Source organism: Thiocapsa sp. C2-2m, assembly GCF_041903745.1.
Classification (GTDB): domain Bacteria; phylum Pseudomonadota; class Gammaproteobacteria; order Chromatiales; family Chromatiaceae; genus Thiocapsa; species Thiocapsa roseilacustris.
Genome location: NZ_JBBWVD010000027.1, coordinates 1 through 57,671 on the forward strand (window position 1 = coordinate 1; position 57,671 = coordinate 57,671).

A 57,671-nucleotide genomic window follows, 5' to 3' on the forward strand; every position below is an offset into this window, starting at 1 on the left:
GGACCCACCTTCTCCAAACGCCGAACCCCGAATCCCGAACCCCGAACCCCATCAGTCGCGCCCCCAAGCCCAGAGGAACAGCCATGTCGAACGCCCATCCGTCCCCGACCGGCCATGCCAACCGTCTGGCTGCGACCACCAGCCCCTATCTTCGGCAGCACGCGCACAACCCCGTGGATTGGTGGCCTTGGTGCGAGGAGGCGCTTGCTTTGGCGCGCGAGACGGATCGTCCGATCCTGCTCTCGATCGGCTACTCGGCGTGTCACTGGTGTCATGTGATGGCCCATGAGTCCTTCGAGGATCCCGGCACCGCGGAGCTGATGAACCGCCTCTTCGTCAACATCAAGGTCGACCGGGAGGAGCGACCGGATCTCGACAAGATCTATCAGACCGCCCACCAGTTACTCGCGCGACGTTCCGGCGGTTGGCCGCTTACGGTGTTTCTGATGCCTGCCGATCAGAGACCCTTTTTCGCCGGGACCTATTTCCCGCGCGAGCCGCGTCATGGCCTGCCCGCATTCAAGCAGCTCATGCAGGGCATCGAGCGGGCCTACCGCGAGCAGAGGACGGCGATCGAGTCCCAGAACGAGAGCCTGATGGAGGCGCTTGCCGAGCTGGAGCCGCGTGCCTCGGACGCGCTGCCCGAGCGCTCGGCGATCGATGCCGCACTTCAACAGCTCGACGAGAGCTTCGATCTCGAGTACGGCGGATTCGGGGATGCGCCAAAGTTCCCGCACCCGACCAACCTCGAGCTTCTGTTGCGGCACGCCGCAGAAGCTACGAAGGCCCACGCACCCGACAGGCCGGCACTCGTGAAGGCGCTTTGGACGCTCGAGCGCATGATTCGGGGCGGCCTGACCGATCAGCTTGGCGGGGGCTTCTATCGCTACTCGGTCGATGCGCGTTGGATGGTTCCGCACTTCGAGAAGATGCTTTACGACAACGGACCGCTCATCGCGCTCTGCTGCGATGCCTTCGCCGTGACCGAAGCCCCCTTGTTCCGGGATGCGGCCGTCATGACCGCGGACTGGGTGCTGCGCGAGATGCAGTCTCCGGAGGGCGGCTATTGGTCCAGCCTGGACGCCGACAGCGAGGGCGACGAAGGCAAGTTTTATGTTTGGGACCGCGACGAGATCCAGGCCCTGCTCGTACCGGCAGAATATACCCCCTTCGCCGCGGTCTACGGCCTGGATCGCCCGGCCAACTTCGAAGGCCGCTGGCATCTGCACGGGTATCGTACGCCCGAGGCCGTCGCCGGCGAGCTCGGGTTGGAGCCGGCGCAGGTGCAGGCGCTGCTCGCCGCCGCCCGCGCGACCCTCTATGTCGCACGCGAGCATCGCGTTCGCCCCGGTCGAGACGAAAAGATCTTGACCGCCTGGAACGCGCTCATGATCAAAGGTATGGCGCGTGCCGCGCGCACCTTCGATCGGCCCGATTATCTGGAGTCAGCCGAGCAAGCGCTCGCCTTCATCCGTGACACACTCTGGCGCGAGGGTCGGCTGCTCGCGACCTACAAAGACGGCACCGCCCACCTCAACGCCTATCTCGACGATTATGCCAACCTGCTTGATGCCCTGCTGGAACTCTTGCAGACTCGCTGGTCGCGGGCGGATCTGGACTTTGCGCTCGCGCTGGCCGAGGTGCTTCTGGACCAGTTCGAGGATCCGATCGACGGCGGCTTCTGGTTCACGGGTCGCGATCACGAGACCCTGATCCACCGCACCAAACCGCTCGGCGACGAGGCCATCCCGTCCGGCAACGGGATCGCCGCCATGGCGCTCCAACGCCTCGGCCATCTCGTCGGCGAGCCGCGCTATCTGGCTGCGGCCGAGCGGACCCTGAGGCTGGCGGCCGAGTCGATCGGCCGCATGCCCTATGCACACGCGACGCTCCTGTTCGCACTCGACGAGTGGCTCAACCCGCCCGAAACCCTGGTCATCCGCGCCGGCGACGATCGGCTCGACGCTTGGCGCCGAGAGGCCCAACGCGGCTACCGACCGCGTCGCTTGGTTCTGGGCATCCCGACCGGCGAGAGCCATCTCCCAGGCACGCTCGCCGCCATGGCCCCCGGCGAGCGCCCCCGCATCTACCGCTGCCGCGGCACACACTGCGAGCCGCCGACCGAATCACTCGCCGATATCTTGAACCCCACCCAGTAGGTTGTGCTGACGATAGGAAGCACAACTTCCCCCGACGGTCGGTTGTGCCTCGCGCGGCTCGGCACAACCTACGGCGCTAATCGTTGTCGTTGTCGTAATCGATTACGACAACGACAACGTCAACGACAAAACGACGCTGGCAGCTTCACCGAGTGCCGAACCCTATGCCTTGCTTGCGCTCGGCACGAGCACCGCATCCCGGCGAGCCTCACCCACCATGCAGGTTATCCCCGATGTCGACTTCTCGGCCGTTTCGACGGCATTTTGCCTATCTCGATTGGCTCTACAACCCCTTCCGATCGTGGGACGTCACCCACGTCTACGACCTCCTGTCGACCGACGTGGCCACCGAAAACGGGCTTTATCTCAATTTGGGCTACTGGACCGGCGAGCAGACACTGGATGAGGCCTGCCAAGCGTTGGCCGCCTTGGTCGCGGAGCGTGCAGCGATGGGACCCGGCGACCGGGTGCTGGACGTCGGCTTCGGTTTCGCCGACCAAGACATCTTCTGGCTTCGAACCTACGAGCCCGATCACATTCATGGCCTGAACATCACGGCATCCCAAGTTGCCGTCGCACGTGGCCGGGTCACAGACCTCGGGCTTGACGAGCGCATCGACCTGCGCGAAGGTTCGGCCACGGACATGCCGCTGCCGTCGAATTCAGTCGACACGGTCGTCGCCCTCGAATGCGCCTTCCACTTCAAGACCCGCGAACGCTTCTTCGAGGAAGCCTTCCGTGTCTTGCGCCCCGGCGGCCGATTGGTCACGGCCGACATCATCCCCATGCCGCTGTCCGACGACTGGTGGACCCGCCTCAAACAGCGCTGGTCATGGAGATTGGTCGCGAGCAAGTTCGCGATCCCCGCCGAAAACGTCTACACCCGCGAGAGCTACGCGGACAAGCTTCAAGCCTGCGGTTTTGGAGATGTCGAGGTCGGCTCCATCCGAGATCGCGTCTACATCCCCTTACACGACTATCTCTCGAGACACCCCGAAACCCTGGACCGACTCCACCCCGTAACCCGATTTCCGGCCCGACTCGCACTCGGTATGAGTGCCGAGAGCGTCTACGGCGGTCTGGACTATGTGCTCTGTGCAGCCAAAAAGCCGCTTTAAACCACTTTAAACCGCGCCTCTTTGTGACATGCGAGGTCTTGCCGGGGGATCACCCTCACGACGACGAACGGGCTCATACCTGGCGCGGTTTAAAGAAATGAAAAACAAAAAATCTTTTCGTTTCCTAAACCGCGTCGACTCAAACGGTCTTGGAGTCCTCCAAGGCCGACCTCGGGCGACGAGCAAGCAGAAAAGCTCGGACGCGGTTTAGATCTAGTGGAGAAAGGGGACGAGCTTCTTCACGGCCTTCGCATAGTCCGCATACTCCGGATGGCGTTCGGTCAACCAGCCCTCCTCCTTGCTCGCCTTGTAATCGAAGAAGAAGAAGCCGATGACCAGAATCGCGAGGTGCGGGATGCTGAGCGTGAAGAGCACCCAGCCCGCCGCCGCGAAGAGCTGGCTGCTGTAGAGTGGATGGCGAACCCAAGCATAGACGCCGTGTTTGACCAACTGGCTGTGATCCACCGGATAGGGCAGGGGGGTCAGATACTCGCGGATATGAACCGCGCCGAACCCACCGAGCATGAGGGCGACCGCCCAGAAGGCGATCAGCGACGGCCAGCGCACGGGAGCGAGGGTATCCATGAGCGCCGGGGTTGCGAACGGATTCCAAACAGGGGTGAAGATAAAGGCGAAGAAGAGCACGAACTGCAGCACGACGAGATATTCGCCGCGGTTGCCCTTCAGGAACGAGAAACGGGTCATGTCGAGGTCCTTGTCGGAGGTTGAAGCGCCGGTGACCGTCGGTCGGGTCGCGAAGATAGGCATTGTCCGACATCCGGGAGGTTGTGCCGAGCGTCGTGCGGCACAACCGGCCGACCGAGACGCGGGTGTCGACCTGAGCCGCTCGTGCAGCACGGCAGGTATGTCGTCGAGTCCGTTCGTTGTCGTTGGCATAATCGACCATCGAGCCGACAACGACAACGACAATGATTTCGGGCGGTCTCGGACTCTCTGCAACCACTAGCCTCGCTGCCCCTTCGACGCAAGGTGCCCGCACAGGTGCTTTCCGGTACACTCTCGCGGTTTGAGTCAAGCCCAAACATGCGGTCCGTGCCGTGCCGACATCAAACGATCCCCGGTTGTCGACCTTCACCTGGCCGGTGCGCGTCTACTACGAAGATACCGACGCGGGCGGTGTGGTCTTCTACGCCAACTATCTCAAGTTTATGGAGCGGGCGCGCACGGAGTGGCTGCGCGCGGTCGGCTATGAGCAGGATGCCTTGCGCGAGCGTCGCGGGATCCTCTTCGCCGTACGCCGGGTAGTCATCGACTATCTGGCGCCCGCCCGTCTCGACGAGTGCCTGAGCGTGACCTCCCGTCTGGTGCGGGCGGGCGGCGCGAGTTTGGAGTTCGACCAGCAGGTGATGCGCCAAAGCGACGGTTTCTGCTGCTGCCGAGGCGTCGTGAAGATCGCCTGCCTGCATGCTGACACCCTGCGCCCGGCACGCCTGCCCGGCGATCTCTTGTCCGAGTTGTTGCCTTTCGCGAGCGGTCCAGCGGAGCCACTGCCATGATGTCCGATCTGTCCTTGTTTGACCTGATCCTCCAGGCCAGCCTGGTGGTGCAGTTGGTTCTGCTGGTGCTGGTGCTCGCCTCCGTAATCTCTTGGACCATGATCCTGGACCGCGGCCGCGTGCTCTCCAAGGCCCGCAAGAGCGCCAACGCCTTCGAAGAGCGTTTCTGGTCCGGCGGCGATCTCAGCGCGCTGTACAAGGATCTGAGCGAGAACCGCAAGGGCGACCATGGTCTGCCGTCCATTTTCCGCGCCGGCTTCAAGGAATACGTGCGGCTGCGCAAGATCGAGGGCAACGACCTGATGGCCGTCCTGCAGGGCAGCGAGCGCTCGATGCGCGTCGCCCTCAGCCGCGAAATGGACCGCCTGGAGACCAGCCTCACCTTTCTGGCGACGGTCGGCTCCACCAGCCCCTACATCGGCCTCTTCGGCACCGTCTGGGGCATCATGCATGCCTTCCATGCGCTGGGGAACGTCGAGCAGGCCACCCTCGCACTGGTCGCGCCGGGCATCTCGGAGGCCCTGGTCGCCACCGCCATCGGTCTCTTTGCGGCTATCCCCGCCGTCATCGCCTACAACAGGTATTCCTATCAGGTCGAGCGTCTCAACAGCCGCTACGAGGAATTCATGGAAGAGTTCTCGACCCTGCTGCAACGCCAAGGCCGCAACTGAGCGCTCGAGGAATCCAGTAGATGCTCAAGCGCACCCATTCCAGGCAGCGCCGCCGGCCGATGGCCGAGATCAATGTCGTGCCCTACATCGACGTGATGTTGGTGCTGCTCGTCATCTTCATGGTGACGGCGCCCTTGATCACGCAGGGTGTGAAGGTGGCGCTGCCGCAGGAGACGGCCGGCGGGATCCCGAGCCCGACGACCGAGTCGCTGATCGTTACGGTCGATGAGTTCGGTGACTATTACATCGATATCGGAGACGAGAAGAACGCGCCGGCCAGCGAGCAGATCCTGTTCGACCGCATCCGTGTCGTGCTCGAGTACACGCCCGAAACGCCGATCCTGGTGCGCGCGGACCATCGGGTCGACTACGGGCGTGTCGTTCGTGCCATGGTTGTCGCTCAGGCCGCAGGGGCTCCGGAGGTCGGTTTGGTGACGGTGCCGCCGGAGCGCCGCGAGCGCTGACGCGGCAGAACGAGCCCCGACATGTGGCACATCCTGAGGCATAACCCGAGGGCCTTCTATTGGTCGTTGGCTCTGCATGTCTTTTTCGCCCTGCTCTTCTTCGTGGGCGTCAAGCTCGAGCGGCCGATCACGGAGGCGGGGAGCAAGCCGCGCGTGGTTCAAGCGACCATCGTCAGCGATGCCGCGCTCGAGGCGATGGTGGCGGAGTTTCAGGCCGAGCAGGCGCGGCGTCCGGCTGGACCCGAGATCAGTCCCGAGGTCGGCACGCAGATCAGTCCCGAGGCGCAGGAGCCGCCGGATCCGGTGGCGCTTGAAGACCCGAGCGTGGCCGAGGCCGCCCGGCTCGAAACCGAGCGACTTGAGGCCGAGGCGGAGCGTCAGGCCGACGCCGAACGCGAGGAGGCGCAGCGTCTTGCTGAGGCTGCTCGTGCCGCCGCCGAAGCCGAGCGCCGGGCAGCGGAGGCCGAAGCCGCGGCAGCCGAGGCCGCGGCAGCCGAGGCCGAAGCCGAAGCGCGCCGTCAGTTGGAGATCGACCGTATGGCGGAGGCCCAGCGCCGAGCGCAGGCCGAACGAGAGGCCGCGGAGGCCGAGGCGAGGGCCGAAGCCGAACAACGTGCAGAGGCCGAACAACGTGCAGAGGCGAAGCGTCTGGCCGCCGAGGTCGCAGCCGCTAAGGCCGAGGCGGAACGTCTGGCCGAAGAGAAGCGTCTTGCTGCAGAAGCCGCGGCCCGGGCCGAAGCCCAACTCCGCTCCGAGGCGGCGCGCGCCGAAGACGAACGCCGTGCGAGGGCCGAGGCCGAGCGTCGCGTCGAGATCGAGCGTCGCGCGGAGGCGCAGCGCCAAGCCGACGCGGATGCCGCCCTCGAGCGCCAGCGGCAGCTCGAAGAGGAGGCCCGCCTGATGGCCGAGATCGAGGAGCGTCGCCTCGTCGAGGAGCTTGCTCAGGAGAGCATCGAGCAGGAGGCCAGGCGGATGGCCGAGGAGGATGCGCAGCGCAGGCTCGCCGCGGAAGAGGCGCAGCGAACGCGTGAAGGCGATCTGCTGTCCTCCTTGGCGTCGGAGCAGCTCGCGCGCGAGGCCGATCGCTACGTCCCCGTCATCCGTGATCGGGTTCGTCAGGTTTGGGTCCGGCCGCCGGCGACCGGTCGTGATCTCGCGACCGTGGTCTCGGTGCGGCTCATTCCGGGCGGCGATGTGGTGCCCGACAGCGTTCGTGTGGTCGAGAGCAGCGGTAACACCGCCTTCGATCAGTCCGTGGTCGCCGCGATCAATCAGGCGTCGCCCTTGCCCGTGCCCTCCGGACCCGTGTTCGAGCGCTTTCGAGAGTTCAATTTCACCTTCAGGCCCTAGCCAGGATAGACCCCTATGCCCCGACATCAGCGCCGCACCTCGGTCGTTTTGATCTTTGCAGTCGTCCTTTTCGGATTCGGGGTCGGGCCGACACAGGCGCGTCTGAACATCGAGGTCACAGGCGGTGTGGAGGCCGCGCAGCCGATCGCCGTCGTCCCCTTCGGTGTGAGCGACGGGTTGATCCCGCCGGTGGACATCGCCGCGGTCATCAGCGCCGATCTGGCGCGCACGGGGCGGTTTCGTGCGATGCCGACACGCGACATGCTCGACATGCCGGCCCGACATGATGACGTGGATCTGCGCGACTGGACCCTGCTCGGGATGAACAACCTGGTCATCGGCCGCGTCGAGGCCGACGGCAGCGGCTTCCGGGTCAGCTTCATCCTCTACGACGCCTTCCGTGGTGACCAGCTTGCCAGCAGCACACTCGTCTCCACCAAGGCCGGCCTGCGCAACACGGCGCACCGCATCTCCGACATCATCTATCAGAAGCTGACCGGCCAGCGCGGCGTGGCGGCGACCCGCATCGCCTACGTGACCGCCACCGGCCAAGGCGAGGGCCAGACTGTGACCCTGCGCGTCGCGGACGCCGACGGCTACAACCCCCAGACCATCGTCTCCTCCGGCGAGCCCATCATGTCGCCGGCCTGGTCACCCGACGGACGGCGTGTCGCTTATGTGTCGTTCGAGAACAAGCGCGCCGCCATCTATGTCCAGGAGCTTGCCAGCGGGCGCCGCGAGCTGGTCGCAAGCCATCCCGGCATCAACGGCGCTCCGGCCTTCTCGCCCGACGGGCGCAAGCTCGCGATGACGCTCTCCAAGGACGGCAATCCGGACATCTATGTGCTGGATCTCACGAGTCGCGAGCTGGTCCGCCTCACTGACCATTTCGCCATCGACACCGAGCCATCCTGGTCGCCCGACGGTCAACAGATCATCTTCACATCGGATCGCGGTGGCAGTCCTCAGATCTATCGTATAGGCGCGGGCGGCGGGCCCGCTCAGCGGATCAGCTCCGAGGGCGACTACAATGCGCGCGCCTCCTTCGCTCCTGACGGGCGCTCCATCGTCCTGGTGACACGCGTCAACGGGATGTTCCGCATCGGGGTGATCGATCTGGATCGCGGTTTCATGCGCCTGCTGAGCAACGGCAGCCTGGACGAGTCGCCGAGTTTCGCGCCGAACGGCAGCATGGTAATTTACGCGACCATCCACGGCGGCCGCGGCGTGTTGGCCGCGGCATCGATCGATGGCGGCGGGAACCAGCGCCTGTCGCAGGATTCCGGCGAGGTCCGCGAGCCCGCCTGGTCTCCCTTCATTCAATGATCCCGGCTCGCCTCGAGGGCATTGTTTATCCGACTGTTCCGGGTCACCGACCTGGCCGAGCTCATGACCAAGGCCCGCCCCGAGCAATCCAATGTCCAACCCCCGAATCTGGGTTGAAGGAGTCTGTGATGACAACGAACCCCAAGGGCATCCGGGCACCTGCGCTCGTCCTCCCGGCCGTCGTGCTCGCCTGCGCCTTGGCTGCCGGCTGCACCAGTGCGCCGAAACAAACGACCGAGCCGGTCGCGCCGCAGCCGATGCCGACGGTGCCGACCAGGACTGCCCCGCTCGAAACCACACGGCCGGTCTACGCCGGGCCTTGGGAGGATCCCGGCAACCCCCTGTATCAACGGACCGTCTATTTCGACTACGACACCGCCGAGATCAAACCCGAGTACCTCCCGGTGCTGCGCACGCACGCGCGCTATCTGGGCACCAACGCCGGGGTCAAGGCGACGCTCGAAGGCAACACCGACGAGCGCGGGACACGCGAGTACAACCTGGCCCTGGGCGATCAGCGAGCCGAGTCGGTGCGGCGTTTGATGATCGCCGACGGCGTACCGCCGAACCAGTTGTCCACGCTCAGCTACGGCGAGGAACGCCCGGCCAATCCGGGTCATAGCGAGCAGGCGTGGCGGCTGAATCGGCGCGTCGTGATCCAGTATTGAATCGCGTTGAATCGCATCCGGTGCGATCTGCGGACTTTTCCTGTGGGATTGGATTGCGGAGCGTGTCTGCGGGCGTTGGTGTCGACGCGATTCAAGTCTTCAAAATTTGATTCGATCGTGCTTTTCTTGGTGCTTGAGGTCGTTGCTCGACCTCGGAGCGAGAAGGTCTCGGTTGTTTGCGGGAACAGGGTTTAGGAGTGCGTTCATGGGTATCCGACCGACCGTCTTGATTCTGACTGCGGCTCTGGTCGCTGTGGCCATCCCGTCAACGACCTTTGCAAACCCCGCACTCGAGGCGCGACTCGCCCGCATGGAGCGCATCCTCGAGAATCAGGCCGGCTCCGAGCTCCTGCTTCAGATGCAGCAGCTGCAGATGGAGATGCAGGAGCTGCGGGGTCTGGTCGAGATGCAGCAGTTCGAGATCCAAAAGCTGCAGCGCCAGCAACGCGATCAATTTCTCGATATCGACTCTCGGCTCGGCGCCGATCGCGGCGATCCCTTGGGTCCGGCCGCGCCGGGCGACCTGAACGGCGTCCTCGGAACCGGAGCCATCGACGTCAGCGGAAGCGATCTCGACGCCCCTGCCGGGACGCCCGAGCCGCCGCCCGCCATCGGTGCGCCCGTCCCCTCGTCGAACGGCGCCGTGGGCATCCCCTCCTTGCCCTCGCCCGAGACAACCGGCGGCAGCGAGCGCGACGGCTACGCCGCCGCCTTCGAGCTGCTCAAAGAGCGCAAGTACGACGAGGCCCAGGCCGCCTTCAACGACCTGCTCCGGCGTTATCCGCAAGGCCAGTTCACCGACAACGCCCGCTACTGGCTCGGCGAGACCTACTATGTCCAGCGCAACTACCCGGCCGCCTTGGCCGAGCTCGATCGTCTGGTCCAACTGAGCCCCGCCAGTCCGAAGGTCCCCGGCGCCATGCTCAAGATCGGCTATATCCAATACGAGCAGAAGCAGCTCGACCAAGCGCGCGCCGTGCTCGAGGACGTCGTCCAGCGCTACCCCAACAGCACGGAGGCGCGCCTCGCCAAAAGCCGTCTGGAGCGAATCGGGCAGGAGTTACGCTGAGCGACATCGGCGAGGCGTACGGCTGCGACGACACCCGTTTCACGGACGCGCGTCGTAACCCTTCAAAAAGACCGCGCGCCGCTTTATACTTACCGGCTTTCGCGCCCTTAGCTCAGTTGGTAGAGCATCTGACTTTTAATCAGGTGGTCGCGCGTTCGAGTCGCGCAGGGCGCACCATAAAATCAACGGCTTAGGTCCATCGGGTCTAAGCCGTTTTTCGTTGAGGGGTATCTGGTTGCCGTTTGGTTGCCGTTTCGCCAGCCCTACCATGTCCGATCACCCGCGCACTCAAGCGAACATCCGCGGCCGAACGTTCGACACTGCATCCTCTGGGAATCCTCAAGACACCTCTCAGCAGCTCTTCGAGACGCCTTTCAGACCCATGGTGTGGCCTTGGGTGCCGGTCACCTCGAAACGTCTCTGCGCGGCCTACAACGCGCCTGATCGACCCTGCTGGTTCGCGTGCCGAAACGGCAGCGAGTTGTTGTTTCGCCGTTATATCGTCACGGATTACCAAGATTCGCTCTCCTGACTTTTGCCGATCATTCCGCTCTTCGTCACTAGCGATGCAATGACAATTGTCAATGCGTGATCCAACTTCCTGCTCTCGGTCATCCTCCAGCCGAAAGTAATAGTTGTGTAACCAGAGGGATGAATGGGTAGCTATAGTAAAAGCAAGACCGAAGCCCCCGGAACGAGCAAGCCACTAGTACTCCATGTAATGTATAGCGGACCTAGGGCCAGAGCATATGTAGCCCCTATCAGACAACGCATTTCTCATACCGCCTCGGTCTGGTGTATAGGCGGACCCTACTCTACTTCAAGAGGATAGGGTGTCAGAGCCCTTATCGCTACGAGAAGGCCGGCGAGGGAAGGGGCGTTGGATTAAGTCTGCCGCAAAATGAAGTCTTGACTTACGCGACTGAGGGCTATGAGCCCTTTGTTCAATCGAGAAGCACTCAAAAAGAGTGCTGTTAATTGAAGAGATCGGAGGAAGATATGAAACTGAATAGACTTTGCATGCTTCCGTTCGCCTTAATTGCGGCTGTCTTGCTTGTGGATCCCAAAACCGTTGATTCAGTCGCGGCTATGGACTTCGTCCATTGGACGGATGGGTTGGAAAACGCCCCGGTTAGAGTCATAGATGGCTCTGTTGTCCCAAATGCTAACGAAACGATCTGGCTTCATATAGAGTATATCGGAGAAGGGACGGAGACCAGAGATATTGGCGGTATCTGTGTGGTTCCAACGGGGCATATTCTACTCCGCGACTCGAGTATGTCGACACTGGAAACGGAAGCATATGGATGTATTACATTGGACGTGATATCCAACCGCCCCCCGTGCCGGATCACTTACTCTGCTTGGGGTATTGATCGCATTTCCACAACTCAACCACCTGCAGATGAACTCGACGACTTGATTTGCTGTCCATCCGGGAGCTGCAACCTCGTGTGGAACAGAGTAGATCTTCCGCCAGACTTCGACCCTATTGAGTACGTGGAAGGATGTGCGCGTTGGGTTCCTCTTCCCGGCGAGCCTTCGCCTAATTGGGAGCCCGCTTACGAAAACTTGTTCGATGACGCTGAGGCGCTTGAGCTTTTTCGGGACTTCCGTGATATACGTCTCCACAATGATGATAAAGGACGTTTCTATACCCGCTGGCTTTACCAGTTGTCGAGCGATGCACTTAGCGTCCTGCTGGAGAATCCTGAATTGATGGCTACGGCTAAGTCTTTGATAGAGGTTAACACACAGTCCGTAGAGAGTGTCGTCAACAACGCGTCTGCAACGCTTATGCGCACTCCCGAAGTTCTTGCGTTCCTAGAAGCTTATGCGCGCGAGGCGCCGCCCCGTCTAGAGCTGTTAGCGATTCTCCTTAAGGTCGATATGGAACGGAAAAGAGCCCGTTCGGAGGATTTTTTTGGCTTCCACTTGGAGTAACGGCCGCCGCCGTAGGTTAGGGTCAACGGCTGCCTTGGGCGCTCCGCAGTTCTTGGGGAATGTCAAAACAGATTCTTGATCAATTGCATATGGGCTCTATTGCTTCGGGATAAGGGGGCAGTGCGACCTGGCAAGGCCGCGTGTTCTAGCCGGTGGAAGTCCCGCCTGGGTAATCGTACGCCGCGAGCCCAGTAAGCCTTGCCGTAGGCGCTGACAACAGCATCAAGAATGTGTGTAGCACAGATCCGGAGGCAGTGCATGTAACTCGCTATAGGGCGAACGTCGGATGTCCGCGTGACAGCGGACTCCGACGGGCGAAATGCCAGCGTTCGGAAATGGCCCGTTGCTGCCACAACGAAGACCCAAGACCAGCATAGTGATGAATCACAAGCCTCGACAACAGCGGTTGTGGCGACCGGTAGATCTATCGGGAAGTATTCCGATAAAAACAGGCGGAATTACATAAGCAACACCACCAATGCCTGACAAAATCCCTTCCAGATCCCCCGACCGGGATACTCCCGATCCGAAGTCGTCAGCCTTCTCGACAGACTGATTTCACAAGTCCAACAGCCTCGATTCGGAGTCTGCGCTTGCGGTAGGTCAGTTTCTCGACCGACTGCACACGCGCAACGTTGACAGGGCCGAATCTTGTTCTACGCTGTTTGATTGTGGCCCTGATGCAGCTCGACAGGGGCCACCGTGTCGATCATGAGGCATCGACGAAGGACATCCGGTTTCGGCAACTTCCGTTGGGAACAGCCGAGCCGGACATCGCGTGGTGTCGTGAGTGTACGGAATGCACAAGGAACCAGATCAGTGTCCCGATTCGCGCAGTCTTCCGTTTTCCGACCCTTTCTCCAGGTCGCAACGACCTGTCGTCCGTCTGACGGGCGATCTGAATTTTCGTCCGATCCATCCAAGCGCACGCAGACCGCGATGTTGAACATTGCGAATTTTTGCTGTGCTTTCAAAACATTGCCCAACGGGTTTTTGACCAGTTACTAAGGGAGCTTCGTCATGCGCTCGATGGATTGGGTGAGTCGAACAGGTGTCCGTCTGTGGGCATGCGTGTTGATCGGGGCGGTCAGTTGGGAGTGCGCGGTCGCGGATCAGACCGTGCGAGTGGTGAGTTGGAACGTCGAAACCGTGGGAACGCCCGGTAGTGCGCAGTATGACTCCACCGTGGATATTCTCGCCCGCATCGACGCGAATCTGGTGGCAATCTCCGAAGTGGCCAGTGCAGCGGATGCCGACGCGCTTATGGATCTGGCCTTTGACCTTGGTTATCTCTACACCTCGATCGCACCGGCCGGTCCGTTCGGTGCGCTGCGCAATGCGATTCTCTCGGATTACCCGATCACTTGGGAAACCTCTTGGAGTGCTGCCGATCTCTCGGACGATGCGCTTGCCAACGATTTGACGCGTTATCTTCAGGAAACCGTCGTCGACATTACCGATGTCGGAGATCCGTTACGCGTGGTCTCGGTGCATCTGAAATCGGGAAGCGCCAACACGGACGAATATCGACGTGCGATCGAAGCCGTGCGCATGGGGCAGGTCGCGCAACATCCGATCGGCGGCAACGACCCAATCGTCATGATGGGCGATCTCAACGCCGATACACGGGACGACCCTCAGACACCTGCGGTTTTTACCAGCGAGCCCAGCGGACTTCCCACGGACTTTGTGACCGGTGCCGACATTCGTGCGCGACTGGCGGGTGACGGTTTGGTCAACGATCCCTTTCTTTACCTGAAGCCGCATGTCGTCATTCTCGATGCGGAACAGCTCGATGGCGAGGTTGCGCTTGTGCCCCATCATTTTGATAGGGCATCTGAGCAAGGTAGGAACCGAATAGACACCTAAGCGTGCGTGATTCAATAAGGAGATTCTCCTATGTCGAGATCGAAAACCCTTCTATCGCGCATCGGTCGAGCTTGGGTGTTCCCGCTCGGCGTAACCTTGTGCCTGAGTCTTTCCTTCGGTTCCAGCCACGCCATTGAGCTACTTGGAGCGACGCAACCAATCTCCTCAAGCACGTCGACTCATGCCGCTGCGGTGCTCCGCGAGCGGGTCGCCAACGACGACTGGATCCATGTCCGCGTCGAAGTAAGATCCTCCGACGACACTACCGGTCGAGCCGACGTCATCGATCAGATCACGAACGATGTTTTGTTTGCGATGCCGCTTGAGTCTTATCAGGATGTCCAGCGTCAGACGGGCTCACCAAGCCTGTTGCTTAGGGTCGACGCCGCTGGGCTCGATGCGCTATTGACGGATCCATCGGTTGCTTCGGTAGCACCGACGAGCACCTCTGGGGCGATGCAGCGAATCTCGGGTGCCTGGGTGCACAGCTTGGCCATCAAGACCGATGGTAGCCTCTGGACTTGGGGCGGCAACGGGAGCGGCCAACTCGGCGACGGGACAACGACGAATCGTTGGCGTCCTGCCCCTGTCCTCGCTGACGTAGCCGCCGCAGCCGCAGGCCAGGACCACACCATAGCGCTGAAGAGTAATGGTAGCGTTTGGACTTGGGGTCGAAACAATGCGGGTCAACTTGGTGATGGTACTTTCACGGATCAGTTGACTAAGGTGCAGGTGATGAGTGGTGTCGCAGCGATATGGGCCGCGCAGTGGGGATCGCGGGCACTCTCAACAACTCGCAGCCTCTGGCTATGGGGCGACAACGGGTTTGGTCAAATCGGTGACGGAACGTATAACGCTCGATCGAATCCTGTGCAGGTGTTGACCAATGTGGTGGCAGTAGGGGCTGGTAAGTTCCATACCCTAGCCGCGAAAACCGATCGCTCGCTTTGGGCTTGGGGCCTCAATTCTTGTGGCCAACTTGGCGATGGAACAACAATGAGTCGCTCAAGCCCACTTCAGGTAATGACCAACGTGATAGACGCTGCGGCTGGCTCTAACCATAGTCTGGCGCTGAGAACTGACGGCAGTCTCTGGGCGTGGGGTAATAATTTTTTCGGCCAACTCGGCGACGGTACGACGACGGAAAGCTGGAGCCCGGTGCAGATCATGAACGACGTTGTTGCGATTGATGCGGGCGATAGCTTTACCCTAGCGTTGAAAATCGATGGCTCACTTTGGGCGTGGGGCACCAACAGTTATGGCCAACTCGGCGACGGTACGATAACGCAGCGATTGCGTCCCGTGCAGATTATGACCGAGGTATCAGCCATGGCCGCCGGTTACAATTACACTCTGGCACTGAAATCCGATGGCAGTCTTTGGGCTTGGGGTTACAATGGTGCCGGTCAACTTGGCGACGGTACGAACATATCACGGCTTCAGCCCATTGAGGTTCTCGATTTCGGGCCGGAAACGGACCTGCCGAATCCGCCATCAGGTCTTATTGCAGCGGCTGTATCTCAATCCCAAATCAGTCTCAGTTGGGCAGACAATGCCAATAACGAACTAGGCTACCGGATTGAGCGTAAGCTCGACACCGGTGCCTGGACTAAGCTCGTCGACGTTCCCGCGTCCTCGACGAGCTATGTCAACACGGGCCTGATCGCTGAAACAACCTATCATTATCGCATATCAGCTTTCAACGGCGCCGGTTATTCCGGATACTCCAACGAGGCGAGCGCGACAACGGCAGGGGGAGAACCCATTTGCCCCGCCGAAACGACGTTGACGGGTCGGCTGGAACGACCATTGTGGTTAACACTACTGGATCGCGTCCGTGATGATGTGTTGCGAAATACGCCGATCGGATCTGATCTGATTCGCATGTACTACACGCACGGTGCAGAAGTGACGCGACAATTGCGCGAAGATTCACAACTGCGTTTCCAGGCGCTGAATGTACTGTGGCAATTACGTGATCCATTACAGTCCGCCGTTTCCGGGCAACCGACACGACTCGACCGTCGCGATACTCAAGTCATTCATGCGTTCGCGCGTTCGCTGCGAACCGGTGCCAGTGACGAGTTACGTCAGGATCTCGATCGGTTTTTGACACTGGATCTGAACGGGTTATTAACGACGCAAGACGATGTCATAACCAGATCAGCAGGCCAGCCGTAATTTGACGCTCGATGGAAACGGTGCCGTGAGAGTGAAGTGGACGGGACTTATAGTAATTCCGAACTTCTCCGTTCGATCGTGTTACTTGCAGGTGCAGGAGATGCTTATGGAAGGTTAGCAGTTAGAAATCCGTCAACGCTGCCTACCGGTCGAAACAGATGTCATTGGGCAAGGTTCGGAGACCTTTGGTTACGGGGTGATACTTGTTACTCAGCGACTTCTCAGGTCGTCTATCCAATACTTGAGTCATGGAGCCCAAGGTGATATGACCAGCGAAGAGAGACAGATGCTGTTGGCCTAGAGCGTAGTAATACTCGAAAGAGTAGCTGGCGGTCAGAAATCAAAGAACGACATAATCTTCTTATAAATGAGATGAGAATTTTCAATGTTTCGAGAGTACAAGTCCCGCGGTGATGTGGAACCGCACGTTTGATGGTTCCTTGAATAGAGAACGGAATATGAGCGGAATCAACAAGGTAATCTTGGTCGGAAACCTCGGGGCGGACCCTGAGGTCCGCGTCACATCAAGCGGCGAATCCGTTACGACGTTGAGCGTGGCGACCAGCGAGAAATGGAAGGACAAGCAGACAGGCGAACCTGTTGATAAGACAGAATGGCACCGTGTCGTTCTTTGGCGTCGACTTGCAGAGATTGCCGGTCAGTATCTTCGCAAGGGCTCAACGGTCTACATCGAGGGCAAACTCACGACCCGGAAATGGACGGATCAATCGGGACAGGATCGGTACACGACTGAGATCCAGGGCAACGAACTGCAGATGCTTGACGGGCGACCATCCGACGATTCCGAGCGCCCGAGCGATTCAAGAACGCAGGTCTCTGCGCAGAACCGCAAACCAACGTCGCCACACATCGACGACGACGTTCCGTTCTGAGATTTGTCAAGTCGGCTCGGAGAACCAGGCCCTATGCTTTGCAAGTGAACCAGAACTGCACCTATTCACCTTCAAGGGTAACGTGCAGATCTGGATATCCTTGAAAAAGTGCTCCGAGGCACACGCGACAGCTCCAGCAACGTTGCCCATAGGGAACTGCTTGCCTAAACCTGGTCGAGTCTGACTACAACGACGATTTGGGCCATTGCCGCGATCGGCGCGGTGAGCAAGCCAGCGTCCGGTGTCCCAGGTGGTTTGCGGGCGGCGAAGCTGGGCACTTGGAATAACTGCGTTATCGGAGATCGGCAGCCTGTTCCGTGTTTAGGAGCTGGCACTTTTGATCTTCCCCGATGAATTTGACGGAGCCGGAATCTCCTGATCAGAACCGGACTCTCAAGCCTGATATTTGGTCGAGACGATGTACTGGAGATATCAGTATGACAAGGTTGTTGATCGCCGTCTGTTTGGCAGTTGTTGTTCCCGTGGCGTTTGCCACTTCAGTGCCCAAGCTGGCCGATACTTGCCCGAGTGGATACCGCACTGACGGCTCCAGCGGCTATTGCACGCCCGCGTCATCGTCTCGGCCTGCACCGCTGGTGGTGGAGAAGCTCACCAATAACTGTCCGACCGGATATCGAACGGACGGCTCCAGCGGATACTGCACACAAGCATCATCATCAAATCCAGCACCAAGAGTGGTTCCCAAATCAGGAAGTAATTGCCCGAGTGGTTATCGCAGCGACGGCAGCAGTGGATACTGTGTGGCTAGATAAGATGGGATCCTTGTAAGTCACGTTACGCGAGGGTTTCGACCAAGCTCAGGTTTCCTTCCGGGCTGTAGGTTCAGGTGCGTTACGGCATAACGGTCAAGTCGTCAAAACACTGCGCAGCAGGTGTTCGAAGACTTCTGCATGTAACGCCGCATCATCGATTGAATTGTTGTCGATCAGTCCACTTTTCACTTCGTCGATGATGTGCAGGGCTTCAGAGGCGTTCTGAGGTTGCAATTCACGCAGCAGTCCTTCTACCCAAACTCGCCGCACGTAGATCTCCTCAGAATCCTCAGGTCCGAACGTGCCTGGCTGTTCGGTTCTCCGCATGATGTCGCGTACTTGATTCAGCCAGCTCCAGTAGCGAAGCTCAGCAGCGACTTCCGAGAGTGTAGTTGGGTTGACCGAGCGGGTGAACAGTTCCTTGCGTGTATCCTGTTTCAAGCGCCAAGGGTCGCCATCGGGTAGTGCGCCGATCGTGTGCATGACCATCTGTTCCGCCGGTGTCGGCATCATGGCCTCCGGGTACGATCCGAAAATAGCGGCATATTCATTGTAATTGTTAATTCGCTCGCGCGCTTTCTTCACCTTGACTTCGATGTTCGCCATGTCGAACGTTGCGAAGGCCATTACTAAGGGGTCCATGTTAGGTTGGTATTGCAGCCATTCACGGTAGCGCCGTTCAATCTCTTCCGAAGGCGTGGTGATCCGCTCAGCAGCTTCCAGAACAAGGTCAAGTACATGCGGGTTTCGTGCGGTACGACAGACTTCACATAACCATAAGCAAGCGTCGATCTCCCGATCGCCGGTGACGATTGTTTGCTCCGGGAGTGTCGGCACGGTCAACGCGGTCTCGTTACTGTATAACGGCTCTGGGATAGTGAACAGGCGCTGGTGCTCAAGATTGCCGGGGTTGCCGTTCAGTTCGTTATGCGGTAACGATAAGGTCTCGTCGGGTGGTGCTTCGTTGGGGCTGGCCGCGATCAGAACCGTCTCGACAACGGCACGTTTCGTCTTGCCGGTCTGTCTGACGATCTGCTCCAAAGCGGTGGCCGCTTGTGCGTTCAAGGGAACATTCAACCGGGTTAATTGAGACGCCGTTCGCTGGCGGTAGAGGCGTTGTCGTTCGGCGTTAGTCAGCGGCATGTGGGCTCTTCGGTCGTTATGTCATAACGGACCTTATGGCGCGTTATGCCGTAACGGTCAACCCTGTTGGGCTAGCCTTGGGGGTGGGAGTCGACGGAGCGACTTATAGGACCCAAATCGAACCCACTCGGACACGTCAACCTACGCCGATCTGATTGTCCCCGGTCGTGCCGGGCGGGTGGTCTACCGCAACTCGAACCAGCACGAAGGTTGCGCCCTTTGATCGAGGCCAGAAACACGCCATAAGGTCCGATGCAGTTGTTGCAGTAAATGAATGAATGGCGTTGCGGACCCAAGAAGCCGCCGTTGTTTTCCCCCGTCTGGATGTGCGTTGTTCACGTCAAACAGGAAACCTTGCTTCAGACACTCAATTTCGAGATCAGAACGGCGGTTTGTGACAATGCAATACTTCAGTTTCGATCTGGAGCGAAACAACCGAAGTTTTCTGAGAAAAACCCCATACCGAACCATATCCGCCGAGCCTGGTCGGCTCGCCGTTCGGTTCTTCCGTTGTCGAGTTCGGTCCGTTCTCCAACGTCAACAACCATGCCGCCGAGACATCACCGAAGGCCGTGGCAAGAATTTCGGCAATCTCGATATCCGGACGTCGAAGACCGGCTTCGAAATTGGAGATGCGCGACTTGGAGATTGCGCCGTTTGTGTACAGTGCAATTTCCTCGATACTCCATCCGTGGCGGATTCGTGTTGATGCGAGACGGTGACCAATCTGTTCTGATCTCGATAGCTCTGTCTCGACTGCTTGCGCAGATTACTATGCAATATTTGCTCGTATCCTGGCACACGCCACGGTGAGAATGATTGACATGACAACAGACCAAGCCGAACTGCCTGGTGCGATGGAATATCGTGCGGGGGTTCGGCTTTTTTGTTACCCACTCTTAGCATGCCTGGTTACGGGGATGGGCTGATCCGCGGCGCCAGCCCCAATGCCCCAGAAGATCGCGCGATTCGATGATCCGATCTCAAGAGCCGGTTGCGTGGGGCCATCGGCATACTGGCACCTGACCGACATCATGGGAGCGGCTGTTGTTATACCTGGTCGGAAGGCCGGGGCGAACAAGCCTGATGTGCGTCAAGCGGTAACCGTGTTTTGTCAACGGTTCTTTTATGCATCGTCAATACGACGGGGGACCATCCGCAATGAGCATCAAATCTTCTTCATGGTCCGTGTATTTCGCGGCGGTGATGGCCTTATCGTTCGCGGGCCTGCCCTTCGTTGCAGCACAAGCCGCAATTCCGGACGTAGACGGGCTTTACACGGCATGTTATTCAAACGTCTTGCAGACGATTCGGCTGATTGATCCCTCGCGTAGTCAACGCTGCACAAGGTTAGAGACAACAATCACCTGGAACGCGACGGGCCAGCAAGGCGAGCGGGGAATTCAGGGAGAGGTAGGACCGCAAGGACCGAAGGGGGACGCGGGTGACACCGGACCTAAAGGCGAACAGGGAATTCAGGGAGTGGCAGGTGCCAGCGGATCGCAAGGTCCGGTAGGCCCGAAGGGGGACGCGGGTGCGCAAGGCCCAGCGGGTGTAATGGGTCCGACCGGTCCAGCGGGTCCGGAAGGTCCGGAAGGTCCGGAAGGTCCGCAAGGCATTCCCGGCACCGGGAGCAATGCCGCTGGTCCCTGTTTCAGTGACGACAGCCGCATTGTCGACTGCGAAAACGGCACCTTGACCGATGGCGTCACCGGACTGATTTGGCTTGCCGATCCGTCGTGCTTCTCCTCGACGAGCTGGGCGTTAGGCAATGCGGATGCAGCAACGCTGGGTGATGGCGCCTGTGGTTTGACCGATCAATCCTTGCCGGGCGACTGGCGGTTGCCGACGGCGGAGGAATGGCGGTTGAGTCGCGCTGTCGTCCCCGCGGAGGACAACGCGATCTATTGGTCGGCCACGACGAACGGGGCGGATGCGACCCTGGCGATGACCGCGAAGCGCGACAACGGGATCATCGCCCGCGCCAAGAGTACGTCTTACAGGGTCTGGCCGGTGCGGGGTGGTCCGGCGCCCGCGATCGACCCCGACGTGGATCGAAACCTGTGGCGCTATCAGCCGACGGGCACCAACGCCGAGTGGATCAAGGATCTCGGCACGGGTTTGGAATGGCAGCGCTGCAGCGTCGGGCAGAGCTGGAATGCGGGCTCGCAGACATGCACCGGTGCTGCCACCGCGTTTGACTGGTACGCGGCCGTTGCCCAGTTTGGTGCCGAGGACACATTCGGCTTCCGGCTCCCGACCATCGCCGAACTCCGTACGTTGGTCTATTGCTCGAGCGGAAGCCCGGTCACGATCAATATGCGCGACGATTCCATAGTGTGCCAAATCTCTTCGTCCCCGGCGATCGTATCCTGGGCCTTTCCCAATACGCCTGGCCCATTCTGGTCTTCGTCGCCGAGTGCCTACGGTTCGGGCTACGCGTGGGTCGTCTATTTCGGCCATGGCAGCGTCGCCTACAACTATAAGTACGACACGGAATACGTTCGGCTCGTGCGCGCGGGGCAGTGATTTGGCTTTTTGTTTTTGCGGGACCTGAACCTGTTACGTGCGTTGCACGCTCGGGGCCTAGTGCCCGATCCGAACACCGAGCCGTGAACAGGCTAGCGTCGAAAAATTAAGCAGAACAATTGGGTAGAGTGAAGAGCTGGCCTACATGCCACTGTAGGCCAGCTTATCAGTTTCCGCGCCTTTCTATGACTTGTCGATGCGCTATCCACCTCGACACACACCACGGCGCGCAGGGTGGCTTTCTAAACCCACTCTCGCCAGAGATTAGTATCAGCGCGCTAGACGCTCGCGAGAACCCGGCTCCGGTCGGTTGTCGTGGCTGGCTTGAGTGTCTGCGTGACTGTCACGCGAGCCGCTTGCAGTCGTTGCAGCAATGCAGCCGACAGCGTCGAGAAGTCAATAAAGTCTTCTCCCTACCATCTGATACCCGTCATCCAATACCCGCTTAGGCGGGTTTATTTTTTGCCCAAAAAATATACCAATCTGCGTTCTAACTAAGCCCTGCAATTCCACGAATTTATCTCACCATCCCTCTGTGGTTTCGAGCTGCGAATATGTAGATATAACTCTACATACCATTCGCCGTTCAATCACAGAGGTACCCGATGAAACGCATTCCTCGCTCGATTCCGTTGGAACCCCAAGCACTGCGACGTGCTGATTTATCCCCCGACGAACAAATCCTGATCGCAAAGGCGATTTCATGCCTTGAGCGGACCTATCGCGTTCGCGGTACGGCCATGAATAGTCCGGAAGCCACACGCGATTATCTCAAGCTGCATCTCTACGGTCTGCCCTATGAAGTCTTCGCCGTGATGTATCTGGACAATCGTCACCGTGTCATTCGATACGAAGAACTCTTTCGAGGCACCATCGACGGTTCCAGTGTGCATCCGCGTGAAGTGGTTCGCAAGGTTCTCACGACCAATACCGCTGCCGTGATCTTTGCGCATAACCATCCTTCAGGAAACGCCGAACCCTCTCAAGCCGATCTTCGTATTACTCAACGTCTTCGCGAGGCACTCAGTCTGATCGATGTGCGTGTGCTGGATCACATGATTGTCGGAGACGGCAACATCGTCAGCTTGGCCGAGCGGGGCTTGGTCTAACTCAGATACCACCGTTTGAACGGCGGCTTATTCCAAAGGCGTTCGACATGAACGCTTTCTTTTTCCGGTGATAAAAGGGGAAACGCGATGATCACATCTCTGCGTTGGTTGTCTCTATTGTTGAGTCTACTGATTGGATTGATCCTTTGGCAACATGCGCAATTGTCTCTACTGGCCTTGATCCGCATCGATCCGGTACCCGAGACAAAAGCTCTGATGACGGAAGGTCGTTATGCCGAAGCGGCCGAGTATCTGGAGTTCTTTCTCGACTATGAGTATGTGCGAAACAATCCGGATGCGATTGCACTCAACACTGATATTACAGCGATTCGGTCGACTCTGGCGTACTCGGCGGAAAAGGTAAAGGAGGGCTTACTGGAAGGCACCAGCGACGAAACCCTTGGTCAGGTGACAGGAATCGTGTCGGATCTTTTGGTGATTGGCGACATTCGCGATCTGATGATTCAGAGTGGACATTGGGTGCGTGGAGATTCCGTCGACGAGGTGATCGTTGCGCTGTCGACGATCGGCCTGGTTGCAACGGCGAGTTCACTGGCAAGTACGGTTGCGACGGTCGGAACGGGAGGAACGGCGGCACCGACGGTTGTTGCCAGCAGCATGTTAAAATCTTCGGTCACAACGCTCAAACAGGCGCATCGTTTGGGTCAGCTACCGAGCTGGTTAAGGGAAACTCTGATCTCCAGTGCCAAAACGGTTCGTCAAACCGGCAGTATCGAGTCGGTTGCGCAGATTCTGGAGAACGTCCGGCGCTTGACAGCGATTCGGGGAGGTCTCAGCTTGTTGAGTGGCACCCGGAACGCCGAATCACTGCATCGGTTCGCTCAGGTCAGCGAAACCTTCGGAGATGCGACCCGTACCTTGTTTCGCTTGGGCGGCGAGACCTTTCTGATCAGTGCACGACGTGCACCAAGTGCACAGTCTGCCGAAGGGGTTCGGCTGGCGACAACCTATGGTCCGAAGGGGCTGCGACTGCTCGATCGCGTGGGACCGACTCGATTCGTCAAGTATTCGTCTCGCGGTACGAAGATTGCTCACAAAGGTGAGGTTGTGCAGAAGATTGCCCGTCTGTTGATTCATCTGCCGCGGGGTCTTCTGTACGGTATCTTGATTCTGACGAGTTTGCTGTGGCTGCCGTGGCGTTGGATGTTGTTTCGGCGTTGACGCGATAGTAGGTGTTACGCGAGACCGTAGAACGGTCTCGCTTTTTATTGTTGAAGCGAGGATCAGTCTGCTGTCACTGACGGTATTATGTCCGGAAGTTCTAAGCTACGCACCCCCGTTTTCTGGCATTCTTCTGCTTTACTGGACCGTCTACAGGTTGCCAGACCTAAGTCCGCGCTGGACCCGAGAGACCGTTTTGTCCGCATTGCGGTTGCTCGCAGACGGCCCTCTGGCTGGCTCAGTTCAGCATCAACGGTCGATGTGGCCGACTCCTCCTGAGGCGGGGAGCAGACGGCTGGGCATTTTCTAGCGCGATAGTGGACCGCCCCAAAGCTGTCATTCCCGACCGATACCTACCCATTCCAGAGCCGACTGCGCGCTGAGCAATCAAATTCGCTACCAGATGAAATGAAATGCGCGATCTGGTTTTTTCAGTAGGGGCTGACTGCGCGATAAGCGCGCAACGGTCCAATTTCTTTTGCCAATGCTCGTGCATCTTGCTGGAACGGCACCGCAGCCTCTGGAAGAACATCCGTGCCAACTTCACCCCCACGAAGCTCGGCGAGATGTACCTCGGTCACATGGCGGATCCAGGCGTTAGCCGGGCTGAGGGGTAAGGCCCCGGTGATTTTCAGACTCCGCTCCATACATTCCAGGGCGGCCTTCTTACCGGAGCCAACATGCCACTCAAGCACGCCCATATCGCGCCAGACGAGATCGCCGGGGTGACCGGAACACTTAGCCGAGCGCTCGCGAAGTGGACGCAACATCGCCCGCGCTTCGCCGATGAGTCCTTGATGTCCCTCGATCACGCTATCGGCCGCTGCTCTTGCAGCAAACTGAGTCGCAAAAATACCGGCATCACAATCAAGTATCGCACGCGCGTGACCGAGGGCGGACTCCAGCCGACGGCAACGTACATCAGCCCAAACCCGATAATTGCCGAGCCTGGCTAGGTCGCTGCTGCTTACATCTTGGTCCGGGAAGGTTTCAAGCAAATCGTCAGCTTCTCGGAGATTGTTCGCTCCGCCTGCTAGCAGTAGGGTCCGGATCAATGTCATCTGGGCCTTGCACCACACCCTTGAGCGCGTGAACCCCACACCTCCCGCGTGTCCGGCGAGTAGTTCCCAAACCGCGCGGTACTGTTCCACGAGATCGCAATGGGAACGCGCCAGTCGTATGGCCTCTACGAAGTTCAAGCGCAGCTCCTCTGTCACTGTTTGAAGCAATTGCATGTCCAGGACCAGATGAAAGTGGTTAGGATCTGTGGCAATCGCTTCGGCTAGGACGCCTTGGCTCGCAATGATTCGATCCGCGGTCGCGATGTCGCCAATCTGGTTGGCAACGAGATGCATCAAGTTCCTGAGTCGGAAGAGCAGTTGAGAAGACCCTTGCCCTTCCGGGAGCGTTTTCTCTAGCCGATCAAGCGCACCTGCCAAGATCGGCAGGGTTGCAGGATCCTGGTGTTGGCGCCACAGCCGCTCCAGCGCGGCTTCCAGGGTTGCCATGGGACCGGTCGAACCGCGAACCATGATGCGCGTCCAGAGCCGAAGAAGCGCGGCATCTTGAGAATCCTTCGTCACGTACTCTCGGTCGAGCACGCACCATCGAGCGAGTGCAGTCGCTAAGTCGCCGTCTCGCTCGGCGATCCTTGCGCGCCGCTCGGCATAGCCGCCGAAGCCTTCGAACAAGCTCAGCCGTCCATCTCGCTCAAGCATACCGTACAACGCGCCGCTCTCGTGTTGATGCCGGTTGTACGAAAGATTCGCGGCAAAATCGGCCAGCACGAGCCCTGCGGACTCAGCAGCCGGCCAGATGCGAACATGCCGCGCATCCAGTCGTTCAAGCAGTCCGCGAGCCGCGAGACCGGCTTCAACCGCGTCTTCAATTCTTTCCACGACATCAGACAGCAATTCATCGCGCGTCGACATCAACTCACCCTGCTTTTGCCGGCGAGCAACGATCACCTCAAGCTGCCGACTTCCCCATGCCTCGGGCAATGCGGAGTCAGCCAACGCGAGCAAATCGAGGAGCATGAGCCGATAGGTTCGTTCGCTTTCCCGCAATCCACGTCGACGTCGGTTCTCCACCACGAGCATCGCCGTCACGCATCCGGTCTTCCCGGCAGCCGTGAAAACCGCTTTCGCTACCTGCGTCGCCAACTGATGACCGAGGCGCGTCCGCAACTCCGTCAGGTGCAAATCCGCACGCGACGACAGTCGAAACTGGCGTGGCAAGGGATCGAGCGCATCTTTCAGCCGCTTCTCAGCACTCGAAGGTTTGCCTTCGCACAGGACACCGCTGACGATCCAACGCGGGTCTTGTTCAAAATCGCCTGACTCGTCAATAAACAAAGTATGAATCATTTGCTTCCGACCCTGCTTCCGATTCTAATTCTTGCTCTGGAATAATCAGGTACTCCCCGCAATGTGGGCACTTGATGTCATATGGATTGAGGGCGCGTGTTTCGTGGAACGTCCAATAACCACCGAGCTTCCAAAGATGGGTTCCGCAGTTCCAACAATGATTACGGACGATTAGATGACTGCATTGTAAATTCGCGCACCATAACGCCCTTGCCATACCTCGCTTCAATGATAACGGTTTGCCGGGAGGAGGCGTTTCTGTCGTGGATGCCTCCCCACACGCGGGACAGAACGGCTGATAACGTGGTGGCTTTTCCGCATAGTCATCAGCAGTATATTCCCAGTTCAGGTAGAGATGCATCGTAATGAGCCTGATCAGCGGATCGATGACGCCTGGCCTGAGGAGTACCGCCCCATGCCGGTGATCCGGAGGAGCCTGATCCCATTCTGGTCGGTTATCGGGATCTGATGTGAAATGACCCCCGCCGTATCGGCAGAATCCGCCCGACTCATTCGCTGACTCTGCATCATAACCAGGATGAAGAACAAAAACCCGGTTAGCGCCTTCCTCATCGTAGTGACGTCTTACAATTAGCTCTTCCAGTTCGCTGTCCAGTTTCATCCCTTCCCGATTCGAAGCAATCGGTGCAAACCGCTTGCATTTTGCATCAAGGATCAACTTCATCTGATCTATTGGATGGGTATCGCTAGAGACCTCATCAGATAGTGAGGAATTGGACACTTCATACCCGAACCACGCTGGATCAAACGGACCTGGATCTTGCGCGTCTTGATTAAAATGTTCGGAATCGTGATATATTCGATCAGTAACGTGAGAATTCAATGCCCCGATATTGAAGGCTGCGTCGGTTGGCTCCGTCCTTGTTGACTCCTGACGCCGAGCAAGAACTGTGACCACGAAATCCGGGCGTTTACCAGTTGGCAAGAGCGGTTCATATTCTAATAAGACATCGCGATTGAGATGTGGACCCTCGAAAAATATCCGGATCGGTTCATTCGATCTCTTCTGATTCCAGTAATCGTGATCGGCAAGCCCCTTAAATAAATCTTCCTGATACGCTCCTGTAGGTACAAAGCCATAATGTTCACGAAGGATTCGGACAAGCTTTAGAAAGCACCATCGCTCATACACCCTCGGCATGTCGAGGATCCCGATTTCATCTAGACGGAAAAGCTGATCAATTTTCGAGACATCGAGATTGGCTGCATCCAGCGCGATCCGAAAAGCGGCGAGTGCACCGCGATAGTCTGGATTCTGAACATAGGTCATTGATCCAGAAACCGCGAGATTCTGTCCAGTGGAGATACGAAGGCTCTTGGCTCTCTCGATCACCTTATTCGTTTGCGTTAGCAGCGGTTTCAGCGCTTCAGATGTGGCTTGCCAGTGCGCACTTTCCGTGCGAAAGCGCTGTGCTTGCGACTGATGTGCTTGCCGGTCCTTCTCCTGATCGCGGACTGCAGAAGATGAAAGTCTGTGCCAATAATCGCTTCCTTCAAGCCGCTGCTTTTCATCTGTAAGACGATTAATCTCAGCAGCAATCTTATCTTCTAGACTTGATTCGATCGAACACAGCTTTTCAACATTCGCAATTACCCATATCCCTTGTGAATTCTCACCATCGCGTTGCTTCGAAAAACGACCCCTAACAGTATAAATTTCATGTGCGATGAAAACGCACTTGACTAAATCCATTATTTTTCGATCAAAAACAAGCCGAAGCTCCTGCTTTTCACGCGGCTGCCCTGCAACAGAGATGAGGGATGACCAGAATCCAAATCTTCCATATCGTTCGTCTTTATGATCTTGATCCTCGTCTCGTTTGTTCCGCTTATTAACTCTAAACTTAATTTCATGGAGGCATTCGCCTTGGTGGCATCGTGACAATACGCTATCACGCGCTACTTCAAGAGCGCCTGAGCGAAAATGCAGCTCCGCAAGTTCCTGTTCCAGCTTTTCCGGCACAACCTTTACCCATCCGTTCAGCGACTTTGCGTGAGCCTCTGCCGCACCCGCACGACGATCAAAATCGACCGCCATATCATTTGCCGCCTGGAGTAAGGAGCGCAGTGACCGATTGAGCCTAACCGTCATGGCGAGGAGCAGTCGATTCTCCGGCGTGTCATAAGAAGGTGCATGTCCGCGACCGGAAACCCATCTAGGAGCACCTCGGAGCGCAAGTTCCTGAAACGTCCGCATCATTGGGCGCACCTTGGTCAACGGTTGCTGCTCCGTCCGTTCCCGCAACTCAAGATGTGGCTGTGCAAGTGCGTGTTCCGCGTGCCGGATGTGATCTCGCACAGCTTCAAGGAATGCATCGTTAACACCCCCGTCGGCCTGTCGAGCCGAAACCGTAACCGGGCTCTCACGTTCAAGAATGAGTTGCCAGAGTCCATTGCGGAACTCGCCGAGCAGAGTCTCAAACTCCTGCTCGTTGAATCCCGGCATGGAGATGCGTAAGCGCAGATCGACAGATCCGACTCGGAGATGTGCCATACCTGCATGCCGACAGAGTTTGGAATCGTGGTATCCACCGTTATCGGACTTCTTCCACTTTCCACGCTCGATCCACCAGGTACGCCCATCCGAGGCTTTGACCGGACTTAACTCTTGCACCGATTCCCCCCCGCCAAGCACGAGCACCGGCGGTGAAGTCAGTCCGGGAGCCAGAATGCCGATCTGTCCTGGACGCCGAAAACTCACCTCCGGATAAGCCGTGATATCCGCCGTATAACCTTCAAGCCCGTTCTCTACGAGAAGGGTCGGCGACCACGCGGTTTCCACATCCAGTGGCTTACCCGAGGATGCCCAGTGAACCTGGACGATACGGATCTCAAACGGCGCAGAAGTTTCCATCAGGCCCAGTAGTTAAAAATCTTGTCGTTACGGTTCGCCCTGGAAATAATTTCGGCAAGCTCGCGCTTCGCATTGAAAGGCTCGAAATCAGGAAGGCTTGCGATGTCTCTTTGGAAGGCGGAGACGACCCCTGAGCAGTCCCCTTCACGCCCTTGCGGCGCCCTTTTTCCATCAAACGAGAATCTGGGCAACAGCTTTTGTCTCACGAGATGGTTGAGTGCCATCTGGTCGACATCCTCACTTTGGGTAACCTCGCTCAACCGGTCACGATATAGCAATGACTGGCGTATAACCCGCACTCCGATCTCAATTCCGATCGGCGCAAGGTAGTCCGTAGCCCACCGTACCATCGTCGATGCGACAATATCCTGTGATCCAGGATTGAATCCAGGATACTCTCCGCGGCCAAACTGACTTGCGGGAACACAAACGCCAGTGCCTAGAATTTCCTCTCCAGCGATCTCTTCGTCCACCAACTCCCAGTAATTCAGCGGACTCTGAAATTGCAGCACTTGGGCACGATCCAGAACCTTTGGGGAAAGATAATGGGTTGTGTCATCAATATTCACGGCACCGATGATCCGGATATTTGAAGGAATCGACAGGATGGGGGGCACATTCAACACCCCAGCTACCATTCGTCTGAGACGAGAGTGAAGCTGGAGAACCGACTCGCCATCTTGAATGCCAAGACGATCTTGGAGCTGCTGTACGATGTCTTTATGATCGAGAAAATCGCCGAAACGGCGCAGCTCTCTGCCTTCTGCTGCTTTCAGAAGAACATCCACGAAAAGACGGAATTCGGTCTCGACATGGCCTGCTTCTTCAGCAGAATAGAGAGTGATCGTTGGCGTTTCCGTGCGTTCCTCAAGAACGGAAAGAAAGTCGGCAAAATAATATTCGACTCTCGCAAGGTTCATCTCGTCCAAACAGATGAGGTGGAGTCGATCAGGGTCGCGCTGAGCGGCGATCAGGGCGTCGAGAAACTGGGTCGTCAGGTAAGATCGCTGAAGTGGGTTGTAATAGCCGAGAAGATCCTCTGAACTGGTCCAGTTAGGCTTGACCGGGATGATGTGAGCGATATTGCCGGTCGCCTTCGCAAATGATTTGACGAGCTGCGTCTTGCCGGATCCCGAGAGGCCGGAGAGGATGATGAGATCGCCTGTGCAAAGGAGCGCGAAGAAATTCTCTAAGAGTGCTCTTGGATAGACGATTCGTCTTTGATAGTAGAGGAAGCTCTGAACATGGGAAATGATAGCTGGATATCCGCCGTCGATGCTCTCGAAATTCGGCCAGTCTTTTGTTTCCTCATCTCCTTTTGCAGTAACTCCAAGGATTTCATCGTACTGTGCTTGGGTGATAAAGTCGAGGTGAAGTAGGGGGTCGGCCTTCGTTCGTACGTACTGTCGGAGTCGTTCAATCTGATTCATCAGGTGTTCCATCTCTTTATCGCTGTACGATCTCGCTTCACCGAGCTTTTCATGAAGGTGTGCCAATTCCTTTGTGTGCAATTCCTCTACTACTTCATACTCTAGCCTTAGAGTTTCCTCCATCTTTCTGAGTGAGTTTTCATGCTGTAGACGTTCATCTTGATAGTCAGCCTCGATTTCAGCGAGTATAAGGTCGCGTTGAGCCTTTGTCTCGCTCAATTGTCGCTCAATCGCTGCACTTTCTTCCCGGTTCCTCTCCAACTCTTTCTCGGCGTTGATGTTAGACGCCTTTAAGTCTACAGCTCTACCTTCAAGCTTTTGGATCTGCTCTTTTATATCCCGAAGCTTGCTCGTCACATCTTGGTGATTCTGTTCGAAATAAGCGCGGTATAAGGTTTCGTCGAGATCAACGCTGCCATCGGCACGGTGGGCAATCGCTTCTAGCGGAATATGCTTCAGCGAGCGGATTGATTTCGGGTCAATCGAGAGATGTAAGGGATTGTTATTCTTTTCACGCTCAAATGGAACTGCAAGCTGAAATCGAGCCTCAACATACTGCCCAGACTCAAAGCCTGACAAATCCCGTCCAACGTAAATGTTTTTGACATTTTTCTCTTTATCATTGCCTAAGTCAGCCAGAGGATATTGAAGTCTAGATCCGGACTTATTATGCAACGGTGTCAGCCACCAGATTTCGTTTCGTTCGCGAAGTATGCCGTTGATCAGAGGAACAGAGATTGACCACTTTTCTTTGAGGTACTGCATACGTTGCGCGTCGCTCAAGGTGTTGATCTGCGCGACTGTTAGAAACTCTGAGATCGAGTCTTCCATGCAGATTCGACTCTCGCTATTGTTCTTGAAGTAGATGCGGCTGGATCATAGTGCGAGGAATCGGGTTCTTAAATAGCACGATTAATGCCCAAGCCGCTCCGAGAAGCTGTGCGCGCCGGGTGAATCGACGGTTGTCGACGGAATAGAGCGTTTCACAATCGGAGCAGGCCAGCATATGCAAGGCATCGGAGAAGTCCACGCCCTGGGCGAGCGAGGAGAAAGAGAGCCTTAGCGACTTGCTCGGACTCCTCGGCGTTGACGTTTGACAAGCCCACAGATGCTTCAGGACTTGGACGATCTTTACGGCGTCAATCCGATAGAAGGCGCGGAGAACCGATTCCAGCTCAAGGATTACGGTAAGCGGGATGATCAGGACGGGACGAGGGGGACGGGCCTGGATCGCCTGGTCGATGGATCGCTTCATGGCCGCTTCCGAATCACCTGGATCATCCATACAGGAGTGGGCCAAGATACCGCATGCAAGAGCAATCATCGCTGATCTCGCGCATGGATTGCACGACATCGAAGTCGTTCAGATGCTGCGTTCCTGGCTGATCGGAGTTCAGTACGTAATCTATCGCTGGTTTCGGGGCGGGTACGCTGGGTCTTACGAAGGGGCCGGACACTTAACTTGGCGACATCCGGTTCTAAGGTGAGCTTCGTTCCCGGTGCGATCCCGAGCCTATGCCGGATCTCCGCCGGAATGGCGACTTGCCCCTTGTCCGAGACGGTCACTGTCAACATTGCCATGGCCTCATGTCTTCGGAAGTTTCCGGGCGCTAGAGGAATCAGGTATTAGTAGCACTTCCAGAGGCCGGGAACTCGACGGTTTTTGCGCGAATCTACGCAAACATCCCCAAAATTCCCCTATCCCTACCCTACCTCTGCCGCAAACACTACGAAAGCCGGAAAACTCGTTTGACTTGTTCAGTTAAGGTTACAACAGTCTAACGAATCAGGGGCACTGCGCAAGTCGAGCGGTCCATTGTGAGCAATGAAGAGCACTGGAACGACGGTATCATCCTTATGATCTTCAGTTTGGGTCGTGGGTCAGGTTGCGGGGCAACTGAGTCGCTCACCGTAAGATCCGCAAGCGTTCGCAATGTGTGTCGACTCGGCAGTCGCCTCTCGACAGGTTCCGGGTTAATTACGCATCCAAGCCGAAACCTGACCTGACCGGTTTTAGCGCGGTAGGCGTCAGAGAATCTTCACAGTCCATCCCCAACGATGTTATATCCGCCCCTCAGGACCGATGTCGCCCAAGTTAAGTCCGATCCGCACGCGCACACGTTCGGCGAATGCTGCCCACTCAGTCTGGTTCAGCCGTGCCGCGATTCCGAGACGTCGAAGATTGGCACGCAGATCCGTTTCACGGCCCAGGTAGAGGGTGTGGCCGTTGTCGCCCGAGACTTGGGTTTTCCCGACGAGGTGACCGTCGGGCGTTACCGACAACTCGGCCAACGCGGGCTTCGTGTAGGCACGTTCGAACAGATACCCCAAAATAGCGCCCATCTGCGGGCCATATTGGGGAGTCGTGCGGGGTCGTGTAGTTGACCAAGGTCAGGCATCGTCATGGGTAGAGTATGACCGACAGTGCTATGCTTGCGACAGCGTTTGTGTTCCGTGGACAGTCGTGCGCCATTGGAACCGTTCGTGCCGGTCGAGTCGCCTTGCCATGTCATGGAACGGATCGGCATCCTAGAACAGCAAGGAAATCAGCGGCGACGAGGAGGAGGAATGGAACCGGTTATTGTGATCGACTTCGAGACCTCCGGACTGTCACCGGACATGGGTGATCGTGCGACCGAAATCGCCGCGGTCTTGATCCGCGATGGTCGCATCGTGGACCAGTACCAAAGCATCATGAACGCAGGGAAGCGCATTCCCGCCTTCATCGAGCACTTCACCGGCATCAGCAACGCGATGGTGCGCGACGCGCCACCGGCCAGCCAAGTCATGGCCGAGGTCGCGGACTTCGTCGGCGACTACCCCTTGGTCGCGCACAACGCCTCGTTCGATCGCAAGTTCTGGGATGCCGAACTGTCACGCATCGGGCGCAGGTCGCCGCGGCCCTTTGCCTGCTCGATGCTGGTTGCCCGTCGTGTCCTGCCCCAAGCACCGAATCACCAGCTCGGCACCCTGGTCAAGTACGCGGGGTTACCGGTCACTGGCCGCTATCACCGGGCACAGGCCGATGCCGAGATGACGGCGCACCTGACGCTCTATCTGGAACGGGAGTTGATGGAGCGGTTCGGACTTTCGGAAGTCACCCACGAACTGCTCGGGCGGATTCAGCGGACGGCGAAAACCCGGCTTGAGAAGTGCCTGGAGCGGTATGGCGGAGCTGGCGCGTCAGCGCGCGCGATGCCGCTCGCGAACGGAAGTTAGAGCCAAGACGATGCCGAACGCACTACGCCTTCCGGTTGTGGCCCTAAGCGCAGAGTACCTGGTCATCGGGCATCTGATGCGCCGTAACATCTTGGCCTACAAGGCGCCCCCGAACAATGAGGGATACGATCTGATCTGCATCCACCCCGAGCCGCGTCAGACCGGCGGACAGGTTCGTGTGCAGGTCAAAAGCCGCTACGCGACCGACTGTGACCGTGGATTTCCGGTCAAGGCCAAAACTCTGGATGCCTTCGACTTCCTGGTCGTGGCATTCCTGAACATTGGTTGGTTCTACAGCAACAAACCTGTTCGCGACGGCTATCGTGAACCCGAGTTCTATACTTTGCCGGTGGATTTCATTCGCGAACATCACCGTGCTGCTGCGTCGGGCTGGGAGAAGGTGATGACAAAGGGCCTTGATCTCGACCCGTACCGGAACGAGCGAGGTTTTGAGAGGATTGCGGAGCTACTCAGCATTGCGTATCCAGGCAGAGTTCGCTTGACACAATCGGACAACGCTGACGAGAACCCGATGTCGTTATCGACGAGAGAGTGCGAGGGATGAAACTCGAAGACATCGCACCAGGGCAAAGCCTGACCGGTATCGAGCCCAGCCAGATCGTATCGGTCATGGCGACGGTCTCGCACGGGGACGGTGCGCTCCAGCTCATCTACAAAACCCCCGACGGCGCGATCAAGGAGCGCCTGCTCGCACGGGACGACGAGGCCACGGTCGCGATCGCCACCGCCGAGCGCCCGTTCGCCTTCGACGGCGACGGCGATGCCTTCCAGCTTGCCTGCGAGGCCAAGCGCATCGACCTTGCATTTCTCTTCGACCCCATGATGGCCGTGCACAGTTCGAACGTCGATCCGCTGCCGCATCAGATCACGGCGGTCTACGAAGCCCTGCTGCCACGCCAGCCGTTGCGGTTCGTCCTCGCGGACGATCCCGGCGCCGGCAAAACCATCATGGCCGGGCTCTACATCCGCGAGCTCATCATGCGCGCGGATGCCCACCGCATTCTGATCGTGGCTCCGGGGAGCCTGGTGGAGCAGTGGCGCGACGAGCTGTACGAGAAATTCGGTCTTGAGTTTCACATCTACTCCGCGATCCTGGAGCAGACCTCGCCGAGCGGCAATCCCTTCGAGGACTACCCGCGGCTGATCGTGCGGCTCGACCAGCTTGCCCGAAACGAGGAACTCCAGGAGAAGCTGTGCGCGCCGGGTTGGGACCTGGCCGTTTTCGACGAAGCGCACAAGCTCGCCGCCCATTACTCCGGCTCGAAGCTGGACAAGACCGGACGCTTCCGCTTCGCCGAGAAGCTCGGCGCGCATGTTCGGCATCTACTGCTGATGACCGCAACACCCCACAGCGGCAAGGAAGAGGACTTCCAGCTTTTCCTTTCGCTGCTCGATTCCGACCGCTTCTACGGCAAGTTCCGCGACGGCGTGCACAAGGTCGATCCTTCCGACCTGATGCGTCGCATGGTCAAGGAAGAACTGGTCAAGTTCGACGGCACGCCGCTCTTTCCGGAGCGCCGGGCCTACACCGTGAACTACGAACTTTCGCCGATCGAATCCGCGCTCTATGAAGCCGTCACCGAGTACGTCAAGACCGAGATGGGCAAGGCCGATCAGATCAAGGGGTCACGCAAAGGCTCCATCGGCTTTGCACTCACCGCCCTGCAACGCCGTCTTGCCTCCAGCCCGGAGGCGATCTTCCAATCGCTCAAGCGCCGCCGTGAACGGCTGGAGAATCGCCTGCGCGACGAAAAGCTCGGGATCAAGGGCAAGCAGGCCCTCGCCGAGACCCTGGCGGACGTTCCCGAGGACGATGACGATCTCACCGCCGAGGAGCAGGAGGGACTCGAAGAGACCCTGATCGACCAGGCCACCGCCGCGAAGAGCATCGTGGAGCTGGATGCCGAGATCGTGATCCTCAAAGGGCTGGAGGTACAGGCCAAAGTGGTTGTGGCTTCGGGCCGGGACCGCAAGTGGGACGAGCTGTCGCAGATCCTTCAGAACAATCCCGAGATGCGCGATGCCGCCGGGCGGCAGCGCAAGCTCATCATCTTCTCCGAGCACCGCGACACCCTCAACTACCTGCACGCCAAGATCGCCGGGGTCCTCGGTAATCCTGACGCCATCATCACCATTCACGGCGGGACGCATCGCGACGAGCGCCGCCGCCTTCAAGCGCTGTTCCGCTCCGACCCCGGAGTGCGCGTGCTGGTGGCGACCGACGCCGCCGGCGAAGGCGTGAACCTCCAGAACGCGAATCTGATGGTCAACTACGACCTGCCCTGGAACCCGAACCGCCTCGAGCAGCGCTTCGGGCGCATCCACCGCATCGGCCAACAGGAGGTTTGCCATCTCTGGAACCTCGTGGCCAAGGAGACCCGCGAAGGCGATGTCTACCACCGCCTGCTGATGAAGCTCGAAGTCGAGAGCCAGGCGCTCAAGGGCCGTGTCTTCGACATTCTCGGCGAGGTTTTCGAGGAGACCAGTCTCAAGGACCTGCTGATGCAGGCGATCCGTTACGGGGACCGTCAAGACGTTCGAGACCGTCTGAGCCAAAAGATCGACATGGCGCTCGATCACGAGCACCTGAAATCCCTGCTCAACCGCAACGCGCTTGCCCAGGAGACGATGAGCGCCGAGCGGCTCTTTGCCGTCAAGGAGGAAATGGACAAGGCCGAAGCGCGCCGCTTGCAGCCCTTCTTCGTGCGGGCCTTCTTCTCGAAGGCGCTCGATGCCCTCGGCGGCACGGCCCATCCGCGCGAGGCCGGGCGCTTCGAGATCACCCATGTTCCGGCAGCGATCCGCGAGCGCGACCGCCGCCTCACCGGGCGTAACCGGCGCGAGAACGAGCCGGTCCTGAAACGCTACAGCCGGATTTGTTTCGAGCGCGCGGCGATCCAACCCATCGACAAGCCGGGGCTGGAGCGTGCGCTGCTGATGCATCCGGGCCATCCGCTGATGCTCTCGATGACCGACATGCTCCTGGAACAGCACGCGAACCTGTTGCGCCAGGGGGCCGTCCTGATCGACCCGGCGGACGAAGGCATCGAGCCCGCTCTGCTGTTCCTGCTGACCCACGAGATCAAATCCGGCGACGGCACGGTGCTCTCCAAGCGCCTGCAATTCGTGCGGGTCGGTGCGGACGGGCAGGCCGTGTTTGCCGGCTGGGCGCCGCATCTCGATCTGGAGCCGTTGAAGGATGCCGAACGTCCGGTGCTGGACGAGACGCTCGCCGCGCCATGGATCGCCTCGGGGCAGGAGAGTCGAGCGCTTGCCTTGGCCGCTCAAACGCTGGTCCCCGAGCACTTCCGCGAGGTCGCACACCGTCGCATCGAGCACATCGAAAAGACCCTAGACGCCGTCAACGAGCGTCTGACCAAGGAGATCGACTTCTGGCAGGATCGATGGATGAAGCTCAAGGAGGACGGCGAAGCGGGCAAGGATGTCCGGCTCAATCTTCACAACGTCGAGCGCACCATTGCCGATCTCGGGAGCCGCCTGGAGAGCCGCAAGAAAGAGCTCCAGTCCATGCGCCATGTGGTCAGCGGCACACCGGTGGTGCTGGGCGCGGCGTTGATTGTTCCGGCTGGCCTGATGAGCACCCTGCGCGGGGAGGAGCCGGTCGATTCCGTCGCGGCAACCTTCGCCGCCGACGCGCAGGCACGCGCGCGCATCGAGCGGGTTGCCATGGACGCGGTGCGTCTGACCGAGGAGGCGCGGGGTTGCCGCGTCGTCGATGTTTCCGCCGACAAATGCGGCTGGGACCTCACGGCCTATCCGCCCGTCCTCGACGGCAAGCAGCCCGATCCCCGACATATCGAGGTGAAGGGCCGGGCCAAGGGTGCGAGCACCGTGACCGTGACCCGCAACGAGATGCTCTATGCCTTCAATCAGGGCGACAAGTTCGTCCTGGCCATCGTCCTTGTCCATGAGGACGACCGTGCCGAAGGCCCGTACTACATCCGCAATCCTTTTCAAAGCGAGCCCGGTTGGGGCGTCGCATCCATCAACTTTAACCTGGGCGATCTCCTCGTCCGAGCCGAGGCCGCCTGACCATGACCCATTCCGTCAAGACCCCCAAGAAGTTGATCGAAGTCGCGTTGCCGCTCGATGCGATCAATACAGCTTGCGCCTATGAAAAGATGCCGGGAATAGGCGCACATCCACGCGGCATGCATTTGTGGTGGGCGCGGCGACCGCTTGCGGCGGCGCGCGCGGTGATTTTTTCGCAGATGGTCAACGATCCGTCGTGGAAGTGGGAGTTGGAACATCCCGGCGAAATCCCCCCCGCCAACCTCAAGGCGAGCTGGTCCGCAAGCCGCAAGCGGCTTTTTTCCTTGATTGAGGAACTTGTGCAGTGGAAGAACACGACCAACGAGGCGGTGCTGGAGAAGGCGAGAGCCGAAATCCGGAAATCCTGGCGGGAAACCTGCGAGCTGAATAAAGATCATCCGCAGGAATCGGACCTGTTCGATCCCGAGAAGTTGCCTGCCTTCCACGATCCCTTTGCCGGGGGCGGAGCCCTGCCGCTCGAAGCGCAGCGCCTGGGGTTGGAAGCGTACGCGAGCGACCTGAATCCGGTCGCGGTCCTCATCAACAAGGCGATGATAGAAATCCCTCCGAAGTTTGCAGGCAGGCCCCCGGTCAATCCGGAGGCGCGGGGCAAAAAGCAACTGGTCGATCAGGATTGGAGCGGGGCGCGAGGGTTGGCCGAGGACGTGCGCTACTACGGGCAGTGGATGCGCGAGGAGGCCCAAAAGCGTATCGGGCATCTCTATCCGCCGGTCGAGGTGACGGCGGAGATGGCGCTGGAGCGCCCTGACCTTAAGCCCTATGTCGGGCAGAAGCTCACGGTGATTGCCTGGCTATGGGCACGCACGGTGAAAAGCCCGAACCCGGCCTTCCGGCATGTTGATGTGCCGCTCGCTGCGACCTTCGTCCTGTCAAGCAAGGCAGGCAAGGAAGCGTATGTTGAACCGGTGATCGATGGCGATAGCTACTGGTGCAGAGTGAAGATGGGTAAGCCACCGGCGGAGGCGAAAGCGGGGACGAAGCTGTCCAGAGGAAATTTTCGATGCTTGCTTACCCATACTCCCATTGGTGCTGTTTACATCCGCGCTGAGGCGCAGGCTGGACACATGGGCGCTCGGCTCATGGCCGTCATAGCTGAGGGTAAAAGAGGGCGAATTTATCTGCCGCCAACCTGCGAGCAGGAAGAGGCGGCAAATAGCTCAGAACCTACTTCTACTTTGTTACTTTTCCCGCGGACCCGTGGCGCACAGCAGCCACGCCGAATGCAGGCGATAAGCGATTAATTTATATTGAATCATATCGTTTTTGTGGCAACAGAGGGATCGCTGAACCGAGGCGCGTTCGTGGTCGTCATGTCGTGGACCGTAGCACCGGGTTGACCGTCGGCGGCAGGCCGTCGGCGCTGACGAGACGGTCGCTCGCGCGCTGACCACGAAGGATGTTGGTTGCGCCGCATCGCGAGACGGCCCCGTCCACAATCACGCTGCGCCGAAGGCATGGAGCGCCCCCGAGGCGCGAACAGACCCCCTTGCGCATGCCCTGGTGTCGCTTTGTCGAGGTCCAGGGAAAACAACGGGCGCAGCGGTGCCGGCAGCGCCGATGCGCTGCATCGTCGCCTTTGAGCGTCGCGCCCGGAGGTCGCGTGATCAACCCGAGGTCGCCGTCGGGCAGCACGAGCGGGCACAACGCTCGGCGTCGTGGGCGGCGCGGCCGCGCGCCGGGCGAGGTTACTCCAGAAGCGCAAGGCCCTGCTTGGCGTACTGGGCGCGTATGCTGGCCAAGCGCTTCTTGTGGCGCTTTTCCATCTGCGCCAAGACCTCTTCCTGCGTCACTGCGCGCCTTGGCAGGAACTGTTTCAAGAGCTCCTCAATGTCGGAGCAACTCAACAGCGGATGCACGTCTGCAGCACGTAGTCGCTCCTCCAACATGAACAGCATCGCCATCAACACCAAGGCCATGTGATGATGCCAGGCGCTCCATTTGCGCACCTGATAATCCGCCATGCCGCATTCGGATTTGCCATCCTGGAAGGCGCGCTCCACCCAATAGCGCTGCGCCTGCATCTCGGCCAATCGCTTCACCGGCGTTTCGGCCGGGGCATTCGACAAGGTGTATTTGATGTCCTCGGGGGCATTGATCTCACGGCGCACGATCAAGTGCCAACCATGCGCCGCGGTCTCCTCGTTATCCCATAACCAAACCCGTCGATGCAGCACCGCCACTTCCAGTTCTCCGCGCGTGCTGTCACGGACCTTGACCCGTTGCCAAGCCTCGGCGGGCTGCTCCGCTTGCCACTGATCAACCCGTATCGCCGCTGCGTTCGCCTCGAGCTTGGTTGGCGTGCGGCCACGCTGCCCTTTCTTCTGCTTGACCGTCGGCTTCGGATCTTCCAGGAAGATCAGCTGATTGCAATGCACATCGGCGACAAACACTTCCCCCATCGCCGCCAGGCCGCGGAGAAACGCCGGATCGTTGCCGTAAAACCCGTCGGCGCCAACCCAGGAAAACCGCACACCAATCCGGCGTTGATGCGCGACCATCGCCAACGCCAGCGCCACTTTCGTCTTAAAGACGCGGTCCTCCTCGGGAATACCGGCCTGCTCGCAGCGCGGCGCATCATCACACCATTTCTCCGGGAGATACAGGCGCTCATCGACCAACGTCACACGGCGATCACGACCCAATGCGGCAAATACCCCGACTTGGCAATTGTCCACCTTGCCCAGACGCCCACACCATTGCCGAGCGACGCCCACCGAATGCTTGCCCGACTTCTTGAAGCCGCTTTCATCGATCAACAGGCAACTATTCGGGTGCCCACCTAGCCATCGATCCGCCGCCAACGCCACCTGATCAATCACCGCTTGATGATCCCAAGGCGAGTCCGTGAGCATCTGCTGGAGCTGCTGTTCATCGGCATCCGGAACCCGCTCCTCCATACGCTCCATATTCTTCTTATTGGGATCGGCTTGCATCAGACCCCGTAAATAGTGGCCGACCGGCTCGATCACGCTGCGGGTTGCGTTCTGAAAATGCGTTTTGAAGCGCAGATGAAAGCGGGTAAAGCGCCCGGCAATACCATCAAGTGGATTTATAGGGGTATCAGTAGAAGAAAATCTGCTTATGCATAGATAAGTTCTCTTTATGATTGAGTTGTGGTGCTAATAGTATAATAACATCAGCTATTTGCAGCTAGATCTAATCTAACGAAGTAGAACTACTTGGAAACCTGATATAAACTTCTTCGAGAAAGCTCTTGGTTTTCGAGTCGCTAACTACGGCATAAAGAAATGGAGCGATCTTTTTATTTCGCGCCAGCTAGTCGCCTTAACGACGTTTACAGACCTCATTGAAGAGGTCAGGATCGAGGTGCTAAAAGCCGCTTTAGCTTCGGGTATGTCGGATGACGATATTGGCGTGGATGAGTGTGGTTGTGGCGCTCGTGCCTACGCAGAATCTATTGGTACTTACTTGGCTTTTGCGATTAGTCGGTTGGCGGATTTTGGTTGTGCGTTGGCAACTTGGAAGCCATCTGGGGAGCAGGTTATGCACCTATTTACTCGACAAGCTATTCCCATGGCTTGGGATTTTCCAGAATCAAACTTCCTAGGAGACTCATCTATTTGTTGGTTGAATGCGGTTAAATATGCCCGCGAGGGTCTAGTTGCGGGGGCTGTGGGCATAGTTCCAAAGCCAGGTGTTGCTTGTATGGCTAATGCAACCGAACAAGCGCAGTCATTGCATAAGGTTATTTCAACTGACCCTCCATATTACGATAATGTGGGTTATGCGGATCTTTCCGACTTCTTTTACGTTTGGCTGCGGGCTTCGCTGCGAGAAGTATTTCCGACTCTATTTTCTACTGTGGTAACTCCAAAAGCTGAAGAGCTGGTCGCGACACCAGATAGACATGGAGGTCAACAGCAAGCGGAAAACTTTTTTCTTCAGGGTATGATGCAAGCAATGTCGAGACTTGCAGAGCAAAGTCAACCAACTTTTCCGGTTACGATTTATTACGCTTTTAAGCAGTCTGAAACCGATGGAAATACAGGAACGGCGAATACGGGGTGGGAGACTTTTCTTGAAGCAGTTTTTCGGGCTGGATTTGCGCTTACCGGGACATGGCCGCTTCGCAGCGAGCAGGAATACCGCATGCGTGGTATGAACTCAAATGCCCTTGCCTCCAGCATCGTTCTCGTATGCCGCCCGCGTCCTGCCACGGCCAAAACCATCTCCCGCCGCGCCTTCCTGCGCGAACTGAACCAGGTGCTTCCCGAGGCTCTTGACGAAATGACGCGCGGGGCAGGGGACGAGCGCTCTCCCGTTGCACCGGTGGACCTCTCCCAGGCCATTATCGGTCCGGGCATGGCGGTGTTCTCGAAGTATGCCGCCGTGCTCGAAGCCGACGGGACCCCGATGAGTGTTCGCACGGCTTTGCAACTCATCAACCGCTTTTTCGCCGAGGACGATTTTGATCACGACACCCAGTTTTGTTTGCACTGGTTCGGGCAATACGGCTGGAAAGAAGGCAAGTTCGGAGACGCCGATACTCTTTCTCGTTCCAAGGGAACAAGCGTGGACGGTGTCAGGCAATCGGGTGTGCTTTACGCCACAGGCGGCGTCGTGCGCCTCCTCAAATGGCCTGAGTATCCTGCCGACTGGGACCCCCAGAAGGATGATCGCTTGCCGGTCTGGGAGCTGTTGCATCAGCTTATCCGGGTCTTCAAAGCCGACGGCGAGCGCCCGGCGGGACTGATCGTCGCCGCCGTACCGAGCAAAGCCGAGGCGACCAGACAACTCGCCTATCGTCTTTATACGCTTTGCGAGCGGGCGGGATGGGCCGAAGACGCCCGCGCTTACAACGAGATCATCACGAGTTGGAGTGCCATCGAGACCGCGGCGGCAGCCGCGCCGACGCCTCGACAGGCGGTGCTGTTTGACTAACGGGAAGGACGACGCATGAAGCCCTGGAGAGAAATCGCGGTTCCCCATCAAGACGTTCTGGAAGGGTCGTTTCAGCAATCCGAGTTCGCCGCCGACATCACCGCCGTCCATACCGGACGCGCCCCGCGCGAGTATCAGGATGCGGTGGCCTTCTTCGAGCGCACCTTCATCACCGAAGGCATGGGCCTTCTGTTGACGCAGGTCGCGCAACGCCTGGCGGGTCGGGGAGGCGAACCCGTCATCCAGCTTCAAACGCCCTTCGGCGGCGGCAAGACCCACACCGAGCTTGCGGTCTATCACCTCGCCACGCGCGCCTGTCCCTTGTCGGACCTCGCCGGGATACCGAGCCTCGTCGAGCGGGCCGGTCTGATGGATGTCCCCAAGGCGCGCGTTGCCGTCCTGGACGGTACGGCCCATTCCCCCGGACAGCCCTGGAAGCGCGGCAAGCGGACGATCAACACCTTGTGGGGCGAGATGGCCTGGCAGCTTGGCGGCGAGGAAGCTTTCCGCCTTGTCAGCGAAGCCGACGCCCACGGCATCTCGCCGGGCAAGGACGCGCTGCGCGATCTGCTGGAGCTTCATGCCCCGTGTGTTGTCCTGATCGACGAGCTATTGGCATACATCCGGCAGTTCCCGGAAGGCAAAACGCTCAGCGGTGGCAGCTTCGACAGCAACCTCTCCTTCGTGCAGGCCCTCACCGAGGCGGCCAAACTAGTTCCGAACGCCATTCTGCTCGCGTCCCTGCCGGAGTCCGAGGTCGAGGCGGGCAGTCAGCGCGGAGTGGCCGCCCTGCGTGCCCTGGAGAAGACCTTCGGACGCGTGCAGGCCCTCTGGAAGCCGGTCGCCACCGAAGAAGCCTTCGAGATCGTGCGCCGCCGTCTCTTCGAGCCGGTGCGCGATCCCAAGGCCCGTGAGGCCGTTTGCCGCGCGTTCGCGGATGCCTATGTCGCCGAGGGTGCGAAGCTCCCCTCCGAGACACAGGAGCGCCACTATTACGATCGGCTCATGCAGGCGTACCCCATCCATCCCGAGGTTTTCGACCGGTTGTACGAGGACTGGACCACGATCGACGGCTTTCAGCGCACGCGTGGTGTGCTCAAGCTCATGGCCAAAGTCATCTATCGCCTCTGGAAGGACGACAACAAGGATTTGCTCATCCTGCCGGGCAGCCTGCCGCTGCACGACGGGAGCAGCCGCAACGAGCTGACCTACTACCTACCGGCGGGCTGGGATGCCGTGATCGAGAAGGACATCGACGGCGACCGTTCCGAAACCGTCGAGCTGGAGAACAAGGAGCCGCGCTTCGGCCAGGTCGGCGCGGCACGCCGCGTCGGGCGCACCATCTTTCTCGGCAGTGCCCCGTCCTCGGTCGCGACCAAGGCGACGACACGGGGGATCGATACCGCCCGCATCCTTCTGGGCTGTCTGCAACCCGGACAGGCATCGTCGATCTATACCGATGCGCTGAATCGCCTTGCGGATCGCCTGCACTATCTCAACAGCTCCGGCGACAAAGCCCAGGATACGACCCGCTTCTGGTTCGATACCCGTGCGAACCTGCGACGGGAGATGGAGGACCGCAAGCGCCGCTTCGACGACAAGACCGAAGTGCGCGGCAAGATCGCCGAGTCGCTCAAGAAAGTCGTCGGCCACGTCGGCTTTTTCGATGGGGTCCACATCTTCACGCCCCATGCCGACGTATCGGACGACACGGCGCTGCGTCTCGTCGTGCTTCCGCCTGAGTATTGGTATACGCGCGAAGAGTCCCGCCTTGCCGTCGAGGCCGTTCTCGATGCAGTCCAGAAGAACGGCGCAAAGCCACGCTATCGCGGCAACCGACTCCTGTTTCTCGCGCCGGAGCATGGGTCCTTGTCGCGGCTGAAAGACGCGGCGGCGGCCGCGCTTGCCTGGGGCTCCATCGTCGATGACGTGAAGGAGGGCCGCCTGACCATCGACAACTTGCAGCAGAAGCAGGCCGAGAAGGAATGCAAGAGTGCGGAGGAGGTGCTGCCGCGCGCGGCCCGCGAATGCTACAAGTGGTTGCTGTGCCCGGGCCAAGACGCCCCGACCGATCCCAAGCCCGCGGTGGAAGCATTCCCGCTCAACACGACCGGCGGATCTCTCGGGTCCGAGATCGAGCGGGTGTGCCGGGACAACGAGCTGGTCATTTCGACCTGGTCGCCTATCCATCTGCGGACCCTGCTCAAGGATCTGTACTGGAAGAACGACCAGATCGCGGCCAAGGCATCCGGCCTGTTCGAGGACACCCTACGCTATCTCTATCTGCCGCGATTCAAGAGCCGGGATGTCCTGCTCCAAGCGATCCGCAGCGGTACTGCGAGCCGCGATTTCTTCGGCACGGCCTATGGTCAGAACGGCGAGACGTTTGAAGGGTTTCAGTTCGGCGGCGGCGATGTGGTCTTCGACGACACACTGCTGCTGATCGAACCAGAAGCCGCGAGGGCCTATGAAGAGGCCCATCGTCCCGCTTCGCCGACACCCGGACCGGAGCCGGAGAAGCTGGGTGTGGCCGACACACCCGACGATACGGCCCCGCCGGTTCCGCCGGTCCCGCCGGGTCCAGGACCTGCGCCCCGTCCTGACCCCGTTACGGCCAAGCCGAAAACCTTTCACGCGAGCGCGGAGGTACCGACCGCAACGGCGAAGATGCGCCTCGTGCAGATCGCCGAAGAGATCGTCTCGGTGCTCTGCTCGGACCCGAACGCAACGGTTCGCCTGGTGGTGGAGATTTCGGCGGATTTTCCCGAGGGAGCATCCGATGCAGTGAAACGGGCGGTTTCCGAGAATGCCAACAGTCTCGGGCTTAAGAGTGCGGACTGGGAGTAGGCGATGCGTTCCGAGTGGGTAGGCTTCTTGGCCGAGTAGGCGATCTGTTCGTGTCTGTCCTTTCAGGAGGTTCGGATGGGCGGTAACCGATTGAACTGGGATATGGAGAATCGGCGCGCTCGGGCCAGACGTCATGGCTCCGAATCAGCCTTCGTGGATCTTCCTCCGACCGGATCGTTTGCCGACCGCGCCCGCTATTTCGACAAGAGCCAAGGGAAATCGCCTAAGCCGCGCGAACCTCTGAAACCCCTGGTCAAACCCGCACCGCTGCGCCCCCAGCCACACAAGGGGGGAAAACAGAGCCAAGGGATGCCACGGCAGACCACACCGACCACGCCGTTGGCGAAATGCCCCGAGTGCGGAGCGCTCGTCATAAAACTGCGCGCGCACATCACGAAGGCACACCCGGCGTTGGCGGCCACCAATGGCAGCGAGAAAAGGCCCAAGGCGGCTGCCAAGAAGCCGAGCCCAAAGGAGCAACCTAAGCGGAGCAAGGCCGCACAGCAGGTGCAGACGGCCAAGCAACCCATGCCTGCCCTTGGTCCAGAGCAGTGCCCGTTCTGCGTTGCGCAAGCATCCGATCTGCATGATCACATCCTGGACGAGCATGGATCGGAAAAGCTCGTGCAGTGGATTCTTTCTCGCTGATGAGCAGACAGTCCAGGAGTTGGGCATGGCAAAAGACCAGCAGATCCCGCAGTTTCACGAGCTGATGAACCCTCTCCTAAAGGCGCTCCGCGACCTTGGAGGATCCGGCTCGATCGCCGAAATCGGAACCAAGGTCATCGAATCGCTGGAGCTTCCGGAGAGCGTTTTGAACACCCTCCACAACCCCGAGAAGAGTAGCCAGACCGAGTTGGAGTACCGATTGGCATGGGCGCGAACATACCTGAAAAAGTTCGGGGTGCTGAACAACTCGAACCGCGGGGTTTGGGTCATTGTCCCGGAACAACAGCATGTCGAAACCATTGATCCTCAAGACGTCGTCAAGACGGTCCAGGAGTTCCACCGCCACGAGCGCTCGACAAAACTCTCCGTTGGAGAAGCCGAAGAGGATCTGCCCGAGGCAGCGGAAAACTGGCGGGCGGCGCTCCATCAAGTCTTGACGAAGGGAATGACTCCGGATGCCTTTGAACGGCTCGTCAAGAGGATGCTGCGGGAGTCCGGTTTCGTGAAGGTCGAGGTCACAGGCCGCAGCGGCGATTGCGGCATCGACGGTAAAGGGATCATGCAGATCGGTGGACTGCTCAACTTTCACGTGCTGTTTCAGTGCAAGCGATACCAGGGATCGGTATCGCCGAGTGCGATTCGAGACTTCCGCGGGGCACTCGTCGGCAGAGCGGACCGGGGTCTGTTCGTCACGACCGGCACCTTCACGAGTGAAGCAACCAAAGAGGCCACCCGAGACGGCGCCCCGCCGATCGATCTGATGGACGGCGAGCAGCTCATCGACAAGCTGAAAGAGCTTGGACTCGGCATCAAGACGGAGATGGTCGAGCGCGTCGACATCGATGAAGACTGGTTCAAGAACATCTGATGCTCCCCGTTGATCGACGATCGCCCGCGACCGAAGCAGATACGCTCGGCCTCGCCCGAAATACACCTCTGCGCACCCTGCGCACAGCCTCCGTTGCAGCCCTCGCTGCTCCGCCGTGGATAAACAGTGCGTTTCGCTCCCGATCCGCACGACCCTCGTCGATCGACACCTGATCCCCGCCCCCGACGGTAGGACATGACGAAAAAGGTTAGATCGTCCGAGCGCAGCGAGCGACGACCTTATTCGTTGGGCTATGTAATTGCTTCAGAAAGAGCATCGGCCATACGAAACCCATCGTGCGTGACAAAGTACATTTCATTCTTACCTGCCTTGTCTTCGGTGAGCCCTTCGCGTTCGAGTTCCTCTACCGCTGCCTCCCATTTGGCTAAGTTGCGCCGATCGTTGCTCTCGATAAAATTGCGTCCTCCCGCTTGGACGTCGGTCCCGCCCAGATATGCGAGCCTTATGATGATCCCATCTCCCTTTCCAGCAGCTGCAAGCAGGACCTTTGCATCTTGTTAGCTCAGACCAAAAATACCTCCGTGGACAGTGCACCAAGTGCACGACGTGCACACCATATCGAGAAGGTCGGGGGTAAGCATCAGCAGCAGGTTGAACTCGATCGACCGGTCGGCTACGTCTGAAACGGCCGATGACAGGTAGCGGCTGGCACGAAAACGAGCTGCACCAGTTTCGCCCGAAGCGTCCGCAGTTGATTTTTACACCATTTCAGGAAGTCGATAACTGATGTCTGCTCGTTGCCCATTGGGCGCGCCGGTCCAAATTCGCTTAGCCTGAACTCAGGCTCTTGCCGAGTTCGATGATACTATGCCATTTATGTAACGGCATTCCTTCGACATACTCCCGATATAAAACGCTGTCTGTCGGGCTGGGTATGAAGGCTGGGCGATCTTTTAGTAGCCCGAAATGAATCTCTAGTGGCTGTTCGATGTCATCATAGTCGGGCAAGACATTTGCCAAGATGCCGGCTGCTGGAGGCTCGGCCGATCCGTCTTGGTCGAAGAGTTTGCGATACCGGACAAAGACTTTCTTGGAAACTTCGGCCCACACGCCCCACCCATAAAGGGTCTCCAATTCCGGCACGGGCACGTCAACGGTACCGCGAATGAAATAGCGCCAATTATCCAGAGAGCAGAGATCGGAGGATGTTATGGCTCGGGCCGCGCGTTGATCCTCCGGCAGATTGAAGATGATGTCAGGAAGGGTGAAAGCCATTTCCATTTGGGATGGGTTGACTTCTTTTCCACAGCAAGGGCATTTCAATGGTTAGACTCCTTAAAAAAGTTCCGTCTCTTGATCTTGGATCATTTTGAGGTGTTTGCCGAAAGTCGCACAAAATGCTCTCGGAATCCCGGTACCCCAAAGCCACTAATAACGCCTCAGTCTACGAGAAACCAGAACTTATCAGTATCAAAGGCAAGCCGCGATAACAGATCTATTTGCAGAACAACTTGATCGCGTTCTCGATCACGCTCGGCGGTACAATCTCGTCCGCTTGCTGCCTACTGGTTAAAAATTGGGAACCACTACCAGCGCTTTCCCAAAAATGCTTGCCGTTCTCGCAGTTGATGCTGAGGTTGCCAATGAAAGTAGCGGTCTTCCTGGAAGCGCCCTTCATCGACCAGCACCAGCCGAACACTTCGACGACGCTGGACTGATGAACTGTTAAGGATACAATAAAGCCGGACCGCGCCGCAGTGGTCTTAATGTTAGGTACTATCTGGAGATTAGATATGCGCTACTCGATTCTTGTTCTTAGCTCTATTTTATTAGCGCAAATGGCTTGTGCTGATGAGGCGTATCATACATACCACAATTATAGATTTAGCTACTCAATAGCCTACCCAAAAGACATTATGTATCCGCAGGGCGAGTCAGATAATGGAGATGGACAGAAATTCCTCTCAAAAGACGCCGATGCAAGTCTTATAGTGTATGGGTCAAATAATGCGCTGGATCAATCTCTGGAAGATCGATACCTTGAAGAATCAAGAGGAGGGACTAATCAAGATCCTACAAAGGTTGTAACATATAAAGTCCTAAGAAACGAGTGGTTCGTCGTTTCCGGATATAATTCCGGAAATGTTTTTTACCAGAAGACCATCTTGAACAATGACCAATTTAAGACTTTTTACTTTGCGTATCCAGAAGGGAAGAAGCAATTTTTCGATCCGATAACTAAGTATATCGCAAGCTCATTTAAAGGGTAGCTTTTCGCACCATGGCATCGACGGCCGCTACGCTGAACGCCGCGGCGGCTCTTGATAGATTCCAGATTGTTGGACCTTCTGCCGGCCCAAGGGTTAGCCGGAAGTGTCCGCGTTCAATTCTTAAATCTGTTCTACAGACCGATAATGACGGTGCTGGGAGACACTGATCGACGAACTCTGGCGACACGTCTGTAGCGCATGAAGAGCCCTTTGGGTTGAACGGCATAACTGAGCATAGGCAATGTTGGCAACCCATGTTCACTGGAAGCGCTTCTGCGCCACGGTCTCTGCTCCTTCGATGAGCGGAATCTGCACCCAAGCCCAATCGCCGATATGTCGGATCAGAATCGCGCCTGAGCGAACCCGTATAACTCCACCGCACGAATGTCCAACAGAATCTTGAAGGCAGACAGCGAGGTATCAAACGGCTGTTGCGTCTCAAGGTCCTGCTCGAAGACTGACCGGAGTTCGGTTAAGTCCACGCCCAATTCTCGTGTGTGCGCAAAGCGGCTCTCCAGATACACCTTGGCCTTGTCCCAGACCGCGAGGTTCGATGCTTCGCCGATATTCTTGTTGTGCTCCAGCAAGACGATATTGCCAACATTCCAGATCCAATCTTCGTACAGAGGACCCGACTTCGACCAAAGGTGCTTAATGTGTTGCGCCACATCGTCGCGCGGCGAACGTGGAAAAACATGCTCGCGATGCACGGCAATTCCATCGTCTTCGTTGATGTCCAGATCCAATAATATGCCAAAATCCTCGGCATCGCCGCCTAGAAACGCACGTTCGTAACAGAGTAATAGATACTTGAACTTCTGATAGTTCAGATCGCGCAACAGAAAACCCGACTTATAGGTCGCCGCCCAATGCAGGCTATGGCGCATCAGACCCTCGATGTCTTCGGGATAGCCAAAGAAACTCACCGGACGTTTCCCAATACCCCATATGGAGAGTTCCAATGTTTCGGCAAGATTGAAGATGGAGATCGACTCGCTTCGTGCCAGTCCCGCGAATCCATCAAGCCGGCGCAGTGTTCGCCGCAATTGTCCGGCCAGAAAAGCCGTGGCGGCAGGATGGTTCAGTACCTGTCGAAGATCTTCCCGCTGACCACCTGATTCAATGTTTCGGTCAAGAAGCACCATCAACGGGGCCAGACGTTCCTGAATGCCGCCCGCATCGCGAATCGCGGAATCCGGTTCGACGTCACGGACCACCAAGCTCTCGAATCGACGACCTGTCTGTTGGTGATCCAGCACCATGAAGAGGCTGGGATCGTCCCGACGTCTCTGATAGAGATCCACCAACCAGGCTTTCGTGAAGCGCGACAAGCCAAGGATCCCGAAGGTCTGAATGATCGGATGCCAACTCCCACCGTCGAAATGGCTAACGAATCCTCCGGTAACCTCCAACTCGACGGCGGTTCCAAGCCAGTCGTAAAAATCGGCAATGGCTTCGATATGCTGACGGACCTCCCGAATCGCGACCTCCAGTTGTCCCGTCCGCTGCGCCGCACGCAGAACCGTTCGCAGCAGATCGTAGATCGACTCCTCCCCGGCCTCCCAGCCGATATCCGGGTGCTCCGGATCGCGCCACTCCGCACGATAGAAGCCACGGCGCTTGAGCAAGATATGCAGAATCCTCGCAACATCGGCTTCGGCCTCGTCGCCACGGCGGAAGATGCGTCTCTCGACCAGGTGTTCGATCCGTTCGTAGAGTCGCCCGAACAGATCATCAATCGGCTGGCTGTGATCCTGCGCCGATGTGCGCTGACCATAGAACACCAACGTCCCCTTCAGCCGCTCCAGCACGGTCAGACGCTTACCGCGATCCGTTTGCGACACGAACAGGGTAGTCGCCAGTTCCAGATCGCCCTTCAGTTCGATAAAAACCGCTTGCAGACGTTGCCGCAGAAAGCGGACAAAGGCGTCGGTTTCACCTCGTCGCTCGACGTCGGCGAGCCGCTCCTGGAAGAAGCGCTGGGTCTCGATCAGACGGCGATGACTTCTCGTCTCGGAGACCGGCACCTCACCGTGCGCGATGGACTGAAAACACGGCAGGTCCAGCCACCCAAGAGCCAGACGCGGCCACCCTTCGCGGAACAGAGCCGAGCGCAACGCCGGAACTTCCAAACAACAAAGGAAGAAGGTGGTGATCCGCTGCTGCCCGTCTACGACCAGAAAAGCCTCTGGCGCCGGATTCAACGTCCGATCGAGCAGAAGGTCGCGGTAGACCGCACGCACCTCCGAATGGACCTCGCTGACCAGTTGCGCCTCGCTCAGACGCGCAAGGTAGAGCGTACCCAGTAGATAGGGTCTCGTCCGTTCGCCGATCCTATCCGTGTCCTGGCGGAAGGCGTCCTGAAGATCGTTCCAAAAGTCCTCCCGCTGGCGCCGCTCCCAGGCAAACGAGCGCTGGTAAGTCGGTAGAAAGAAGACCGCACTACCAGTATCGGAAAGGCCCCCCGGCTCGAAAAGTGCCTGATAGAACGGGTAGATGGCCGCGTCGAGGAAATCCGTTCTCCGGCCGTCGCTCATGGCTGCTTGATCGCCGCGGACAGGTCATCCAATTCAGGCAGAATGTCCTTGAAGCGTGCGAAGCGCTCGACGATCTGCGCTAGAATATGGTCTTCTTCCGCGGGATTTTCCCAATTGCAGCACCAATCCGCATTCGGAAACCAACCTTTACTAAGGTGCCTAATCCCAGCAGGCAATACATGCCAATATGCCCAAGCCTCATTATCTTTGGCTTCTTCCGTGGGAAAGATCCTTAAGGAGGCATGAAAAGCAGCTTCCCGAACACCGGCAGTTTGAACAAGATCATTGCTGCCTATAATCACTCCTAATACCAAATTCGTTCCAAAAGGTTCTTCCGCTTCCAAGCACAAGGACATTTCCTCGCTCCAGTCCCGTCGGCGCACAGAAATACTTCCCCACTTCCGAAGATCACGTAGTTGATTCTCCACCCTCCAGTCCTCTTCAGGAGGAAATGCCATCGCTAATCGATCACATAATTTGTCCGTAAATTCCGCAAAGCGCGTCACATGTGGAGCCTTTAGTTGATGAAATTCGAGAAGTAGGGGCACGACGGAGTCAAGTGTCCGCTGTGCAAGGGCGAAATAGTCATTCAGGCGTTGCTGTTCCGAATCGGGATGACCACTATCTTCGAAAGTCAGGGTCTCCAGAAATGCATATCTAGAATTTCTGAGGTGTCGAAATTCCATATTCGGAAAGGCCGTGCAGGCATTTGAACGGAACCAATGTCGCACTATATTTTTATCCGCGCCGACAACCTCCCAAAGATAGGACGACATGGTGTTCTCGGAATCATTCAAAGCCATCCAAAGACCGAAGGCGAAGGTGCCAATGCGAAACTCGAATCCTATTTCTCCATTATGCTCACCGAAGTCAGATTGGAGGCATGTATTCATACTCGCGAGCGTGGCCTGATACTTGGGTTTGAGTGTTCTCTCCAAATATTCCAGCATCGCAGCCTTGTGGCGAAAGGCTCCCGGAAGCGTTTTCCCGCCGCCGCCCGTAGAATTGGTAAGCGCCGATAATGATAAGAATCCGCGCAACAGGTCGAGTTCCCAATCGCTCAACGCCTCATCGTGATTCTCGGCAAGATCCGATGCCAATTGGGCAGCATCAGTCAGGTAACGCATGAAGTCAGTAAAACGCTGCAGAGCTTCGTCGCTTTCCCCTTGGCCAGCTATCGCCTTCCTGACTGTTTCTAACCGAACCGGGCTGTTTCGCAACCGCTGAAGATCGGTAAACTCTGCAAAATAGGCGTCACTGAACTGTCCTTGCTCCTTGAGCAGCAATTGATAAACCGGCTCATAGGCCAGTTGTAAACAAAGCGCGGCAAACAGTAATCTTTGGCGTTCCTCGGCAGTCGCGATACCATCTGTATCGAGCATCCTTTTCTTCTTTGCGACAATATTCAATAGTTGCAGAGTGTTGAAAAGTCGTTTCAAACTCCGGGGGTTGGCACCGATTGAATGCTCGGCCAACGCCACCAGCAGGACCGTATCTTCTTTGTTGAAGACAAATGGACCACGAAGCAGCGTTTCCATGTAGCGCTGAATGTCGTACTGTGCAACCGGTAAATTGAATGGAAGCTGTATAATCTTATCAAAAAAGCTCTTTCCCTTCATGTCTCCGAGAGTGACGCCGAATTTCTGCTCTAAACCCTTGGAGACAACTTGATAATCTACGGCCAAAACGAAAACGCATTTGGGAACATCGAGGAACAGTTTGATGATCTCCAGGATTTCAACCGCCCGCATCGGAACCAGTCTGTCGAGATCGTCGATAAAAATGACCAGGCGATCGGCATTTTTCCGTGCAAGTAGCTTTTCAACGGACTTTTGGATATTTCCGCGCAACTGGCGAACTGCGGTGACGCCATCTATCGATACCGCTTTATCAAGGAAGTCCTTTACTAAATCCCCAGCACCACCCGTGGTCATATCGACTGCAGCCTTGACAGCATTGCCGGCCGTGCTTCCAACAAACTTGCCGAGTCGCCCGAATAACTTAGCTGTTTCGCTATCGCCCAATTCTTCCAGAAAACTCGTCAGCAATGCGAGTGCGATCTCGTCCTGCATCTGGAACTGCGCAAATTGCCAGGTATTGAACCAGCGTGTTTCGATGCGTTTGCCATTCTGTGGAACCTCCATTCTTTTTCGAACCAAATTCATCATGCTCGTTTTACCCGTTCCCCAATTGCCTTGAATGGCGATTGTAATGGGTGTTTGGCAACAGACGATGAATTCGCTCAACGCTTCGACGTGATCCAATAGACCAAGGCTTTCCTGATCAATGGTATCGATGGGGGCATCGGTCAAACCAAAGTTATCCATGCTTTATCTCCTGGAAAGGACGTGGGGTGATTACTCGCTGCGAAGAACGCTGATCGATGTGATCGGAAAGCATCTAGTCGGCGACGACTCTAGGCTGGCCCTCTTCCGCCTCCCGATAGGTGGCTCTTGCTCGCCTTACTGAATACGAAGCCGCAGTCTTTACAAAGATAGGACGTCTGATCGATCCGCGTAGCCTTGTACGATCCAGGTCCATGGCCATTCGGTGAGGGTGTCCATTGCACATCGTTGTGCTGCCGATCTCTGCCGATGACCTTAGCCTTCTTCGACTTACACGCCGGGCACTTTGGTCGAAAGAACCGTGAAATAAGAAAGATAATGATGACAAAGAGTATTATTCCGGCGTAGCCAGTGTCCCCAGCGGATTCTGTCGCCGCATGCGAGGCCGAAGAAAACAATGTTAAGGCCGTTAGGGAGGAAACTCGGAGATTAAAGGTAATCATTTGCACTCACCTCTTATTGGTTAGAATTGTATCCCTTGTACTTGGATCGTCTACCGATCCGCTTTCGTCAATCATCAAATACGCTCGAATCCTCGCATGTTACAAAGAAAGGTAGAGAGCAAAGCGCAATATGCATTCTGGTCTAACGGCGGGTCGTTTGGAATCAATTGATCGGCATCGTAACCAGCATAGACGGAAATGGAAACCTGGCATGTTTGATTGGCTATGTTGTACCGTCACTTCAGTAACCGCCGCCGTTTTGTCGTGATAACCGGGCCTGTTCTGGATGGCAAATCCTGAGATGGAGTATCACTGACGACAGTAACGACATGCATAGTCCGGGTAATCTCCTCGACGGAACCGTTTAATCGGTGGGTATATCCGCATTTCGGGCAAGCATAAAGAGGATGCTTCGGTGAACCGCATCTGGGGCAAGGCGCATAAGGCATCAAAACTCTCCATGTCGATATCCGAAATGAACCGGGCGATGGGCTACGCGAAATTAACGACGACCGTACGAAAACCGTTCTGCTTTGCCAAGAATTATAGAACGGCGGATGTGAATCTTCAGGTCAATCTTCTAGGGCCAAAAACCGGGCTACAAACCACTTGTGTAGGACACGCCGTTAGTAACGTTGGGCAGTCAAAGCGTCGTTTCCGAATCAGATATTCGGTGTATCCATGGACAACAGATAGCCGGGATGGTCGCCGTCGAATCAACGATTCGACAGGTCTTCCAATTCCTTCGCCCGTTTCGCCGTCTCTACAAGCACACACTCGTTTGCTGCAACGGTTGCATAGGTTCCACCTTGCGGATCAGCGTAAAAGCTGCAATTGGCATCTCTGTATTGAATCCAGAGTCGTTGAGCAGCGAGTAGTTCTTGCTTACGCGTGGGGACCAACTGCGAACGCAACGCCTTGAAGGCCCCGTTGAGCCTGGCATCTTGCGTGGTCAGTTCTTCGCCAATGCAGACCAGCATCTCGACCGTGACTCCTCCGGATTGGTCCATGCAAGCTCCAAAGCGGCCGGTAAAGAGGTCTTCGTCTGCGGCGTGAACCGAGGTGATTCCGAGCATGATGGGCAGAAGCGACACGGAAACAGAAAACCGCCTGAACATAATCTTCTCCCTGGATATCCCTGTTCTACGAGCACATGTTCCATAAAAATGCGACAACAACTGTCGCATGCGGAGCGTTCTGCACCATAGAGTAACCGGTTGGTCGAGAGCCGGAGTTGCGACGATCAATGTAGGCACGAAACCGATACGGTTTGTTGACGTAGCGCAAACTGCTGATGGGAGTGTGTGCGGTGGTGGCGTGAAATGTGACGTACTTCACAGTTTACAGGCCGTTTCCGACGATTCTATCCAACAGGAATGCTGAGATTGCGACCGTGACAATGGCAAGCGAGCCCCAGAATGCCGTGTGGTTACGAAAACGGAACTGTACGCCTGGATTTCAAGAACGGCGGAAGTGCCGGGCTCTACTTGTTGTTCGGATGATACAAGAACGGCGACTTCTCAATTCCGCTTCTTATTTAAGTAACGATACACCATCGTTGCCGATCCGCATTGTGTTCCGCAGTGTTGCACCGACCGCCTGGGATCGAATGACTTCGGTAACCGAACGGTTCGATGACACGATGCAGGGTCGTTCACAATAGGCGACATAGTGGCGGCATGCCCGAGAAACGGAGATGACGCATCACCTCACCACATACGCCTTCGTCTTTACCGACGCGGAACCCGCACCGGTCAACTCCGACGCATTCACCAACACCGGCTGAATCCAACCCAGCCGACTCTCCGCCAACCCCTCGCCGTAGCGAATCCGCCTAAAGTGGCCCCGTCTCCAGTGTGGCTTTACATGCCGATCATCTCCGCGCGTCAGTCCGGCCGGCTCGCGGAACGGTGCCGCATGGAAATCCAGGGCACCGAAGCGGTGGAGTAGCGTCAAAACAACAAATGTCGGCTTGACAACGACAGACGACGGACTAAACTGATGGTTGTGATTCTCTAATCACACTATCCCATCTGGCTCGGCCAAGCCGAGCATTATATGAGCGGTGACATCCCTTCTCGGGAACTAAGTTACCCAATTAACGAATCCAATTAAAAAATAAGCCTTATATCGTCAGTGACCGTGATGCGGTGGCTGGATTATCAAAGGTTTGCCCTCCTTTCTGTAGTTTATCTCATTGTTTTTTTTGGCCGATGGGCATCAACGGCCAGTGAGATATTTTCCATGCTTATCAACGAGTCTACTCCCCACTTTGGTGAGAAATCTGTCCTGGCCGAAGCGATGTCCTCCGCATTGCCGGAGAACACCAGCTCTTGCTTCGGTTCTGTCCCCTCTCTGATCGCACCAGAGGAGACGACGGCTGCGCAAGCGTCAGTGTCTCCGACCGAGACGATCGAAGAACCCGAGGCGAAGATCGAAATGTGGGCCGCTAAGATCAACAGGGCTCACGCGAAGGGTGTCAGCGCCATCATCGAGATCGGAACGCAACTTTCCCAAGCCAAGAAAGCCTTGGGTCATGGCAATTTTACAAAGATGATCAAGACCAAGATCCACTTCGGTGCACGCCAAGCCGAGAAGTATAAACGGATTGCCGAACACCCGACGCTGGCAAATCCGAACTACAGTTCGTTTTTGCCGGGCAGTGTCGCGCTGCTGAATGCCCTGGCGAGTGTCAAGGATAAGGACCTCGTTCTAAACGCCGTCCAGCAGGTGCAAGCTCGGATCAATGCAGGGGATAAAGTCGATCTGCACGACAGGGCGTTTTGGATCGGGCTGATTCCAGCGTTGGATCAGCCGGCCAAACAGGAGCAGCCGACTGCGACGACGAGCACCGAAACCACAAGTGATTCAGTGCCACC

40 protein-coding genes and 1 tRNA gene (1 of these 41 running past the window's edge) are annotated in these 57,671 nt (G+C 57.7%); 27 read left to right on the plus strand and 14 right to left on the minus strand.

What is annotated here, in order from left to right:
* Positions 1-83 precede the first annotated feature (83 nt).
* Positions 84-2,159 (plus strand): thioredoxin domain-containing protein, encoded by a 2,076-nt coding sequence (locus tag AADX97_RS19525; protein ID WP_374235788.1) that lies wholly within the window; start codon positions 84-86, stop codon positions 2,157-2,159.
* Positions 2,160-2,392: 233 nt separating this feature from the next.
* Positions 2,393-3,277 (plus strand): methyltransferase domain-containing protein, encoded by an 885-nt coding sequence (locus AADX97_RS19530; protein WP_374235778.1) that lies wholly within the window; start codon positions 2,393-2,395, stop codon positions 3,275-3,277.
* Positions 3,278-3,490: 213 nt separating this feature from the next.
* On the opposite strand, the gene AADX97_RS19535 is transcribed toward AADX97_RS19530, so the two are convergent.
* Entirely contained in the window at positions 3,491-3,982 is a 492-nt protein-coding gene (locus AADX97_RS19535; protein ID WP_374235787.1) for an isoprenylcysteine carboxylmethyltransferase family protein, read from the minus strand.
* Between the two features lie 377 nt (positions 3,983-4,359).
* Between AADX97_RS19535 and ybgC the strand changes: the two genes are divergently transcribed.
* The 12 genes from ybgC (at position 4,360) to ssb (ending at position 17,229) form a co-directional block, all read left to right on the plus strand.
* Positions 4,360-4,794, plus strand: a complete 435-nt coding sequence (ybgC, locus tag AADX97_RS19540) for a tol-pal system-associated acyl-CoA thioesterase (protein WP_374235777.1) — start codon at positions 4,360-4,362, stop codon at positions 4,792-4,794.
* Positions 4,791-5,465: a protein TolQ gene (tolQ, locus tag AADX97_RS19545; RefSeq protein ID WP_374235776.1), complete on the plus strand. Its 675-nt coding sequence runs from the start codon at positions 4,791-4,793 to the stop codon at positions 5,463-5,465. The genes ybgC and tolQ overlap by 4 nt, the downstream gene beginning before the upstream one ends.
* A 20-nt stretch (positions 5,466-5,485) precedes the next feature.
* On the plus strand, positions 5,486-5,929 hold the full coding sequence (gene tolR / locus AADX97_RS19550) for a protein TolR (RefSeq protein ID WP_374235775.1): 444 nt from the start codon (positions 5,486-5,488) through the stop codon (positions 5,927-5,929).
* A 21-nt stretch (positions 5,930-5,950) separates the two neighbouring features.
* Positions 5,951-7,279, plus strand: a complete 1,329-nt coding sequence (tolA, locus tag AADX97_RS19555) for a cell envelope integrity protein TolA (RefSeq protein WP_374235774.1) — start codon at positions 5,951-5,953, stop codon at positions 7,277-7,279.
* Between the two features lie 15 nt (positions 7,280-7,294).
* The gene (gene tolB, locus AADX97_RS19560; protein ID WP_374235773.1) at positions 7,295-8,605 is read left to right on the plus strand and encodes a Tol-Pal system beta propeller repeat protein TolB; all 1,311 of its coding nucleotides are present in this window, start codon (positions 7,295-7,297) and stop codon (positions 8,603-8,605) included.
* Positions 8,606-8,733: 128 nt separating this feature from the next.
* The gene (gene pal, locus AADX97_RS19565; RefSeq protein WP_374235771.1) at positions 8,734-9,273 is read left to right on the plus strand and encodes a peptidoglycan-associated lipoprotein Pal; all 540 of its coding nucleotides are present in this window, start codon (positions 8,734-8,736) and stop codon (positions 9,271-9,273) included.
* Between the two features lie 205 nt (positions 9,274-9,478).
* Complete coding sequence (gene ybgF, locus AADX97_RS19570; protein ID WP_374235769.1) at positions 9,479-10,342, plus strand: tol-pal system protein YbgF; 864 nt, start codon at positions 9,479-9,481, stop codon at positions 10,340-10,342.
* Positions 10,343-10,443: 101 nt separating this feature from the next.
* Positions 10,444-10,519: transfer RNA gene (locus AADX97_RS19575), tRNA-Lys, on the plus strand.
* A gap of 822 nt (positions 10,520-11,341) precedes the next feature.
* On the plus strand, positions 11,342-12,286 hold the full coding sequence (locus AADX97_RS19580; RefSeq protein WP_374235768.1) for a hypothetical protein: 945 nt from the start codon (positions 11,342-11,344) through the stop codon (positions 12,284-12,286).
* A 1,020-nt stretch (positions 12,287-13,306) separates the two neighbouring features.
* Positions 13,307-14,155 (plus strand): endonuclease/exonuclease/phosphatase family protein, encoded by an 849-nt coding sequence (locus tag AADX97_RS19585; RefSeq protein ID WP_374235767.1) that lies wholly within the window; start codon positions 13,307-13,309, stop codon positions 14,153-14,155.
* A gap of 30 nt (positions 14,156-14,185) precedes the next feature.
* Complete coding sequence (locus AADX97_RS19590) at positions 14,186-16,336, plus strand: fibronectin type III domain-containing protein (RefSeq protein ID WP_374235766.1); 2,151 nt, start codon at positions 14,186-14,188, stop codon at positions 16,334-16,336.
* 458 nt (positions 16,337-16,794) lie between these two features.
* Entirely contained in the window at positions 16,795-17,229 is a 435-nt protein-coding gene (gene ssb, locus AADX97_RS19595; protein ID WP_374235765.1) for a single-stranded DNA-binding protein, read from the plus strand.
* Between the two features lie 866 nt (positions 17,230-18,095).
* Here ssb and AADX97_RS19600 read toward each other — a convergent pair.
* Both AADX97_RS19600 and AADX97_RS19605 read right to left on the minus strand, forming a co-directional pair.
* On the minus strand, positions 18,096-19,145 hold the full coding sequence (locus tag AADX97_RS19600) for a hypothetical protein (protein WP_374235764.1): 1,050 nt from the start codon (positions 19,143-19,145) through the stop codon (positions 18,096-18,098).
* A 379-nt stretch (positions 19,146-19,524) separates the two neighbouring features.
* Complete coding sequence (locus tag AADX97_RS19605; RefSeq protein ID WP_374235786.1) at positions 19,525-19,872, minus strand: helix-turn-helix domain-containing protein; 348 nt, start codon at positions 19,870-19,872, stop codon at positions 19,525-19,527.
* 434 nt (positions 19,873-20,306) lie between these two features.
* On the opposite strand from AADX97_RS19605, the gene AADX97_RS19610 reads away from it, so the two are divergent.
* The 3 genes from AADX97_RS19610 to AADX97_RS19620 all read left to right on the plus strand — a co-directional run bounded on the left by AADX97_RS19610 (position 20,307) and on the right by AADX97_RS19620 (position 23,965).
* Positions 20,307-21,674 carry a DUF1566 domain-containing protein gene (locus AADX97_RS19610; protein ID WP_374239317.1) on the plus strand — a complete coding sequence of 456 codons (1,368 nt, stop codon included), beginning with the start codon at positions 20,307-20,309 and terminating at the stop codon, positions 21,672-21,674.
* A 605-nt stretch (positions 21,675-22,279) separates the two neighbouring features.
* Positions 22,280-22,783 carry a DNA repair protein RadC gene (gene radC, locus AADX97_RS19615; protein ID WP_374235762.1) on the plus strand — a complete coding sequence of 168 codons (504 nt, stop codon included), beginning with the start codon at positions 22,280-22,282 and terminating at the stop codon, positions 22,781-22,783.
* 87 nt (positions 22,784-22,870) lie between these two features.
* Complete coding sequence (locus AADX97_RS19620) at positions 22,871-23,965, plus strand: hypothetical protein (RefSeq protein WP_374235761.1); 1,095 nt, start codon at positions 22,871-22,873, stop codon at positions 23,963-23,965.
* A gap of 431 nt (positions 23,966-24,396) precedes the next feature.
* Here AADX97_RS19620 and AADX97_RS19625 read toward each other — a convergent pair whose 3' ends face one another.
* The 6 genes from AADX97_RS19625 to AADX97_RS19650 form a co-directional block, all read right to left on the minus strand.
* Complete coding sequence (locus AADX97_RS19625; RefSeq protein WP_374235760.1) at positions 24,397-26,331, minus strand: hypothetical protein; 1,935 nt, start codon at positions 26,329-26,331, stop codon at positions 24,397-24,399.
* Positions 26,309-29,206 (minus strand): hypothetical protein, encoded by a 2,898-nt coding sequence (locus tag AADX97_RS19630; RefSeq protein WP_374235758.1) that lies wholly within the window; start codon positions 29,204-29,206, stop codon positions 26,309-26,311. Before AADX97_RS19630 ends, AADX97_RS19625 begins: the two co-directional genes overlap by 23 nt.
* A complete protein-coding gene (locus AADX97_RS19635; protein WP_374235757.1) occupies positions 29,206-31,467 on the minus strand; it encodes an McrB family protein in 2,262 nt (753 codons plus the stop codon). Before AADX97_RS19635 ends, AADX97_RS19630 begins: the two co-directional genes overlap by 1 nt.
* A 16-nt stretch (positions 31,468-31,483) precedes the next feature.
* Positions 31,484-31,891: a type II toxin-antitoxin system VapC family toxin gene (locus AADX97_RS19640; RefSeq protein ID WP_374235756.1), complete on the minus strand. Its 408-nt coding sequence runs from the start codon at positions 31,889-31,891 to the stop codon at positions 31,484-31,486.
* Between the two features lie 65 nt (positions 31,892-31,956).
* A complete protein-coding gene (locus AADX97_RS19645) occupies positions 31,957-32,217 on the minus strand; it encodes an AbrB/MazE/SpoVT family DNA-binding domain-containing protein (RefSeq protein ID WP_374238634.1) in 261 nt (86 codons plus the stop codon).
* A gap of 480 nt (positions 32,218-32,697) precedes the next feature.
* Positions 32,698-32,979, minus strand: a complete 282-nt coding sequence (locus AADX97_RS19650; RefSeq protein ID WP_374235755.1) for a hypothetical protein — start codon at positions 32,977-32,979, stop codon at positions 32,698-32,700.
* A gap of 225 nt (positions 32,980-33,204) precedes the next feature.
* Here AADX97_RS19650 and AADX97_RS19655 point away from each other — a divergent pair, with 225 nt between their 5' ends.
* From AADX97_RS19655 to AADX97_RS19670, 4 genes are read left to right on the plus strand one after another with little or no spacing between them, the layout of a single operon-like run.
* Complete coding sequence (locus AADX97_RS19655; RefSeq protein ID WP_374235784.1) at positions 33,205-33,855, plus strand: PolC-type DNA polymerase III; 651 nt, start codon at positions 33,205-33,207, stop codon at positions 33,853-33,855.
* Between the two features lie 10 nt (positions 33,856-33,865).
* Positions 33,866-34,420: a hypothetical protein gene (locus AADX97_RS19660; RefSeq protein WP_374235754.1), complete on the plus strand. Its 555-nt coding sequence runs from the start codon at positions 33,866-33,868 to the stop codon at positions 34,418-34,420.
* Entirely contained in the window at positions 34,417-37,929 is a 3,513-nt protein-coding gene (locus AADX97_RS19665; protein WP_374235753.1) for a helicase-related protein, read from the plus strand. Before AADX97_RS19660 ends, AADX97_RS19665 begins: the two co-directional genes overlap by 4 nt.
* 2 nt (positions 37,930-37,931) lie before the next feature.
* Complete coding sequence (locus AADX97_RS19670; RefSeq protein ID WP_374235752.1) at positions 37,932-39,191, plus strand: DUF1156 domain-containing protein; 1,260 nt, start codon at positions 37,932-37,934, stop codon at positions 39,189-39,191.
* A gap of 444 nt (positions 39,192-39,635) precedes the next feature.
* On the opposite strand, the gene AADX97_RS19675 is transcribed toward AADX97_RS19670, so the two are convergent.
* On the minus strand, positions 39,636-41,057 hold the full coding sequence (locus tag AADX97_RS19675; protein WP_374238636.1) for an IS701 family transposase: 1,422 nt from the start codon (positions 41,055-41,057) through the stop codon (positions 39,636-39,638).
* Positions 41,058-41,616: 559 nt separating this feature from the next.
* On the opposite strand from AADX97_RS19675, the gene AADX97_RS19680 reads away from it, so the two are divergent.
* From AADX97_RS19680 to AADX97_RS19695, 4 genes are all read left to right on the plus strand, one after another.
* On the plus strand, positions 41,617-42,852 hold the full coding sequence (locus tag AADX97_RS19680; RefSeq protein ID WP_374235750.1) for a DUF1156 domain-containing protein: 1,236 nt from the start codon (positions 41,617-41,619) through the stop codon (positions 42,850-42,852).
* Positions 42,853-42,867: 15 nt separating this feature from the next.
* A complete protein-coding gene (locus tag AADX97_RS19685) occupies positions 42,868-45,699 on the plus strand; it encodes an ATP-binding protein (RefSeq protein ID WP_374235748.1) in 2,832 nt (943 codons plus the stop codon).
* A gap of 75 nt (positions 45,700-45,774) precedes the next feature.
* On the plus strand, positions 45,775-46,347 hold the full coding sequence (locus tag AADX97_RS19690; RefSeq protein ID WP_374238719.1) for a hypothetical protein: 573 nt from the start codon (positions 45,775-45,777) through the stop codon (positions 46,345-46,347).
* A 25-nt stretch (positions 46,348-46,372) separates the two neighbouring features.
* Positions 46,373-47,236, plus strand: a complete 864-nt coding sequence (locus AADX97_RS19695; RefSeq protein ID WP_374235744.1) for a restriction endonuclease — start codon at positions 46,373-46,375, stop codon at positions 47,234-47,236.
* A 789-nt stretch (positions 47,237-48,025) separates the two neighbouring features.
* Here the strand turns inward: AADX97_RS19695 and AADX97_RS19700 are convergent.
* Positions 48,026-48,520: a DUF2199 domain-containing protein gene (locus AADX97_RS19700; RefSeq protein ID WP_374235742.1), complete on the minus strand. Its 495-nt coding sequence runs from the start codon at positions 48,518-48,520 to the stop codon at positions 48,026-48,028.
* Positions 48,521-48,990: 470 nt separating this feature from the next.
* Here AADX97_RS19700 and AADX97_RS19705 point away from each other — a divergent pair, with 470 nt between their 5' ends.
* Positions 48,991-49,467, plus strand: a complete 477-nt coding sequence (locus tag AADX97_RS19705) for a hypothetical protein (protein ID WP_374235740.1) — start codon at positions 48,991-48,993, stop codon at positions 49,465-49,467.
* 341 nt (positions 49,468-49,808) lie between these two features.
* Here AADX97_RS19705 and AADX97_RS19710 read toward each other — a convergent pair whose 3' ends face one another.
* The 3 genes from AADX97_RS19710 to AADX97_RS19720 all read right to left on the minus strand — a co-directional run bounded on the left by AADX97_RS19710 (position 49,809) and on the right by AADX97_RS19720 (position 55,910).
* Positions 49,809-52,004, minus strand: coding sequence for a DUF262 domain-containing protein (locus AADX97_RS19710; RefSeq protein WP_374235737.1), 2,196 nt, complete (start codon positions 52,002-52,004; stop codon positions 49,809-49,811).
* The gene (locus AADX97_RS19715) at positions 52,001-54,331 is read right to left on the minus strand and encodes a P-loop NTPase fold protein (protein WP_374235735.1); all 2,331 of its coding nucleotides are present in this window, start codon (positions 54,329-54,331) and stop codon (positions 52,001-52,003) included. The genes AADX97_RS19710 and AADX97_RS19715 overlap by 4 nt, the downstream gene beginning before the upstream one ends.
* 1,177 nt (positions 54,332-55,508) lie before the next feature.
* Positions 55,509-55,910 (minus strand): lysozyme inhibitor LprI family protein, encoded by a 402-nt coding sequence (locus tag AADX97_RS19720; protein ID WP_374235734.1) that lies wholly within the window; start codon positions 55,908-55,910, stop codon positions 55,509-55,511.
* 1,126 nt (positions 55,911-57,036) lie between these two features.
* Here AADX97_RS19720 and AADX97_RS19725 point away from each other — a divergent pair.
* Positions 57,037-57,671, plus strand: the 5' portion of a protein-coding gene (locus AADX97_RS19725) for a DUF3102 domain-containing protein (RefSeq protein ID WP_374235732.1). Its footprint extends 526 nt past the window's final position; 635 of the gene's 1,161 nt are visible here — the first part of the coding sequence; the start codon lies at positions 57,037-57,039; its stop codon lies off the right edge, out of view.

What these genes read in the sequence shown, in the direction of transcription:
- AADX97_RS19525 (WP_374235788.1), top strand. Translation starts at nt 84, where the DNA reads ATGTCGAACGCCCATCCGTCCCCGACCGGCCATGCCAACCGTCTGGCT.
- AADX97_RS19530 (WP_374235778.1), top strand. Translation starts at nt 2,393, where the DNA reads ATGTCGACTTCTCGGCCGTTTCGACGGCATTTTGCCTATCTCGATTGG.
- AADX97_RS19535 (WP_374235787.1), bottom strand. Translation starts at nt 3,982, where the DNA reads ATGACCCGTTTCTCGTTCCTGAAGGGCAACCGCGGCGAATATCTCGTC.
- tolQ (WP_374235776.1), top strand. Translation starts at nt 4,791, where the DNA reads ATGATGTCCGATCTGTCCTTGTTTGACCTGATCCTCCAGGCCAGCCTG.
- tolR (WP_374235775.1), top strand. Translation starts at nt 5,486, where the DNA reads ATGCTCAAGCGCACCCATTCCAGGCAGCGCCGCCGGCCGATGGCCGAG.
- tolA (WP_374235774.1), top strand. Translation starts at nt 5,951, where the DNA reads ATGTGGCACATCCTGAGGCATAACCCGAGGGCCTTCTATTGGTCGTTG.
- tolB (WP_374235773.1), top strand. Translation starts at nt 7,295, where the DNA reads ATGCCCCGACATCAGCGCCGCACCTCGGTCGTTTTGATCTTTGCAGTC.
- pal (WP_374235771.1), top strand. Translation starts at nt 8,734, where the DNA reads ATGACAACGAACCCCAAGGGCATCCGGGCACCTGCGCTCGTCCTCCCG.
- ybgF (WP_374235769.1), top strand. Translation starts at nt 9,479, where the DNA reads ATGGGTATCCGACCGACCGTCTTGATTCTGACTGCGGCTCTGGTCGCT.
- AADX97_RS19580 (WP_374235768.1), top strand. Translation starts at nt 11,342, where the DNA reads ATGAAACTGAATAGACTTTGCATGCTTCCGTTCGCCTTAATTGCGGCT.
- AADX97_RS19585 (WP_374235767.1), top strand. Translation starts at nt 13,307, where the DNA reads ATGCGCTCGATGGATTGGGTGAGTCGAACAGGTGTCCGTCTGTGGGCA.
- AADX97_RS19590 (WP_374235766.1), top strand. Translation starts at nt 14,186, where the DNA reads ATGTCGAGATCGAAAACCCTTCTATCGCGCATCGGTCGAGCTTGGGTG.
- ssb (WP_374235765.1), top strand. Translation starts at nt 16,795, where the DNA reads ATGAGCGGAATCAACAAGGTAATCTTGGTCGGAAACCTCGGGGCGGAC.
- AADX97_RS19600 (WP_374235764.1), bottom strand. Translation starts at nt 19,145, where the DNA reads ATGCCGCTGACTAACGCCGAACGACAACGCCTCTACCGCCAGCGAACG.
- AADX97_RS19610 (WP_374239317.1), top strand. Translation starts at nt 20,307, where the DNA reads ATGAGCATCAAATCTTCTTCATGGTCCGTGTATTTCGCGGCGGTGATG.
- radC (WP_374235762.1), top strand. Translation starts at nt 22,280, where the DNA reads ATGAAACGCATTCCTCGCTCGATTCCGTTGGAACCCCAAGCACTGCGA.
- AADX97_RS19620 (WP_374235761.1), top strand. Translation starts at nt 22,871, where the DNA reads ATGATCACATCTCTGCGTTGGTTGTCTCTATTGTTGAGTCTACTGATT.
- AADX97_RS19625 (WP_374235760.1), bottom strand. Translation starts at nt 26,331, where the DNA reads ATGATTCATACTTTGTTTATTGACGAGTCAGGCGATTTTGAACAAGAC.
- AADX97_RS19630 (WP_374235758.1), bottom strand. Translation starts at nt 29,206, where the DNA reads ATGGAAACTTCTGCGCCGTTTGAGATCCGTATCGTCCAGGTTCACTGG.
- AADX97_RS19635 (WP_374235757.1), bottom strand. Translation starts at nt 31,467, where the DNA reads ATGGAAGACTCGATCTCAGAGTTTCTAACAGTCGCGCAGATCAACACC.
- AADX97_RS19640 (WP_374235756.1), bottom strand. Translation starts at nt 31,891, where the DNA reads ATGAAGCGATCCATCGACCAGGCGATCCAGGCCCGTCCCCCTCGTCCC.
- AADX97_RS19645 (WP_374238634.1), bottom strand. Translation starts at nt 32,217, where the DNA reads ATGGCAATGTTGACAGTGACCGTCTCGGACAAGGGGCAAGTCGCCATT.
- AADX97_RS19650 (WP_374235755.1), bottom strand. Translation starts at nt 32,979, where the DNA reads ATGGGCGCTATTTTGGGGTATCTGTTCGAACGTGCCTACACGAAGCCC.
- AADX97_RS19655 (WP_374235784.1), top strand. Translation starts at nt 33,205, where the DNA reads ATGGAACCGGTTATTGTGATCGACTTCGAGACCTCCGGACTGTCACCG.
- AADX97_RS19660 (WP_374235754.1), top strand. Translation starts at nt 33,866, where the DNA reads ATGCCGAACGCACTACGCCTTCCGGTTGTGGCCCTAAGCGCAGAGTAC.
- AADX97_RS19665 (WP_374235753.1), top strand. Translation starts at nt 34,417, where the DNA reads ATGAAACTCGAAGACATCGCACCAGGGCAAAGCCTGACCGGTATCGAG.
- AADX97_RS19670 (WP_374235752.1), top strand. Translation starts at nt 37,932, where the DNA reads ATGACCCATTCCGTCAAGACCCCCAAGAAGTTGATCGAAGTCGCGTTG.
- AADX97_RS19680 (WP_374235750.1), top strand. Translation starts at nt 41,617, where the DNA reads ATGGCTAATGCAACCGAACAAGCGCAGTCATTGCATAAGGTTATTTCA.
- AADX97_RS19685 (WP_374235748.1), top strand. Translation starts at nt 42,868, where the DNA reads ATGAAGCCCTGGAGAGAAATCGCGGTTCCCCATCAAGACGTTCTGGAA.
- AADX97_RS19690 (WP_374238719.1), top strand. Translation starts at nt 45,775, where the DNA reads ATGGGCGGTAACCGATTGAACTGGGATATGGAGAATCGGCGCGCTCGG.
- AADX97_RS19695 (WP_374235744.1), top strand. Translation starts at nt 46,373, where the DNA reads ATGGCAAAAGACCAGCAGATCCCGCAGTTTCACGAGCTGATGAACCCT.
- AADX97_RS19705 (WP_374235740.1), top strand. Translation starts at nt 48,991, where the DNA reads ATGCGCTACTCGATTCTTGTTCTTAGCTCTATTTTATTAGCGCAAATG.
- AADX97_RS19710 (WP_374235737.1), bottom strand. Translation starts at nt 52,004, where the DNA reads ATGAGCGACGGCCGGAGAACGGATTTCCTCGACGCGGCCATCTACCCG.
- AADX97_RS19715 (WP_374235735.1), bottom strand. Translation starts at nt 54,331, where the DNA reads ATGGATAACTTTGGTTTGACCGATGCCCCCATCGATACCATTGATCAG.
- AADX97_RS19720 (WP_374235734.1), bottom strand. Translation starts at nt 55,910, where the DNA reads ATGTTCAGGCGGTTTTCTGTTTCCGTGTCGCTTCTGCCCATCATGCTC.